The sequence below is a fragment of the Pseudomonas abyssi genome, assembly GCF_002307495.1.
In the GTDB taxonomy this organism is placed as follows: Bacteria; Pseudomonadota; Gammaproteobacteria; order Pseudomonadales; family Pseudomonadaceae; genus Halopseudomonas; species Halopseudomonas abyssi.
The window spans coordinates 1-54,454 of record NZ_NTMR01000029.1 but is presented as its reverse complement, the minus strand read 5'-3'; the positions used below and the strand labels follow the sequence as shown (position 1 = coordinate 54,454).

The following is a 54,454-nucleotide window of genomic DNA, read 5'->3' as shown; positions in this document are numbered from 1 at the left end:
CAGGCCAGCCTTCGCCGGGGGAACAGCGAATGAAAGCAGTTTGGCTGGTCGCGTTGCTGGCCGTGCCGCTCAGCCTGCAGGCGCAGCAGGCATTGCAGCAGGCGCAGCAGGAAAGTCGTGAACTGACCGCCGAGGCGGTTGCCACGCAGCAACGCATCGATAACCTTGATGACGCCGCCCGAGCCGCGTTGGAGGAGTACACCCAGGCTCAGGATCAGGCGCTGGCGCTGAACGAGTACAGCGAGCGCCTGCAGCTGATGGTGGAGGCGCAGGCGCAGGAGCTGACCAGTCTGCAGCAGCAGATCGACAGTCTGGCGGACACCCAGCGCGAGATGCTGCCGCTGATCCGCCGCATGATCGAGTCACTGCAGGCCTTTGTCGCGCTGGATATGCCGTTTCTGCTGGATGAGCGTGAGGGCCGCATTGCCCGCTTGCAGGACCTGCTGATCGACCCCGAAATCAGCGTGGCCGAGCTCTACCGGCGGGTGCTGGAGGCTTACCAGATTGAGAGCGACTATGGTCGCACTCTGGAGGCCTGGCGCGGCCAGTTGCCAGCCGGCGAACAGGCGCGAGTGGTCGAGTTCTTGCGCATTGGCCGGCTGATGTTCTTTTATCAAAGCCTTGATGGTCAGGAACAGGGTTACTGGGATACTGCCGCTGGCAGTTGGCAGGCGCTGCCGGCCAGCTATCGCCGCCCCCTGAGCGATGGCATTGCCATTGCCCGCAACGAGCAGTCGCCACAGCTGTTGCGCTTGCCCATGCCGCCAGTCAGCACGGAGGTAGCCCAATGAAAGCTCGCTTCTGGGTACTGATGCTCTGTTGCCTGGCGCCGCTGGCGCAGGCCCAGTCTTTCGACAAGCAGGCGCTGCTGGAGCAGATTCGCGAAACCCGCAGTACCGAACAGGCCGCCATGCGCGAGCGTGAGCAACGCTTCCTGCGTGAGCGCAATCAGCAGCAGGCGCGCCTCTCGCAGGCGCGGGCCGAGCTGACAAGCGCGCAGGCCCGCGCCGACGAGCTGGATGCGCTCTTCAAGGCGCAAAGCGAACAGCTGGCGCAACTGCGTCAGGAGCTGACCGAGCGCAGCGGCAATCTTGGAGAGCTGTTCGGCGTGGTGCGTCAGGGCGCTGGCGATACCCTCAGTCAATGGCAGGATTCCCTGCTCAACGCCCGTTACCCGGAACGCCAGCGCGAGCTGGAAGCCTTGTCGCAAAGCAGCCGCATCCCCAGTGTCGAGGTGCTGGAGCAATTCTGGTACCGGCTACAGCAGGACATGAACGCCAGCGGTGAAGTGGCGCGCTTTAGCGCACCGCTGATCGACCGTCAGGGTAACCAGCAGGCGCAGCCCGTTGTTGCGGTCGGGCCTTTTGTTGCGGTTGCCGGCGATGAATATCTGCTGTATCAGGCCGACAGCCAGGCGTTGCAGGTGGCAGCACGTCAACCCGATGGCGTGGGCCTGCTGGCAGACTTTCTCGCGCCCCGCGAGGCGGTGGCCGATATCGCCATCGATCCGGCGCGCGGTCAGGTCATTGAACAGCTGCAGCGTACCCCGGACCTGCTGACCCGTCTGTCCCAGGGCGGCATTGTCGGCTATGTCATCGTGGCTCTGGGGGCGTTGGGCATAGTGCTGGCGCTGGCGCGGCTGGCTTGGTTGCAGCTGGTGCAGCGCCGGGTTGATCGGCAGATTGCGGACCTCGACCAGTTGGCCGACAGCAACCCGCTGGGCCGTGTGTTGAGTGTGATTGGCAGCCGTCCGCGGCTGGAAGAACTGGATACCCTGGAACTCAAGCTGGACGAGGCCATCCTGCGCGAAACGCCTGCGCTGGAGCGCTGGCAGGGGCTGATCAAGCTGCTGGCCGCAGTGGCGCCACTGCTGGGGCTGCTGGGGACGGTGACGGGCATGATCGCCACCTTCCAGGCGATCACCCAATATGGCACCGGCGATCCGAAGATGATGGCCGATGGTATCTCGCAGGCGCTGGTCACCACGGTGCTCGGGTTGGTGGCGGCTATTCCGCTGCTGTTCCTGCACAGCCTGGTGGCGGCGCGCAGCAAGGCGTTGATCCAGTTGCTGGAACAGCAGAGCGCCGGGCTGATTGCCCTGCACCTTGGCGGGGAGCGGCGCAGTGACTGAGGTCCTGTGGCGGCTGCCGGACTTTCTCGACAGCGGTGGCTGGGTGCTGTGGACCATTCTAGGCGCCACCGTGCTGCTGTGGACGCTGATGCTGGAGCGGCTGTGGTATCTGTCACTGGTGTTTCCGCGCCGCGCCGAGGGCTATTGCGACGGCTGGCAGGCGCGCAGCGAACGGCGCAGCGCTGCCGCGCGACATATTCGCAGCGCATGGCTGGCGCAGGCGCAGGCGCAGCTCAACCGCTATCTGCCGATGGTGCGAGTGCTGATCGCGCTGTGCCCGCTGTTGGGGTTGCTGGGTACGGTCAGTGGCATGATTCAGGTATTCGATGTGATGGCTATCAGCGGCAACGGCAACCCGCGCGCAATGGCGGCAGGGGTGTCCCGTGCCACGGTGCCGACCATGGCCGGCATGGTGATTGCCATCAGTGGCCTGTTTTGTCTGGCGCGACTCGATCAGCAGTCGCGGCGAGCGCTGCAGCGGTTGTCCGACCGCCTGCAGCACGATTAGGAGAAATTGCGATGCGCATGCGCAGGCATCACGCCAACGCCGATGACGAGGCCGGCATCGACCTTACGCCGATGCTGGATATCGTCTTCATCATGCTGATCTTTTTTATTGTTACCAGCTCCTTCGTCAAGGAAACCGGCATCGACATCGAGCGGCCGTCGGCCGACAGTGCCGTCGACAAGCCCAAGGGCACCATTTTGATTGCGGTCAGTGCCGACGGGGAAATCTGGATGGACCACAAGCCGGTGGATATTCGCGCCGTGCGGGCGGCGGTCGAGCGCATGCGCGCTGACCAGCCGGACAGCACAGTGGTGGTGCAGGCCGATACCGACGCGCGTACCGGGTTGGTTATCCGGGTGATGGATCAGGCGCGGCTGGCCGGGGTCGAGGATGTTGCCCTGGCCGCCACGGCGGGGCCCTGATGCGGCTGCTGGGCAGTTTTGTCGGCGCGCTGCTGGTAGCGCTGCTGCTGTTTGGGTTGATGCTGGCGCTGATCATGCCGTCCAATGACCCGCCACCGCAGTCGTCGGAACTGTTGCGCGTGGGCGTCGCCCGCAGTGTGCAGGAGAGCCGCACTGAGCCGGCCGATCCGTTGCAGCCGCCGGAGCGCCCGACGCCGCCAGAGCAGCCGCCCGAGGTTGCGCCGCAGCCGCAGGTAACCCCGCAGGTTCCGGCGTTGGATCTCAATATCGATGTGCCGCAGCTCAATACCCGCATCGATATGGGCGCGGCGCCCGCGTTGCCGCCATTGCAGGCCGCTGCCCAGCCGGCGCCGGCACCCAGCTCGCCAGCGCCGGTCAGTGCGCCGCCGCCGGGCAGCGCCGAGGAAGTCACCCCGCTGGTGGACATTCCGCCGGAGTATCCGCGCCGGGCGCTGGCGGCCGGTATCGAGGGACAGGTGACCTTGCAGTTCACCGTCAACGCCGAAGGGCGGGTAGAGAACATTCGCATACTCAGCGCCGAGCCGCCCGGGGTGTTCGAGCGCGCAGCGCGCCGAGCGGTCAGTCGCTGGCGCTTCGCGCCGCGCCGGGAGAACGGCGTGGCGGTCTCACGCGAGGTGAGCAAGACCATGAACTTCCGTCTGGAGGGTCGCCGCTGATGCTGCGCTGGTTACTGCTGCTGTGCCTGTTGAGCGCCCCCGCGCTGGCCAAGGAAATTGACGCTGAGGTGTACGTTGCCATTCAAGCCGCCACCGATGCCGAGGCGGCGGGCGATCTGGGTAAGGCGCGCGAGGCGCTGGAGCAGGCGCTGCCACAGGCTGAAAGCGGGACTCTGGAGCGCGCGCTGGTCGCCCAGCGGCTGGCGTACCTAGCGATCGCTGCCCAACGCAACGCAGCGGCCATCGACTGGCTGCGCGAGGCGCTGGCTCAGCAGCAGCTGGACGAGGCGGCGGCGCTGCAGGACCGGCAGAATCTGGCTCGCCTGCTGATGCAGGCGCAGCGCTATCCCGAGGCGGTCACAGAGCTGGAAAGCCTGCCCCGCACTGACAGCAATCGCCAGCTGCTGGTGCAGGCCTATCGCCAGTTGGGGCAATTTCGCAAGGCCGTTCCGCTGGCCGAGCAGGTGGTGCGCGCGAACCCGCAGGCGGATGACATCTGGTACCGCCTGCTGGTGGGTATGAACTATGAGCTGGAGCGGTTTGATCAGGCGGTGCGCTGGCAGCAGGCGCTGTTGCAGCGTGCGCCCGAGAGTGTCGATAACTGGCGTCAGCTGGCGAGCATGCAGAGTCTGGCTGGCGAGCAGGTGGCGGCCGCTGCGACCCTGCGACTGGCGCGGGAGGCGGGGATTGCACTGGCTACCACCGATCTCGAGAATCTGGTCGCCCTGCATGCGCAGAGTGGCGCCCCCTGGCAGGCGGCGCGCCTGATGCAGGCGTTGCTGGATGAGGGCCTGCTGAGTAGCAGCGCGGATCGTCTGCGCCGTCTTGCCTATCTGTGGCAAACCGCGCGTGATCATGAGCGCGCCCTGGCCGCTTGGGAGCGGGTGGCACGTAGCGGCAACAGCGCTGACCGCTTGCAGCTGGCGTGGCTGCAATACCAGCAGCGTCAGTGGCAGGCCGCGCTGGCGACCTTGCAGGCGGTGCAGCCGGCTAACGCCAGTCAGCGACGCCAGTTGCAAAGTCTGAAGCAGGCCGCCGAGGCGAGGCTTGCCAGGCCCGAGTCCGGCTCAGACCCTAGTAGCTGAACACTTCGATTTCCAGCGCTTCCAGTCGATAGCCTGCGCTGGCCAGTTCGCTGCTGCTTTGTTCCACGTGCATGATGCCGCTGATCCAGTAGGGCACATAGGTCGTCTCCAGAGCGATGCCAATTTCACTCTGCACCAGCACGATCTGGTTGGATGGCGGCGGCGGTACGTGGATGCAGGCGCCGAAGTAGGGCACCAGCAGGAACTCGGTCACCCGCTGGTTGGGGTCTACGCTCAGCGGCACGATGTAGCCCGGAAGTTTGACCTCCTGGCCGTCCAGCGCGGCGACGGTGGGCGCGTTGGTCATGCTTTGCATCAGCGGATTGCTGGCCGCCTGGTCCTCTGAGGTCAGGCCGTCGTGTTGCGCCTGGGGCATGCCGTAAAGGTGCTCACTGCCTGCGGGCACCAGGTCGTCCCAGCTGAGTTCTCGGGCGGCCCAGGCCGGCAGGGTCAGCAGCAGACTCAGGCTCAGGGCAAACAGACGAATCAGATACATCGGTGGTCTCGGTGATTACAGGCGGATGGACAGGCCGTCCAAGAGCGCCTGGCGGTAGGCGCGCCACGCCGGGATGCAGCCCATCAGCAGGCTGGCGGCCAGGATGCCGGCCAACAACTGCAGTTCGCTGCGGGTCGGCCAAGCCAGCGGCAGAAACAGGCCATACTGCTGTTCCAGCCAGGGGCGGGCCACGGCCATGCCAGCATACAACAGTGCCAGACCCAGCGCGATGCCGGCCAGGGTCAGGCTGACCGCCTCCAGCACCAGCAGGCTGAAAATATGCAACGGCCGGGCGCCGACCGAACGCAGCACGGCCATTTCGCGCCGGCGTTCGTTAAGGCCGCTGAGAATGGCGGTCAGCATGCCGACCAAGCCCGTCAGAACGACAAACACCGAGACCAGCAGCAGCGCCTTCTCTGCCACGCTCAGCAAGCTCCACAGCTCTTGCAGGGCCACCCCGGGCAGGATGGCCAGCAGCGGCTCGCCGCTGAACTCATTGATCTGCCGCTGCAAGGCGAATGTGTCGATGCGCCGCTCCAGCCCCAGCATGAACGCGGTGATGGCAGCGGGAGTCAGATCGAGTTCGCGCGCCTGTTCGGCGCTGATCTTGCCCGCGCCCCGGGCTGGCATGCCCTGCTGCCAGTCGACATGCAGCGCTTCCATGCCTTCCAGGCTGATATGGATGGTGCGGTCTACCGGCGTGCCGGTCTTGGCCAGGATGCCAACCACCCGGAAGGGTTTGTCCGCGTGCTTGACGAAGCTCACCGCGCCGGCGCCGTGGGCCAGCACCAGCTCGGTGCCTAACTGGTAGCCCAGCTCGCGGGCAATATCGGCGCCGAGTACGGCATCGTAAAGGTCGCTGAAGCGCTTGCCCTGGCTCAGTGTCAGCGCCTGGTCACGGCCAAAGCGGTAGTGGTCGAAGTAGGCCTGATTGGTCCCCAGCACTCGAAAGCCGCGATGCGAATCGCCCAGCGACAGGGGGATTGCCCATTTGACCTGCGGTTGGTGGCTGATCTGCTCAAAGCTGTCCCAGCGGATATTGTTGGTGGCATTGCCGATGCGGAACACCGAGTACAGCAGCAACTGAACCGAGCCTGAGCGGGCGCCAACGATCAGGTCAGTGCCGCTGACCGTGCTGGCAAAGCTGGCGCGGGCTTCGGTGCGCACCCGCTCGACAGACAGCAGCAGGGTGACGCTCAGGGCAATGGCGATCACCGTCAGCAGGGCGGAAAAGCGGCGGTTGGCCAGGCTTTGCAAGGCGAGACGCATCAGGTACATCAGAGAATCTCCGGCTGGCTGGCGCGGTTGAGTTCGGCCAGCGACAGGGCACGGTCAAAGCGGGTTGCCAGGCTGGTGTCGTGGCTGACAAACAGCAGGCTGCTGCCCATCTGTGCGCACTCATCGAACAGTAGCTTGAGAAAAGCGTCGCGGCTGTCGGCATCCAGTGCCGAGGTGGGTTCGTCGGCAATCACCAGCTCGGGGCTGCCAATCAGCGCGCGGGCGGCGGCTACCCGCTGCTGCTGGCCGATGGACAGGGCACCGGCGCTGCGCTGATGCAGGGTGGCGTCGCTCAGGCCAAGCTCGCGCAGCAGGTGTTCGGCAGCCGTGTTCAGGTCCGGCTGCTGGCGCAGGGCTCGCTCGCGGCGCAGGCTGGAGAAGCGGCAGGGCAGGGTGACATTATCCAGCACCGAGAGGTACGGCAGCAGGTTGAACTGCTGGAACAGATAGCCGGTGTGATCGGCGCGAAAACGGTCTCTGCGCAAGGCGGAGAGTTGACGCAATGACTGGCCCAGCAGGGTAATGGCGCCTTGTTGTGGCTGATGTACACCGCCGAGCAGGCCGAGCAGGGTAGTCTTGCCGCTGCCCGATGGCCCCTTGAGAAAGAGTCGTTCGCCCGCTTGCAGGCTGAAGGCCGGGATATCCAGCAGCAGCGGCTGGCCCGGCCAGGCAAACTGCAGATCACTGACCTGCAGTAGTGGTGTACTCATCGGCTGATTCAGTCCAGTGACAAGGTGGGTTGCTCGGCGGTCAGTATCGCGCCGTGTTGGCCGCTGGCAGTGATCGCTTGTACCTGAATGCGTTGCATGGCGGGGTAGTCATTGAACAACGGGAGAGTCAGGGCTTCAAGTTGCTCGGGGGCATCGCAGACGTAGTCAAAACGACCTTCGATATCCGCGTGCTCACCGTGTTCATGGCTATGGTCGTGCGCGTGCTCATGGTCGTCATGGTGGTCATGCTCGTCGTGGTCCTGTGCGGCAAACAACGGACTGTCCAGGTCGACCTGTTGCAGCTGGCACCCGGCGGCCGGCGTGAAGCTAAACAAGCCGTCGGCTTGCTCCATCGCTGCCTTGACGCGGGCTACGGTGGCGCGGTCTTCGTCCGTGCTGGGCTGGTACTCAAAACCGACCAGGTTGGCGGCTGGGCTATCGAGCTCCAGGCTGGCCTGGTTGCCATCGACCACCAGATTGAGGCTGGCGACGCCGTGTTCGTGGGCACCCAGGCTGTCGTGTTCATGCTCGTGTTCGTGGGCGTGCAGGGCTTGGCTGCAGGGAAGAGCTAGGGCGAGGGCAAGCAGGGTGCGGCGCATGGCAAGACTCCAACTGGAATGGGGAAAACGTTATCTTATTTCATTTCCCTGTTGTTACAACCCCGGCATGCCTGCCTGCCCGGTTAGGGCGCGCCCAGGCTCAGTACAGCGCCTGATATAGCTTGCGGCGGTATTGCACGGTGAGCGGGTGCTCACCGCCCAGGGCGTCGAAGACCTGCAGCAGCGTCTTTTGCGCCGCACCGTCGCCCCAGCCGCGGTCGCGCTGCAGCAGTTCGAGCAGCGCGGCGAGGGCGGTATCACTGTTGCCAGCGGTCAGGTCCAGCAGGGCCAGTTGGTAGCGTGCTTCGCTGTCGCCGGCGTCGCTGCTCAGGCGTGTCTGCAGCGTGTCGCGTGGCGGTAAGTCAGTGGTCTGGCGGGCAAAGCTGAGTTGCGCCTTGAGTGCGCTCAGGGTTTGCTTGTGCTGATCTTTTTGTTGGATCGCTTGCAGCACCTTGTCGGCGTCATCCAGTTGGCCGTCAGCCAGCAGGGCGCGGGCCAGCAGCAGGAGCAGGCTGTCGTCGGTCTCATCCTGCAGCGCTGGCTGCAGCAGGGCAATCGCCTCCTGCGCCTGACCGGCGTCGATCAGCGCCTGGGCCTGGCTTGCCAGGTCGCCTTCTGGGGCGCTTTCTTCTTGGGCCTGCGGTTCGGCAACGTGCGGGGCCAGCAGTTCGCGGATGGCGCTCTCGGTCTGGATGCCGGCAAAGCCCTCGACGGGCTGGCCGTCCTTGAACAGCACCACGGTGGGCAGGCTGCGAATGCCAAAGCGCTCGGTCAAGCCGACCTCGACGTCGCAGTTGACCTTGGCCAGCAGCAGCTCGCCCTGATAGCTGTCGACAATCTTCTCCAGCACAGGAAACAGCGCCTTGCAGGGCGCGCACCAGTCGGCCCAGAAGTCGACCAGCACCGGCTTGTGGAAGGAGTTCTCCAGCACATAGCGGTCGAAGGTATCGGTGGTGGCGTCAAACAGGTAGGGCGAGGACATAAGGCGATTCCGCAGCGAGTGTGGGGGACTGTTTTATATGGGGGCGCTGGCGCCGGGGTCAAGCCTGTAGAGGCTGACGTCGCGAAACTCCAGCGGCTCGCCCAGATCAGGCCAGGTCTGGCCTGGCAGGATGGCGCTGCGCTGGTAGCGCGGGTGCACCAGGTCGCGCACCCGTGAATCGGCGATTAGCACCTGCCTGGCGCGACCGGCAAAGTGCTCCAGCAGTGGCCGGTTCTCGACGTCGTAGAGCACGTCGGCGGCGATCAGCAGGTCGATGTCGCCCGCCACGGCAAAGTAATCGTCGGACAAAGTCAGACGCAGGTCATTGAGGCGCGCATTCAACGCGCAGGCCAGCAACGCCGGCTCGTCGAGATCGCAGGCGATGACTTCACCGGCGCCCGCCAGGCGGCATGCCAGGGCGACCACGCCGGACCCCGAACCAAAATCCAGCACCCGCTTGCCGCGGACCTCGGCCGGGTTATCCAGCACCCAGCGCGCCAGCGCCAGCCCGCTACCCCAGCAGAAGCCCCAGTAGGGCGGGTGCTCCAGCAGGCGACGGGTTTCCTCGGCGGCAAAGGCGCGGTCCAGGTTGGCCGGGTCCAGCAGCCAGAGTTCCAGCTCGGGCAGGCCGGGCACTCGGGTCGGCGTCAGCTGGGCATCGGGCAATACCTGATGGAGGGCGTCGGTGAGTGTCTGCAGCGTCATGGCAAGGCTCCTGGTCAGGAGGGCATTGTAACGGCAAGCGGGTGCCTGGGTGTCAGCGGGATGTCGGCCAGACGGCTGCGCAGAAACTCGATCAGCGCGCGGGTCGCCAGCGTGGGGTAGAGGTTGGGCGCGGTGAGCAGGTACAGGTGATCGCCCCAGGCATCCACCCGGGCGCGATACTGCGGCAGGACGACCTGCAGCTGGCCGCTCTCCAGCTCATCGCGGACCGCATAGTACGGCAGTAGTGCGCAGCCCAGACCCTGCTGCGCGGCGCGGCGCAGAAACAGCATGTCTTCGGTCTGCAGGCGCGGACGCAGGGTCAGCACCTGGCGATGGCGACCGTCCGACAGCTCCAGCGGCAGACGCAGGTCGGCCACCTTGACGCTGACCATGGCGCAGCGCAGCAGATCTTCGGGTTGTTGCGGTGCGCCGACCCGGCTCAGGTAGGCCGGGCTGGCGCACAGCACCCAGTCGATGGGCCCCAGGTCGCGGGCAACCAGGGTATCGGGCGGGGTGTTGGTGACGCGGATCGCCAGGTCGATCTCTTCGGCGACCAGATCAAAGATGCGGTTGCTGAAAGTCAGCTGCAGGCTGACATCCGGGTAGGCCTCGGCAAACTCCAGCAGCAGCGGCCCAAGCACCTGTTGCCCGAGCGCTGAGGGCACGCTCAGGCGCAGATGGCCGCGCAGGTTGCGCCCAAGGTTGTCCACCGTCGACTGTAGTGCGCTCAACTCCTGGCTGATGCGCGCGGCATGCTCGTACATGGCCCAGCCGATCTGGGTCGGCTCGATACGCCGGGTGGTGCGGCGCAGCAGCTGCACTTCAAGGTCCTGCTCCAGCGCTTTCAGCCGTCGGCTGACGTGTGAGCGCGAGGTGCCGAGCCGGCGGGCGGCGCCGCTCATGCTGCCGGCCTCGACGATGGCGCTGAAGTACTGCAGGGTCTTGATGTCCATATTGTTGCCTATTGGTAAACAGTTTGGGCTTATGCGCGGACATTGTAGTGCAGGTGAGGGGCTTTTATAGTCCATGAACAATCACAACACACAGGAGCGCACGCATGAGTCTGCCCGCCGTTCTGCAAGGCAATCTGAGCCTGCCGGTCATCTGTTCCCCGCTGTTTATCATCTCCAACCCGGATCTGGTCATTGCGCAGTGCAAGGCCGGGGTTGTGGGTTCCTTCCCGGCGCTGAATGCGCGTCCTGCCGAGGTGCTGGACGAGTGGCTGCAGCGCATCACCAGCGAGCTGGCGGACTATCAGGCGGCCAACCCGGACGCGGTGGTGGCGCCCTTCGCGGTCAACCAGATCGTGCACGGCAGCAATGACCGTCTGCAGCATGACGTTGAGCTGTGCGTGAAATACAAGGTGCCGATCGTCATCACCAGCCTGCGCGCGCCCAACGAGGTCGTCGGGCCGATTCACAGCTACGGTGGTCTGGTGTTCCACGATGTGATCAACGTCAAACACGCCAAGAAGGCAATTGAGGCCGGTGTTGACGGCCTGATTCTGGTGTGTGCGGGCGCGGGCGGCCACGCCGGTCAGCTCAGCCCCTTTGCCCTGGTGTCTGAAATTCGCGCCTTCTACGACGGCCCGATCATCCTCTCCGGCTCTATCGCCAAGGGCGAGCAGATTCTCGCGGCCCAGGCCATGGGGGCCGACCTCGCGTACATGGGCACCCGCTTTATTGCCACGCACGAAGCCAACGCCGATCCGGCTTACAAGCAGATGCTGGTCGATACCAGCGCTGACGATATCGTTTACAGCAACCTGTTCACCGGCGTGCACGGCAACTACCTCAAGCCGAGCATCGTCAACGCCGGCATGGATCCGAACAACCTGCCCGAGGGTGACAAGAGCACCATGAAGTTCGGCTCCGGCGGCAGCAGCAAGAGCAAGGCCTGGCGCGACATTTGGGGCGCAGGGCAGGGCGTGGGCAGCATTGGCAAGGTGACCTCCGCTGCCGAGGCCGTGGCCCAGCTGGAGTGCGAGTATCACGAAGCGCAGGAGCGCATGGCGCGCATTACCCAGCCCTTTGGAGCACGCTGATGACTGCTGAGCTCATCTGTGGCGACCTGCGCCGCAGCGGTGATGAGGTGGCCGACCGCGCGCTGCGGCTGGCCGGTGGCTTGGCGCGTTTGGGCGTGGAAGACGGCGATGTACTTGCTGTGATGCTGCGCAACGGCCCGGCATTTATCGATGCCATTCAGAGCTGCCAGACCGCCGGCTGCTTTTACTGCCCGATCAACTGGCACTTCAAGGCCGATGAGGTGGCGTATCTGCTGAACGACTCGGCGGCCAAGGTGTTGATCGTCGAGGCGGACCTGCTAGCCACTCTGGGTGATGCGGTGCCGGCAGGGGTCGAGGTGCTGGTAGTCGATGCTAGCGCCGACGACGCCCGTGACTACGAACGCTGGCTGGCGCAGCAGGCGCCCTATGACGGGCCTGAGCGCACGCCGCGCGCCCACATGGCCTACACCTCCGGCACCACCGGGCGGCCCAAGGGCGTGGTGCGCCTAGCACCGCCGCCAGAGCTGCGCGCTCAGATGGCTGAAGGTATGCGCGAGCTGTGCCGCATCGCCTGGGGCATTACGCCCGGTGTCCGCGCCATGGTGACCGCGCCGCTGTATCACAGCGCCCCCACGTCCTTCACCCAGCAGGCCATTCAGCAGGCACAGGTGCTGGTGGTGATGCCGCGCTTCGACGCCGAGCAGACGTTGGCGCTGATCCAGCAGCACCGCATCGAGGTGGTGTATCTGGTGCCGATCATGTATGTGCGGCTGCTCCGTCTGCCCGAGGCCGTGCGCGCCAGATACGATCTGTCGTCGGTGCGCTTTGTCGCCTCCACCGGCGCCCCCTGCGCCCCGGAAGTGAAGCAGGCAATGCTCGATTGGTGGGGCGATGTCATCTTTGAAACCTACGCCTCCAGCGAGACCGGCATGGTGACCCTGCAGGACCCGCAATCCGCCCGTCGCAAGCCGGGGAGTGTGGGCCGGCCGATTGCGGACACGCGCATTCGTATCGTCAGCGAAGACGGCCGCGAGTGTGGTGTAGGCGAGCCGGGCGTGATCTACGTGCGCCAGCCCATGGTGCCGGACTTTACCTATCTGAATAACGAGGCCGCGCGCAGTAAGGCCGGGCTGGACGATCTGGCCACGGTGGGTGACATCGGCTATCTGGACGCCGAAGGCTATCTGTACGTCTGTGACCGGCAGTCGGACATGGTCATTTCCGGTGGCGTAAACATCTACCCGGCGGAGATCGAGCATGTGCTGATCACCCTGGAGGGGGTCACTGATTGCGCGGTGTTCGGTGTGCCGGATGCCGAGTACGGCGAGTCGTTGATGGCTGTGGTAGCCAGCCCCGGCGGGCAGGTCAGTGCCAGTCAGGTACAGGCGTTTATCCGTGAGCAGATGGCCGGCTACAAGGTGCCCAAGCGGGTTGAAGTGGTCGACAGCCTGCCGCGTGATGACAACGGCAAGGTGGCCAAGCGGCGGTTGCGTGACAGCTGGTTGCAGGCCTCGGCTTGACGTCGCCCATGCCGCGCCCCGACAGCGGCACGGGTAATAAACTGATACATTTTATCCCCGGCCTACAAAGGAGTACTATGTAGGCCGTTTTTTATCCGCTCGGGAAATCCTGCATGCATTGTCCGTTCTGTGGTGCCCATGACACCAAGGTGATCGACTCGCGCCTGGTAGCCGAAGGTGATCAGGTGCGTCGGCGCCGCGAATGCCTGGCCTGCCAGGAGCGCTTCACCACGTTCGAGACGGCAGAGCTGGTGCTGCCCCGGGTGATCAAGCAGGACGGTCGCAGACAGCCTTTCGACGAAGACAAGCTGCGCGCCGGTTTCCAGCGCGCGCTAGAAAAGCGCCCGGTCAGCGTCGAGCAGATCGAGGCCGCCATCGGCCATATCAAGCACCGGCTGCGTGCCACGGGCGAGCGTGAGGTCAAGGCCATGACCGTCGGCGAGATGGTGATGCGCGAGCTCAAGCAGCTCGATGAAGTCGCCTACATCCGCTTTGCCTCCGTGTATCGCCGCTTCCAGGATCTGAATCAGTTCCGTGAAGAAATCGAGCGCCTGTCGCGCCGCGAACAGGACGACAGCGATGCCTGAGTGGAGCGCTGCTGACCGCAGCTGGATGAGCCGCGCACTGATGCTGGCCGAACGCGGTCTCTATACCACCGAGCCCAACCCGCGCGTCGGCTGTGTGCTAGTGGTCGATGGCGAAGTGGTCGGCGAGGGCTGGCACGTGCGCGCGGGTGAAGGGCACGCAGAGGTCAACGCCCTGGCCCAGGCCGGCGAGCGCGCCCGTGGCGCCACCGCCTATGTCACCCTTGAGCCCTGCAGTCACTTTGGCAAGACCCCGCCCTGCGCCGATGCGCTGATCAAGGCCGGTGTGGCGCGCATGGTCGCGGCCATGCAGGACCCCAACCCCCAGGTGGCCGGCAACGGCCTGCAGCGGCTGCGTGAGGCGGGTATCGAGGTCGAGTGCGGGCTGCTGGAAGACCAGGCGCGGGCGCTCAACCCCGGTTTTATCAAGCGCATGCAGCAGGGCTTGCCCTGGGTACGCGTCAAGCTGGCGATGAGCCTGGACGGGCGCACCGCCATGGCCAGCGGCGAAAGCAAGTGGATTACCGGGCCGGCGGCCCGGGCCGACGTGCAGCGCCTGCGGGCGCGCAGCGGCGCGGTGGTCAGCGGTGCCGATAGCGTGCTGCTGGATGACTCGGCGCTGACCGTGCGCGCCAGTGAGCTGGGGCTGCCGCCAGACGAGGCGGCGGCCGCCGCCGAGCGACAACCCCTGCGCGTGCTGATCGACAGCTTGCGCCGGGTGCCGTTGGAACAACGTTTTTTCCGTGAGGCAGGCCCCACGCTGGTGATCAGCACCAGCGCCGAGCAGGCCGCCGATGATTATCTGGCCGTTGGCAGCGAGCTGCTGGCGGTCCCCGGTGCCGACGGCAAGGTCGATCTGCACGCCGTGTTGCGGACCCTCGCCGAGCGCGGCTGCAACGAGGTGCTGGTCGAGGCTGGCGCCGGGCTGTCGGGCGCCTTCTGGCGTGCCGGCCTGGTCGATGAACTGATTGTGTATATGGCGCCGCGCCTGCTGGGAAGCCAGGCGCGGCCCCTGATGCAGCTCCCCTTCGAGAGCATGAGCGAGGCGATGGACGTCGCCGTCACCGATATGCGAGCCATTGGCCAGGATTGGCGCATCACTGCACGCCCGATTTTCCCTTCCTGAGAGTGTTAGCACATGCAAAGCAGCGTACAGATACTGCTCCTGGCGATGGCAGTGATCGCCTTTTTGGGCGTGGTTCTTGAAGAAGTTATCCATGTAAACAAGGCCAAGGTGGTGCTGCTGTTCGGCGCGCTGTCCTGGCTGGTGCTGTTTATCGCTGCGCCCAGCGAGGCGGTGCGAGGGCAGGTCCATGAAGCGCTGAACGAGAACATCACCGATATCGCCAGTCTCTGGCTGTTCCTGCTGGCGACTATGACCTTCGTTGCCTACCTGAACAAGAAGGGGCTGATCGAGAACATCATCTACCGCATCCTTCCCGGGCGCATCACCGAACGCAAGCTGCTGTTTCTGACCGGTGGCTTCTGCTTTGTGTTCTCCTCGGTTGCCGACAACATCACCGCCACTCTGGTGTCGGTGGCGCTGGTGTTGAGCCTGAATCTGGAGCTGCGCAAAATGCTGCGCTTCGCCACGCTGGTGGTGTTTGCGGTCAACTCCGGTGGGGTGGCGATGATCACCGGTGATGTGACCACGTTGATGATCTTCATGGCCGACAAGGTCGAGATCACCAACCTGCTGCTGCTCAGTGCCCCGGCCCTGCTGGCCGTGCTGCTGCTGGCCGCGCTGCTGTCGATCGGCATGGGCGATGAGGTCATCATCGAACGCAATGAGCTGCACGAACTGCGCGGCGTTGATCAGGTGATTGGTGGTCTTTTTCTGTTCACCATCATTGCGACCATTCTGCTGAGTCTGTTCTTTGCCATTCCGCCGGTGCTGACCTTTCTGACCGGCCTGGCGCTGATGTTCCTGATCGCGCGTTTCTTCAACGAAGACATCGACAATGACCCGATTCTGGAATACATCCGAGTCATCGAGTTTGAGACTTTGCTGTTCTTCCTCGGCGTGCTGCTGCTGGTCGGTATGCTGCAGTACATCGGCACCCTGCAGAGTCTGACCTCGCTGTATGACCTCATGCCGCCGATGGCCGCCAACTTCCTGATGGGCATGCTCTCGGCGCTGATCGACAACGTGCCGCTGACCGCCGCCTTGCTCAAGGCCGATCTGCAGATGACCATCGCCGAGTGGATGGGCCTGACCTACGCTGTTGGTGTGGGGGGGTCCCTGCTTATAATTGGCTCCGCTGCCGGTATCGTTGCCATGAGCAAGATGCCCGGCCTGACATTCATGACCTACCTGCGCAGCTTTGGACTGTTGCTGATGGCCTTCGCCTTCGGCTTTGTCGCTGTTTACGGTCTGGGTCTGCTGGTCTCCTGACCGGCAAGGGCAAAAACGAGGCAATTCATGTTTACCGGTATTATCGAAGCGGTTGGCCAGATTCAGAGCATGCAGCCCCAGGGCGGTGACGTGCGGCTCTATGTGCGGACCGGCAAGCTGGATCTGGGCGACGTCAAGCTGGGCGACAGCATCGCGGTCAACGGCGTCTGCCTGACGGCCATTGAATTGCCCGGTGACGGTTTCTGGGCTGATGTCAGCCAGGAGACCATTCGCCGTACCGCCCTGGCGTCACTGAAGCCGGGCAGTCGAGTCAACCTGGAAAAGGCGCTGACACCGACCACCCGGATTGGGGGGCACCTGGTCAGCGGCCACGTCGACGGCGTCGGCAAGGTCCTATCGCTGCACCAGGACGCCCGCTCCTGGCACTTCCGCGTGGAAGCGCCGGCCGAACTGGCGAAGTACATCGCCGAAAAAGGCTCGATTACCGTAGACGGCACCAGTCTGACCGTCAACGCCGTGGAAGGCGCTGTCTTCCACCTGAATATTGTGCCGCACACCCTGCAGGAAACCGTCATGGGCGATTATCAGCCCGGTACCGCCGTCAATCTGGAAGTGGACCTGATTGCCCGTTATCTGGAGCGCCTGCTGCTCGGCGAGAAGGCCGCAGAGCCGACCGCTGGCGGCATCAGCATGGCCTTTCTGGCCGAGAACGGTTTCCTTAAATCCTGATTAACCTGCCCCCGGAGGGCCGGATGAAACTCAACAGCATCGAAGAACTGATCGAAGATATTCGCGCCGGCAAGATGGTCATCCTGATGGATGACGAAGACCGCGAGAACGAAGGCGATCTGATCATGGCCGCCGAGGCCTGTCAGGCTGAGCACATCAACTTCATGGCGCGCTACGGCCGTGGCCTGATCTGCATGCCGATGAGCCTGGAGCGCTGCGAGCGCCTAAAGCTGCCGCTGATGGTGCAGCGCAACGGCTCGGGTTTTGGTACCAAGTTCACCGTGTCCATCGAGGCGGCGGTTGGCGTCAGCACCGGCATTTCCGCCGCTGACCGCGCACGCACTGTGCAGGCTGCCGCGGCTGCCAATGCCGTGGCCGAGGACATCGTCAGCCCGGGCCACATTTTCCCGCTGATGGCCCAGCCCGGTGGCGTGCTGGCGCGTGCCGGCCACACCGAAGCCTCCTGTGACCTGGCCCGTATGGCCGGCTTTGGCGAGTCGGCGGTGATCTGCGAGATCATGAACGACGATGGCAGCATGTCCCGTCGCCCGGAGCTGGAAGAGTTCGCCAAGCAGCACAACATCAAGATCGGCACCATTGCCGACCTGATTCACTACCGCCTGCTCAACGAGCGCACGGTTGAGCGTGCCGAAGAAAAACTGCTGAGCAGCGAGCTGGGTCAGTTCAACCTGGTGGCCTACCGCGATCGCACCGATGATGTGGTACACATGGCGCTGACCCTGGGCGATATCCAGCCCGAGGAGCCGACGCTGGTGCGGGTACACAATGTCGACCCGCTGCGCGACCTGTTCCTGGTGCCCGAGCCGGGCCGCTGGAGCCTGCAGGAGGCCATGCGCCGGGTAGCTGCTGAGGGGAGTGGCGTGGTGTTGCTGCTGGGTAATCAGGTCAATGCCGAGGCGCTGCTGGATCATGTGGCCAACCTGGGCGAGGGCAAGCCGGTGGCTCGCCGTCCTTCGACCTACAATACGGTTGGGGCCGGTTCGCAGATTCTGCGTGATCTGGGCGTGCGCAAGATGCGCCTGCTGTCTGCGCCGATGAAGTTCAACGCCATATCCGGCTTTGACCTGGAAGTAGTAGAATACCTGCCCTGCGATTGACCAATTTTTTAGAAAACGTAGGCGAGGCAGCCAGCGCAAGGCAAAAACAGGCGAAGAAGTGATCGGAGTCGCGCTCGACTTTACGAGTTGTAAATGAGCATTCTGAGTCTGTTTTTAACGCAGCGATGGCAACGCAGCTAGTTTTCTTCACCCATTTGATTTACGGCAGCGCCTAGCGCCCTGCCGGTTCTTTACACAGAGAGAGTGCCCATGACTGCTATCCGTACCATCGAAGGCGATTTTGTAACTGGCCAAGGCCGCTATGCACTGGTTGTTGGCCGGTTCAACAGCTTTGTCGTCGAGAGCCTGGTCGAGGGCGCTGTAGACTCACTCAAGCGCCACGGCGTGAAAGAGTCCGACATCACCATCATCCGCGTGCCCGGCGCCTTTGAAATCCCGCTGATGGTCAAGAAAGTGGCCGACCTCAAGCAATACGATGCCATCGTGACCCTGGGCGCGGTTATCCGTGGCGGTACGCCGCATTTTGAATACGTTGCCGGTGAATGCGTGAAAGGCGTTGGCGCGGTATCGCTGGAATACGGTATCCCGGTTGCCTTTGGCGTACTGACGGTCGACAGCATCGAGCAGGCCATCGAGCGCTCCGGCACCAAGGCCGGCAACAAGGGCGCAGAAGCGGCCATGTCTGCCTTTGAGATGGTCAGCGTGATCAAGCAGCTGGAGGCCTGATGGACGGTCAGCAGAGTTCTGGCACCGCCGGTCGCCCCAAGGCATCGGCCCGTCGCAAGGCCCGCAGTCTGGCTCTGCAGGCGCTGTATGCCTGGCACATGGCCGATTTGCCGATCTCCGATATCGAGGCGCAGTTTCGCACCGATAACGACTTCAGCAAGGTGGACGGTGCTTACTTCCACGAGCTGCTGACCGGCGTGCCGCGCAACCTTGGCGACATTGATGGCGAGCTCGGCGTAGTGCTGGATCGTGACATCAAGGAGCTCGATCCGATCGAGCTGGCGGTCCTGCGTCTGGGCGTGTACGAACTGCTCAAGCGCATCGACGTGCCCTATCGCGTGGTGATCAACGAAGCCATCGAGCTGGCCAAGTCCTTTGGCGCTACCGACGGCCACAAGTACGTCAACGGCATCCTCGACAAGCTGGCGCCGCGTTTGCGCAAGGCCGAGGTCAGCGCCGCCCGCAAGGGACGCTGATCGCCCGGCCATGGCGCTGGACGAGTTTGACCTGATTGCCCGCTACTTTCGCACCGAGCGACTGCAGCGGGCCGCAGCCAGCGGGGCGGTCGCCCTGGGCATCGGCGACGATGCCGCGCTGCTGCAACCGGCTGCTGGTCAGCAGCTGGTCATTTCTACCGACACCCTGGTCGAGGGTGTTCACTTTCCTGTCAATTGCCCCCCCGCCGAACTGGGTTATCGCGCCCTTGCCGTGGCCGTCAGCGATCTTGCCGCCATGGCCGCCGAGCCGCTGGGCTTTACCCTGGCGCTGACCTTGCCGCAGGCCGAGGCGGGCTGGTTGCAGGCGTTCTCTGCCGGCCTGGGCGATGCGGCGCGCGATTGTCGTATCAACCTGATCGGTGGCGATACCACCCGTGGCCCCTTGAATATTGGCGTCACGGTCTTCGGCCAGGTGCCTGCCGCTCAGGCGCTGACCCGCAGTGGCGCGCGGCCCGGAGATCTGCTCTGCGTTGGCGGTTGTCTGGGTGACGGCGCCGCCGGCCTGGCTGTCGTGCTGGGGCAGGCTCTGCCAGCTGGGTTGCCCATGGCCGAGCAGAACTACCTGCACCAACGCTTCTGGCGCCCACTGCCGCAGTTGGCATTGGGCGCCTTGCTGCGCGGTCACGCCAGTGCCGGACTGGACGTCTCCGACGGGCTACTGGCCGATGCGGCGCATATCGCCAAGGCCAGCGGCGTGTGCCTGCAGATCAACGGCCCGCAACTACCCATGTCTGATGCGCTGCGCAGCTGGCCAGAACGTCAGCAACTGGACTGGATGTTGCGCGGCGGGGATGATTACGTACTGCTTTTCACCCTACCGCGCGCTGCGCGGGGGCAAATCCAGCGCTGGCGCCAGGCCGGTCAGCGGGTCAGCGTGATTGGTCAGGTGCAAGCCGGGCAGGGTGTGCAGCTGGACCTGGGGCTCGGTATGCGGCCAGTAGACGGCCCCGTTGGTTATCAACATTTCAGGAGTCAGGATGACTGACACGCACGAATCCACACCCGCCTCGGTGTGGCGCAACCCCATCCACTTTCTCGCCTTCGGTTTTGGCAGCGGCGCCATTCGGCCCGCGCCCGGCACCTGGGGCACGCTGGCGGCGCTGCCCTTTGTGCTGCTCTGGCAACAGCTGCCACTGGGCGGCTATGCACTGGTTATTCTGCTCTCCACGCTGCTGGGTATCTGGTTGTGTCACCGCACCGCAGCGGATCTGGGGGTGCACGATCACGGCGGCATTGTCTGGGACGAGTTTGTCGGCCTGTGGATTGCGCTCTGGCTGGCGCCAACCGGCTGGGCCTGGCTGCTCGCCGGCTTTGCGCTGTTCCGCCTGTTCGATATCTGGAAGCCCTGGCCGATTGGTTGGGTTGATCGCCGGGTTGGCGGTGGTCTGGGCATCATGCTCGATGATGTGATTGCCGGCGTGATGGCGCTGCTGGTGCTGTTGCTGGGCGAATGGCTATTGGCTATGGTGTAGCCCTTATCTGGCATTGCGGAAAGGACATCTCAATGGCTCAACCACGCAGAACTTCTCCTCTGGCAGCCCTGCTGGGCTGCTCTCTGCTGCTGGGCGCCAGTGCGCTGCAGGCGGCGTCCGATGTTCGGGTGGTGGGGCTGTTCCCCAATGCCGCGGTGGTCAATATCGACGGCGCGCGCCACATGCTGCGTGTCGGCAAGCCCGCCGTGCAGGGCGTCGAGCTGGTCGCCTCTGACAGTAACACCGCCACGCTGCGCATCGACGGCCAGACCCGCCAGTTCGGCCTGCAACGCGAGTACACCGAAGGCTTTGCCCAGACCGAACGGCAGCAGGTGAGCATCCCGCGTGGCGAGGGCGGCCACTTTCGGGTGACCGGTTCCATCAACGGCCACCACACCGTCTTCATGGTCGATACGGGCGCCACCAGCGTCGCCATGAACGCCAACCAGGCGCGGCGCATGGGTATTGATTACCAGCTAATCGGCACGCCGATTCGCGCCACCACCGCCAGCGGTGCCGTCGATGGCTATCGGGTCTCGCTGGCGCGGGTCAAAGTGGGCGAAATCGAGCTGACCAATGTGCAGGGCGTGGTGCTCGACGGTGCCTATCCACTGGACGTGCTGCTCGGCATGAGCTGGCTCAGCCGGGTGCGCATGGATGAGCGCGACAATCTGTTAATGCTTGAGCGCAAGTTCTGAGCGCAGAGCCGGCTCGGTTCAGCGCACTCTTGAGCATTCACCGCAACTATCCAGGCAACGCACAGATCGCCCACGCGGCCTTCTCCTGCTAATATGGCAGCCCTTTTTTTGCAAAGGCTGTACAGGAGACCGGTGTGACAGTCACCTTTGTTGCTTCATCTCAGCTGCCCACCCAGTGGGGAACATTTACCATGCACGGCTTCCTGGAAGAAGCGACCGGCAAGGAGCATGTGGTGCTGACGATGGGTAATGTGTCTGATGGCCAGCCGGTCCTCGGGCGCCTGCACTCCGAATGTCTGACCGGCGATGCGCTGTTCAGCCTGCGCTGTGACTGCGGCTTTCAGCTGGAAGCCGCGCTCAAGGCTATCGCCGACGAAGGTCGTGGCGCGCTGCTGTACCTGCGCCAGGAAGGCCGTGGCATCGGTCTGATGAACAAGATCCGCGCCTACCACCTGCAGGATGGCGGCGCCGATACCGTCGAAGCGAACGAACTGCTGGGCTTTGGCGCCGATCAACGCGACTACGGCATCTGCAAGCCGATGCTTGATCATCTGGGCATCACCAGCCTCAAGCTGCTTACCAACAACCCGCGCAAGGTCAAGGCGATTCAGGGCTTTGGCGTTGAGGTGGCCCAGCGTCTGCCGCTGCAGTTTGGCAAGAACCCGCACAACGCCAAGTACCTGGCCACCAAGGCCGGCAAGCTGGGCCACATGCTGGGCCAGTTGCACCAGGCTGAAGCCGAGCCCGGCGATGTTTGATCCCAAACCCCACTGGCGCACCCTGCGCAGCGTCTGGCGCATGCTCAGCGCAGCGGTGTTGCTGCTGCCGATTCTGCTGGTTCTGGTGCTGGGCGACTGGAACGGCCTGTTTGATGCCGCTGCCGTACCGCTGTTCGCCTTCGGCATGGCCACGCTGTTGCTGACGCTGTGGCGCTTCCGGCTGTACAAGCGCGCGCTGATTCGCGTCGATGCGCTGGGCACCAGCGATGAAGCCGCTGGCGCCTGGGCCAATCTGCATCGCCTGCAGAGCCTGGGCCTGAGCGCGGCGGCCTTGCCGGCACTGGTCGCGCTGGTGCACTACTTCTGTGTGGGCGAGATCATCCCGCTGGCGCTGCTGGTGATCGTCAGCCTCGGCGTCACGCTGCTGTACCGTCCGCCGGCCGCCTGGGTCGACTGAATGCGCCTGCTGGCCGGCCTTTGCCTACTGTGCTGGCTGGCTGCGCCGCTGGGCGCCGCCGAACGGGTGGTCAGCATTGCCCCCTTTCTGACCGACATGGTGTTGCAGCTCGATGCCCGCAGCCAGCTGGTGGGTGTGCTGGATGACGGTCAGTTGCACGGTGAACTCGACAACGTCGCACGCGTCGGCAGCTACGGCACACTGTCTGCCGAACGCATCGTAGCCACGCACCCTGATCTGGTGCTTGCCTGGACCAGCGGTAACCCTCCTGCATTACTTGAGCGGCTGCGCAGCTGGAATATCCCGGTTGCCGAGTTTGACCCCCAGCGGCTCGATGACATCGACGACATGACCCTGCAACTGGGCGAGCTGCTCGACCGTAAAGCGCAAGCCGCTGCCCTTGCCGGCAGCTTCAATAGCCAGCTTGATCAACTGCGCGCGCAGCAGGGCGCCAACCCGCCACGCGTGTTTCTGCAGCTTTGGGATAACCCGCTGTACACCGTTGCCGGCGACCAACTGCTGTCCGACGCCCTCATCCTCTGCGGCGCCGACAACGTCTTCGCCGATCTCACCGGCCTGGCCCCGCAGGTAGGCCGCGAAGGCGTGCTGGTCGCCAACCCCGACACCATCATCGCCCTGGCCGACGCCGGCATCACCGCCGAGCGCTGGCTCGACGAATGGCGCCGCTTCCCGCAACTGGCCGCCGTCGAACAGCAACGCCTGTACGTGCTGGACAGCGACCTGCTGGTTCGTCCGACGCCGGCGATTATTGAAGGGGTTGCGCAGCTCTGCGAGCTGGTAAGCCATTAATAGGCTTGTCGCCGTGCAGTCACCCCTGCCAAGATGGTGGCTGCAGACACAGGGGAGTGGAGTGATGGCAGCGCTGATGGAACCGACACGGTTGGCCGTGTTGATCGATGCCGACAATGCCAATCCGGCGATTGTTGAAGGGCTGCTGGCTGAGGTGGCCAAGTTGGGTGTGGCGAGCGTGAAGCGCATCTATGGCGACTGGACTACGCCGAGTCTGGGCAAGTGGAAGGCCTCGCTGCTGGAGCACTCTATTCAGCCGATTCAGCAGTTTGCCTACACCTCCGGCAAGAATGCGACCGACAGTGCGATGATTATCGATGCCATGGACTTGCTGTATTCGGCAGACCTTGGCGGCTTTTGTATTGTCTCCAGCGACAGTGATTTCACCCGTCTCGCCGCGCGCCTGCGTGAGTCGGGCAAGGTGGTGTATGGGTTTGGCGAGAAGAAAACGCCCAAGCCTTTTGTTGCCGCCTGCGACCGCTTTATCTACACCGAGATCTTTACCCAGCACCCCGAGAACGCGGAGACGGTTATTCAGCGTCGTTCGGCGCAGGAGCTGCGCCAGGACACCAAGCTGTGCAATCTGCTGCGCCAGGCTATTGAGGCGGCGTCTGACGACGAAGGCTGGGCCAACCTTGGCCCGGTGGGCAGTCAGCTGGCCAAGCAAATGCCCGAGTTTGACCCGCGCAACTACGGTTACAGCAAGTTCAGCGGCTTGGTAGAAGGGATCGGCCTGTTTACCCTGCGACGAGAAAACAACCTGCTGCTGGTCAAGGACCAGCGCCCGGGCAAGAAGGGCTGAGAACGCCTACCAGCTGCCAAACGGTATGCCGTGGGTGTCGATATAGTGTTGGGCGTTGGGACTGGGCGGGCGGTAGAACTCGCCGTTGGATTCACCGTTGTAGGGGCCGACGGGGTTGATTTCGCCTTGGACGTGAGCGATTTCGATTGGGTCAAGACATGGCCCTACCAGCCAAGCTTTTACTACCCCTCCGGGGGCAACGCCAATCGCGATAATGTTCAGGTAATGCGTGACGTGGGCGTCTCGCCACGCACAGTATGTGGGCCGTGGTTTAATCATTTCGGCTCTTGTTTCATCTGAAACATAGAAGCTGGCCCGGTATGCTTCTGGTTCCGCAAGCGACTGCCAGCGCACTGTGATTTTCTCTGGCAGATCAACGCCGGACATGGGGAAGCTCGACCCAGGGCCAGGACGCTCCGGCCAGCCGCGGGCGTCGCCCTGATTGTTGGGAGGCGTGCTCGTTGAGGCAATCCCCCCGAAAACACGCTCATACATCAGGTCGTTCACGTCTATCAAATCCACACCGTCGACCCACGCCTCCATATAGTCAGGGGCTCCGAGGCCGACGTACCAGGCGCGATAGGGCAGGTCCGGTTTGGGTGGGAAGGGTTCAACAGGTTTGCTGCTCTGGCAACCGCCAAGGATTAGTGCTGGGACCAGGATCAGTATGCGTGTGATCATGCGGGGTATCCGTTCTGTTGCTCATCTGGATAGACGGCGCGAATAAAGTCATGCCGCGGCTTGTTAGCCATAAAACCCTTCACTGGCACCCAGTTGGCCGAGCTGTGGATATAGCGGCTGTGCAGGAAGCGCTTTTCCTCAATGCTCAGGATCGGGCTATGTCCGGCCATACATGCAGAAAACACCTTGTCTGCGATGGGTTCAAGGTCGGACGGGACAGCAAAGCGCCTATCTGCTTCGTTTAATGCGCCAAACGGTACAGCCGCAATTGATGCTTTGGCGTGCATAACCTTAAGGGATACGCGGGATAGCTCACCTCGGACGCTGCGGATGATTGAAAGCGTCAGCAGTACGCGGGCGTTTGGGCTTTGTCCGACGACTTCTTCGTGCCGCTCAAAGCGGCCGTCGCCCGGTAGTCCGCGGGCCCGAAAGCGCTCTTCCTCTTGCTGCCTGACCCGCCAGGCACGTGAGCGGGTCAATTGCTGGCGTGCCGGGCCGTCCAGCGGGTAGTGGTTACTCAGAAAGAAGACTGGTCTGCCGATTACCAGCCGCTCATAGGATAGCGTTGGGTAGCCGCCGCCCAGGTTGGAGTGTACGCCGGGCAAAACCAGTTCTTCGTGTGGCGCACTTACCCGGTTCAAGCTGAAGTTATGCCGGTGCTCGTCCGCTGCAGTCAGGTGCACTACCTTGCGGGCGCAGCCGGGTGGCAGGTATAGATTGACGCCCGGGTTATAGTCGTCTCCGACGCTGAGATGCCCTTGCGCAGGGTCGCCGATCGCCGCTACGGTATCGAATAGGCCGATAAAGTTGGTGCTTATACTTCCGCTGATAGAGAAGTCAGGACCGAAGGCGAGGGGATGGGCATCTAGGTTTTTGGCGAGAATCCCGTTTTCGGCTTTCAGCACTTCGTTGGCGAAGTGGCGAGCTGCCGCCGCGCCGCGACTGAAGCCGAAAATGTCGAACTCGATATTCTCTATGCAGATAGAAGGGTTGTTGTCCATCAGGCTGTCAATCATCAGTAGCAACGTGGCAGGACTCTGCTCAACCCGCTCAACAACCCCTGTCTCGCCCTGCCCAAACGCCATACCCATAGTGGCGTCTTCCTCTCCGGCTTTACTGCCAGATCCTTCGATGTAGACCTTAACGCTTGCCTGGGTGGCTTCCGGCGGGAGTTTCTGGCGCGAGTCGTCCTGATAAAGCTCATACAACAACGCCACATTACTCAACTCATTCCCATAACTGTTATCCGGCCGTTGATCGAAGAACGCATCGCCGTTGCTGTCGTTATAGCCGTGGGATTGGCAGAAGCGGGTGACGGCTTCGAGGCCGTCGGGGCCGAGTTGGGCCAGGTCTTCGCGGCGGCATTGGGCGGTGAGTGAAGCATTGGGCAGGTTGTTGAGGGTGCCGTCGAAGAACATGCCGACGCGCAGGGTGATGCGCTGTTTTTGCGGCAGTTCGGTTTCTTCTTCCTCCTCTTCTTCCTCGCGCTCTAGCGGGGCTGCCTTGGCGATGCTGGCGCGGGTGGCCAGTGGCGCGCCGAACAGCGCTTGCAGGGTGCGCACCAAGGCGCCTACGGCCTGCGCTGCTGTGCTGGCGCTGCCGGTGGTGGTGCCGATGAAGATATTGCCGGAGCCGGCGATGACGGCGTCGCCGTGGCTGCCGGTGCTGCCGAGTACAGCGGCGGGGCGGCCGTTGATCAGCACATTGGGAATGACCTGGCCGGCCAGTGCGCTGCCGCAGGTGGTGCTGTCACCCAGGCGTGCGGCGGGTTTGCCATTGAACAGCACATTGGGGGCACCGCTGGCGATGGCGCGGGCGCCGTGGCCGGTCTGTGGGCATTGTGTGGGGTCGCCGAGTCGGGCGGCGGGTTTGCCGGACATGCCAATTCCCTCTGGCTGCAGGTGTTCTTGAGTTCATCCTGCGGGGCGACGGCGGGTCGGACAATCGACTATTGGGGTGAATGTGCGGTGTTTGGCATCTGCCGCTGCAATGCGTTGCCGGGGTGGCCGGCAACGCATGCACGGGTCAGATCACGTCTTCCATAAACTCCAGCGCACCCTGCTGACGAATCACCCGACGGTGCTGGGCCCACAGCTCGGCCACGCGCTCGCGGTTGAGCTGCTGACGGTCGAGCAGCACGCGGGTGTTCAGCTCGCCGACCGGCTGGCTGCTGGGCACCTTGCTGAACACGAACTGGTTGCTGACCAGTTCCAGGAAGGGGCCGGCCTTGCTGGTCGGCATGATGAAGATCAGCTGCAGGCCGAGGGTTTCGGTCAGGTAGGCGATGACTTCACGCGAACGGATCTCATCCATGTGCATGAAGGCTTCGTCGACGATCACCATGCGCAGGTGGCTGTCGCCCTCGTTGAAGCGGAAAGCGCTGGTCACGGCGGCGGCGCGGATGATATAGGCCGGGGTTTCCAGCTGGCCGCCGGAGCCGGTGCCGTATTCGCTCAGGCGGATCGGCGACTTGCCTTCCGGGTGCTTGAGGATGTCGTAGCGGCGGTAGCGACGGTAGTCGCTGATGCGCTCCAGTTCGCGCAGGGCCTGCTGTTCGTCGCCATCGAGCAACAATGCCAGCAGCTGATCGCGGACCGCGGCCGAACGCTCGGACAGGGTATCGTCGAACAGACTGGTGCCGTCGCCCAGGTTCGGCATCTGGATCAGCTCGCGGAAGAACTCCCAGTAGGCCTTGTACTCGGGCAGCCAGTCCCAGTCGAACTGGAAGCGCTCGCGGTCGGCACCGAAGCGGTGGTGCTCCAGCTCCTTGTTCAGTTGCTCGAGCGTGCGGCGGCCGTCGTTGATGGCCTGATGAATCTCGTGGCACAGGTCGCTGACGAAGGTCGTGTTGAAGCTGTCGCGCAGGCTCGCGAGCTGTTCCTGCTTGGCCAGCAACACGTTGTTGCGCAGGCGGTTGTGCAGGTTGTCGAGCTGTTGATGCAGCGCGCCGACATGGCGGAAGAAGGCCAGGCTGTGCAGTTCGGCCGGGGTGTCGGCGAGTACCTGATCGGCGGGCTGGGCCTGCTCGTTGTAATGCTCGATGGCGCGCTGCAGGTCGGCCACCTGACGGTGCAGGCTGCTGGTCAGCGCCTGGGCGTCGGCAATGAAGTCGAACTGGCCGCCACGCTGCTCGAGCATGGTGTCGAGCTGCTCCAGCCGCGCCTGCGGGTCGAGCCCCGGCACCTGAGCAGCCGCATCCAGCAGGTACTGCTCGGCCTTGTCGCGGGCGTCGAGCAGGGCATCGCTCTGGTCGGCGAAGTGGGTAATGCGCTGGCCGATGCTGACCTGCTTCTCCTGCAGACGGCCAAGTTGCACGTCCAGCTCCTTGCCGTGCAGTTCCAGCTCGCGGTGGCGCAGGGTCACGCGCTGCTGTTCCGCTTCCAGATCGTGGTGCGCGTCCAGATCAAGCGCTTCCAGTTGCTGCTCGACTTCGCGCAGCTGGCGCTGGCTGTCGAGCAGCTCGCTGGCGCGGGCGGCGTAGTCTAGCGGAGCAATCTGGCCAAGCTGACGGGCCAGCTCGCGCAGCCCCTCCAGTTCGCGGCGCAGTTGATGCTGCTGCAGATCCAGATCATGCAGCCGCTGTTCCTGCGCGCGCAGGTTGCGCTCGCGGGCTGCGGCACCAAATACCAGCTGACTGTCGTCGATATCGCAGCGGAACAGCGCGTAGTTGCCCGAGCCCATGCCGTCGCGGGTGATGCCGCGGCGGGTCTGACGCAGGGCGCCGGCGTCGGCAACCCGGGCGACCGTGGCGTAGGAGGCTTGCAGGTAGTACTCGGCAACGCGGTGGCTGAAGCGCATGACCTGCAGGATCGAATCGTTCGGCAGGCTGATGCGTTCGGCGTCCTGCTTGGCCTTGCTGCCCTGAATCACCCGCGCGCGGTTACGCTCGCGGCTGTTCATCTGGCGCACGATGCGGATGGCTTCAGCTTCGTATTCTGGCTCGACCAGAATGGCGTAGCGGCTGCCGCCGATATAACCCTCGATCGCCATCTGCCAATCCGGGTCGAGCACCTCGACGTGGTCGCAGAGTACGCGCGGGTCGGCCTGCGGGCATTGCTTGCGGATCGCCAGCAGCGCTTCCTCGACATACGCCGGATACGTCACGCGGCTGCTCTGCAGGGTGCTGATCTGGTGGCGAATCTGGCTGACCTGGCGATCAAAATTGTTCAGCGCGCTGTTGCGCTCCTGCACCAGCCGGTCGACGCGCTGCAGCAGGCTGGCGCCTTCGCTGTCCTGTTCGCGCAGGCGCTCGGCCAGCTGGTTGTGTGCACGCTGCTGGCTGCGAATGGCATCCAGGCCGGCGTCCAGCGGAGTCAGGTCGATCCAGTCGCGGGCCAGCAGTTGGTTTAGGTCGGCGACCGGTTCGCGCTCGGCGGCCAGCACTGCAGCGCTGGCGTCACGCCAGCCGCGGCTGGCGAGCTGCGGAAGCGCCTGACTCAGGCTGTGTTGTGACAGCAGGGCGCCGGCGGATTGCAGCGCAACCAGGTTGCGGTCGCGCTGATGGGCCTGGGTCAGCAGGCCGGGTACGGCGCTGCGCAGCTGCTCGCTCAGTTGGCGCTGGCGCTGCTCCAGTTGGTCCTTGTTCTGCAGCGCCGGAATGCCCTGACGGCGGGCTTCCAGTTGCACCAGTTCGTGGTGGGCCTGGCCGAGACGTTCGGTGGTCAGGCGCTGGTCTTCCTGCAGCGCTTCGAGCTGGCTGGCGAGCTGCTGCTGTTCCTGTTTGGCGGCCAGATAGCCCTGCTGGTTGTTCTGCCAGGCTTGCGCTGCGGCGGCGTACTCCAGCCCGGTGCGCTCCAGCCAGCTGTCCAGATATTGAGTGGTCTGGCTGGTGGTCAGCGACAGCAGTTCCACCGCCTGACGTACCCGCGCCGCTTCCTGCTCCATGCCATGCACGGTGCGCAGCAGCTCGCGGATGCGTTTGATGGTGTCGCCAAACTCGCGGGGCTCCAGCACTTCCTCGGCGACAAACTGGTCGATGGATTTGACCGGTTTGTAGGCCATGAAGTTGGCAAAGGTGCGTGCGGCGTTCTTGGCTTCGCGGGTCGAGAGCGCATCGCGGCGGCCGCGCAGGGCCGCGTACAGGCGGGCCAGGTAGGCGCTCTTGCGGTCGTAGACTTCGATCTGCTGGGCGCTGAACTGCTTGCGCAGCAGGCCTGGCAGTTCGGTCACGGCGATCACGTGGCGGCCGTCATCCTGCTCGCGCAGAAAGTGCGACTGCGACAGCATCTCGCCGGGGATGATCATCAGCAGCAGTTCGTCCTGCCGCGCCTGCCGGCTGCTGCCAGCGGCGTCCAGGTGGGCGCGCACGCCGATCACCGCGGTAAAGGGTTCGGCGGTCTCGCCACGGGTCGGGTGGAACACCCCGGCGATGTAGCCGTCGGTATCCCAGGGGCGGGCGTAGGCGCCGTCGTCACAGCCGAGCACGTAGGAGGCGAGAGTACGCACCTGCTTGCCGCCGCGGCCGCGCTGGGTGGTTTCGTCCTGCCCCGGGTTGTAGTTGAACAGGTTGTCGTGGGCGGCGGTCATCAGCGTCTGCAGGGCATCCGCTGCGGTGGTCTTGCCGGAGCCGTTGCCGCCGGAGAACAGGTTGACCGGGCCGTATTCCAGTTCTTCGACCGGCAGGTTGCCCCAGTTGACGGTAATCGAACGCTTCAGATACATCAGTTGCTCTCCTCGGCGGACGGCTGGTCTTCGCTGTTTTCAATCTCGGGGCTGGCGAGCTGGGCCAGCGCGCTGTCGGTCACCAGGCTGATGATGCCCGGGCGGATGGTCAGCCAGGCTTCGCCGCTGTCCAGTTCGGCATCGCTGGGGCTGCGGATCAGCCGCAGCTGGCGCAGGCGGCGCAGCAGGTTGCGGCGTTCGCTCTGCTGTTCCGGCAGTGAACGGCCGAGCAGGTTGCGACTGCTCAGGTTGAGCGCTTCGAGCGACAGCATGACCTGACCGAACTCGTCGACCTGACCTTCGCGCAGGGCCTTGTCGTACTCGGCGCGCAGCACCAGAATCAGCGCCACTTCCTGCTGGTTCAGGCGCTCGCGCAGGCCGCTGCCGAAGCTGTCGTCGGCGTCGACCAGACCGGGTACTTCCGCGCCCGGCGGGAATACGCGAACCAGATTGAAGCGCGGCTCGTGCAGTACGCGGATGCGCAGCACCGAGAGATAGTCTTCGACCAGCTCGGCGGCCTGCAGGTAGCGGTCGTAGAGCTCGGCCTCGCGGTTGCTTTCGTCGCGGCAGAGTACGCCGCGGTCGAGCAGGCGGATCATCAGCTCGGAAAAGTCCTCGGCACTCAGGCCGCGTTCGTTGAGGTGGTGGTCCAGCGCGTCACGCATGTTCGTCATGTTCCAGATCGATGATGAAGCCGTCACGGCGATCAAAATAGGTTTCGTTGCTGATGGTCTCGCCGCTGGGCTCGATGCGCACGCGCAGGCCGCTGGCGGCGTGTTCGGCGCTGGCCAGCGCGATCACATGGCTGAGTGCGAGCAGGTCGTTGGCGCTGTTGACCGGCAGGTCGCGGGTGTTGAGCTGGCTGCCGTTGCCGAGGGCGGCGCGCAGGTAGGTGCGCAGGCCACTGGCGTTGACGTTGAAGGCCTTGTCGAGCAACTGATTGACTGCCAGCGTGCGCAGGGTGTCGTCTTCCGGCGCGTCGAGGGTTTCCATCAGACTGTGCACCGGCGGGCGTTCGCGGCGTTCGCGCAGCTTCACCTGGCCGGGATCGACCAGCGCCAGATTGACCACCGCCATTTCCTCGCCCGCGGCGCTCAGACGTTTGGCCTGCTCTTCGGCGGGCAGGGCGGACAGCTCGCGGCACAGGCCAACGATGTCGCTGTGCTTCTGGCTGTGCAGGTAGCTGAGCTGACGGATGATGATATCGGCCCGTTGGGTGAAGCTCTGCAGGGTGCGGCGAAGGGCTGGCAGCATGATGTCGGCGGCGTTGCGCAGGCAGCCTTCGATGCCGTCCAGCAACTGCCAGAGAATCGAGCTGCGTTCGTCCACCAGCAAGTCCGGCGCCAGGCGGCGCAGCTCGCGCTCGGCCTCGGCTTTCCACTCGCGTGGCTTGCGGCGAATACGGGCGATCACATCCTGAATGCGCTCGCGGTGTTTTTCGACGCTGTCGGCCGACAGGCGCACCGCCAGATCGGGCTGGAAGCGCCGCTCCATAAAGTCGAAGAACTGATCGCTGGCCTGCTGGACCAGTTGCTGCGCCTCGACCTCGCGTACCAGCTGGCGCTTGCGCTCTTCCAGCTCGGCGATGATGTCGGTGAAGTCGGCAATGATCCGCTCGGCGTATTCGTGGGCATCGAGCAGGTCATACACCTCGCCGTGCTCGGCAAAGGCCGACAGCGCGTTCAGGGTGTTGCGGGTGTTGCGGTGGCGGGTACGGGTGTTGTGCCCGTGCGCCTCGGCCAGCGACTGGGCAAACAGCCGGCCCATGCGGCTGAACGGGTAGGTCGACTGGAAGGTGGCCTGATCCACCTGACGTTCCAGCCAGCCGTTTTCGATCAGGCTGGTGAGAATCCAGCTGGCCTGCTCGCGGTTGCTCTTGAAGCGGCTGGCGTCTTCGTCGTCGCTTTCCAGCAGTGGGGCGCGTTCCAGCGCTTCGCTGAAGATATCCAGCACCTGCTCGCGCTTGAGTGATTCGCCGTAATCGGCGCGGGCGCTGTACAGCCGCTCGTGCAGCAGGCGCAGGCACTCGACAATCTGTTCGCGGTATTTGCTGGTGAGCGGGCGGAAGAACTGCAGTCGCTCGTTGGTAAAAAACATAGGGCGTCGAATTCCGGTTCGGACAAGGACGCATTATGCCTGATCAGCGGGGCGGGGCGGCAAGTTGGGGCGACGGGCGCGGGATACGGCGCACGTTGTCGTCAAGCAGGGCGCCAAAAAACAAGCCCCGCTCGATGGCGGGGCTTGTTGGTGTTGCCTGGCTGGGCCTAGCTTAGAGTTGGGGTGTCCAGGTCAGCGATAGACGAGCATTCAGCTCCTCGTTCCGGTAGGGGTTGCCGGCAAAGTCGTTGGACAGCGCGTACTCTTTCTCCAGTACGTTGCTGACTGCCAGGTCCCAGCGCGTAGTGTCGCTCATTAGCCAGTTAGCGCGAGCCTCCAGGGTGCCGAAACCGGCCAGCTCCTGGGTGTTGGCCGCGTCGTTGTAGCGAGTGCTGTTGGCCACAACGCTGAAGCCGACGCCAAAGTCGCCGAACTGGCGATCAGTGTCGATGCTCAGCAGGCGCTTGGGGCGCCGCGGCAGCTGATTGCCGGTCGCGCGGTCACGCGGGTCGAGCCAGGTTGCAGAAGCTACGGTGTACCAGCCAAGAATGTCGCGTTCGGCAGTCAGCTCCAGACCGTTGATACGCACTTCGCTGATGTTCTGCGGAGTCCACGTGGCATCCAGGGTGATCAGGTCTTCGATGTCCATCCGGTAGGCAGAGGCTTCGAACACAGTCTCGGCAAAGCGTCCGCGCCACTGCAGCTCGTAGCTTTTCGACTGTTCAGGGCGCAGGTTTGGATTGGCTCCGAAGGCGTTATACAGGTCGTTGAAAGTCGGGGCGCGGAAGCCTTCGCTGTAGGAGGCGACCACTTGCTGGTTGTCGCTGAGGGCAAAAATCAGCGCACCGTTGAAGGTGTTCTCGCTGCCGAACTGTTCGTTGTCGTCATGGCGCATGCCCAGCTCTGCACTGATTTGCTCTCCGCTGAAGCGATACTGGGCAAAGGCAGCCTGGTTGTATCGCTCGTCGTTGTCGAAGCCCGCGGTGGAGCTCAGGCGGTCCTCGTACCAGTCCAGCCCCAGCTGCAGGTTGTGGGCGTCGCTGAAGCTCAGATTGTTCAGCCAGCTGGCGGAGTCGCGGTAGGTGTCGTAGGAGGACGGGAAGGTGCTGGACAGGGTGTCGCGGCGATCTTCTGAGTGGCCTACTTCCAGACGAGTGCGCCAGAGGTTGTTAACCTGCCATTGAAGGTGCGCGGCAGCAGTGCTGAGGCTGAAGTCGTCTTCCGGGTCGCCCATCAGGTCGTACTCGGTGTTACCAGTTTGCTCCAGCAGGCGCACGCCAGCTTCCAGGTCATCAGTAAAGTTGTGCGTCAGGCTCGCGTTGAAAGCCCGGTTGCGATAGCCGTCGTCGTCGCGATCACCGCCCACGCTGTTAGTGGTGCGGTTGATGCCGTCGGTTTCGTTCAGGCTGGCGCCCAGCGCAAAACGGGTCTGGCCGTTGCCGCCCGACAGGGCCAGGTCACGAGTGAAGGTCTGATTGCTGCCAACACCAAGTTTGACCCGCGCCTCCAGGCCCTGGCTGCCTTGGCGAGTGAAAATCTGAACCACGCCGCCAATGGCGTCGGAGCCGTAGATGGCGGAGCGCGGGCCGCGGATGACTTCAACACGCTCAATCTGGTCTACGTTGATGAACTCCAGGCTGGGCTGGCCGGCGCTGGCACTGGCGATACGTTGGCCGTCAACCAGTACCAGGGTCTGAGTGACGCTGGTGCCGCGCAGGGAAATGCCGGTCAAGCTACCGAGGCCGCCATTGGTGGTAATCGACAGGCCCGGAACACGGCGCAGAAGGTCGGCAACGCTGTAGGGCTGCAGGCGGTCGATATCATCCCGAGTAAAGACGGTGCTGGCGGCGCTGGAGGCGCTGCGCTCTTCAACCTGGCGTGAGGCGGTGATCAGGGTCTCAGGCAGATTCAGTGCATCGTTGGCCTGGGCAACGGCGCAGGCGAGCAGGCCGGGTAGCAGGAGCAGGGCGTTCTTCATGGTGTGTCCTCGGGGCTGGATCAGTCGGAGCCGAGGACAATAGCGGGCAGTGGTCGAGGCGTGACACCGGCGACCGTGCTGACCGGTGGCGCCCTCCGCGTCACGTTGGCAGATAGCATCTCTACGGGTGCTATCGGGCGGCAGGCCGGTCTCCGGACTTGAAGTCGGTCGCAATCGCCTTCCCGTGGAGACAGTGGCGTTTGATTGCGGCTGCAGGCTTGGCCTGCGACTTCTTACCGTTGCGGGGGCAGTGTCGGACTTGAACCGACTTCCCGTTTCACCCGCCCCATCACAGGGCAGGCACCTGACGCGTTGTAATCGGGGCGGACTCTAGGCCTTTCGCTGGCGGTGGTCAAGCCTCAGCCGAGGCGGCTGAGGCGGGCGCGGATGGCGTTTTCGATACCGGCGGCGTCCAGACCACACTCGGCGAGCATCTCGCTTGGTTTGGCGTGCTCGACATAGACGTCCGGCAGGCCGAGGTTGAGCACGGGCAGGCTGATGCCTTCGGCCAGCAACCATTCGTTGACGGCGCTGCCAGCGCCGCCCATCACGGCGTTTTCTTCCACCGTAACCAGCAGATCGTGGTTGGCGCCCAGTTCGGCGATCAGCGCATGATCCAGCGGTTTGACGAAGCGCATGTTGGCGACCGTCGCGTTGAGTGCTTCGGCGGCCTTGAGGGCGTGCTGGTGCAAAGTACCAAAGCAGAGAATCGCGACGTTTTCGCCCTGGCGGGTAACCAGGCCCTTGCCGATGGGCAGTGGCGCCAGCGCCGGGTCGATCGGCACGCCTGGGCCGGTGCCGCGCGGGTAGCGCACGGCTGCCGGGCCTTGATGCAGGTAGCCGGTGGTCAGCATCTGGCGGGTCTCGTTCTCGTCGGCCGGTGCCATGATCAGCATGTTCGGCAGGCAGCGCAGGTAGGTCAGGTCAAAACTGCCGGCGTGGGTCGGGCCGTCTTCGCCCACCAGTCCGGCGCGGTCGATGGCAAAGAGCACGTCCAGATTCTGCACATCGACGTCATGAATCAGCTGGTCGTAGCCGCGCTGCAGGAAAGTCGAGTAAATGGCTACCACGGGCTTGGCGCCTTCACAGGCCATGCCTGCCGCCAGGGTGACGGCGTGCTGCTCGGCGATGGCGACATCAAAGTAGCGCTCGGGAAAGCGCTCGGCGAAGGCGATCAGGTCGGAGCCTTCTTTCATGGCCGGGGTAATGCCGATCAGGCGCGTGTCCTGCTCGGCCATGTCGCACAGCCACTGGCCGAAGATATTGGAAAACTTGGGCTTGCTGGCGCCACTTGGGGCGGTCGGCTTGGGCTCGAGCTTGGTGATCGCGTGATAGCCAATGGGGTCGGCCTCGGCGGGCGAGAAACCGTGCCCCTTCTGGGTGACTACATGCAGAAACTGCGGGCCCTTCAGCTCGCGCATGTTGGCCAGCGTGCGCACCAGTGTCGGCAGGTCATGTCCGTCGATGGGGCCGATATAGTTCCAGCCGAGTTCTTCGAACAGGGTGCCGGGCACCAGCATGCCTTTGGCGTGTTCTTCGGTCTTGCGCGCCAGCTCCCAGGCCGGCGGGATCTTCGACAGCATCTTTTTGCTGCCTTCGCGCATGTGCGAGTAGGTGCGGCTGGAGAGGATCTTGGCCAGGTAGTTGGACAGCCCGCCGACGTTACGCGAGATCGACATGTCGTTGTCGTTCAGCACCACCAGCATGTTGGCTTCGACGTCGGACGCGTGATTCAGTGCCTCAAAGGCCATGCCGGCGGTGAGAGCGCCGTCGCCGATGACGGCTACGGTGCGGCGGTCCAGGCCCTGCAGCCCAGCGGCAATCGCCATGCCGAGACCGGCGCTGATCGACGTGCTGGAGTGACCAACGCCAAAGGTATCGTAGGGGCTTTCGCTGCGACGGGGAAAGGCCGCCAGGCCGCCTTTCTGACGCAGGCTGGCCATCTGCTCGCGGCGACCGGTAAGGATTTTGTGCGGGTAGGCCTGGTGGCCGACGTCCCACAGCAGGCGATCGTCCGGGGTGTTGTAGACGTAGTGCAGGGCAATGGTCAGCTCGATTACGCCCAGGCCGGCACCGAAGTGCCCGCCGGTCTGGCCCACGCTCCACAGCAGAAAGGCCCGCAGTTCGTTGGCCAGCTCGCCCAGCTGGCTCTCGTCCAGGGCGCGCAGCTGCGCGGTGTCCTCAAGACTGTCCAGCAGAGGCGTTGCGGGGCGTTGTGGCGGAATGTCGTGGAAAGTGGTGGGCATCAAACAAGGCTCTGATTGCCACCGCAGTGGCAGGAAAACAAGTGCGCAGTTTAACTGATGCCGTGCAATAGCCCAACTGCGCGTAGGGTTGTTTCAGAAGCGCCGCTGGACAATGTAGTCTGCCAGCTGGCGTAAGCGCTGGGCTGCAGGCCCGAAGCCGGTGAGCGCGCCGAGCGCCTGATCACGCAGTTGATCGGCCAGGCGATGCGCGCCATCCAATCCGAGCAGCGCCGGATAGGTGGGCTTGTCGCGCGCGACATCGGCGCCCTGCTGCTTGCCGAGGACGCTGGTGTCGCTTTCGATGTCGAGAATGTCGTCCTGCACCTGAAAAGCCAGGCCGATACTGTCGGCGTACTGCCCGAGAGCGGCCAGTTGCTCATCATCCACCTGTTCGCTGGCGAGGGCGCCGAGCTGCACGGCTGCCCGGATCAGTGCGCCGGTCTTGTGCCGGTGCATGGATTCCAGCGTTGCCAGATCCAGCTGTTCGCCCACCGCGCCCAGGTCGATGGCCTGGCCGCCGACCATGCCCTGTGGGCCGGCGGCGCGACCCAGTAGCTGCACCATCTGCAGGCGTGTGGCCGGTTGCCAGTCGCCCGCGCCGGCCAGCAGTTCGAAGGCCATCGCCTGCAGCGCGTCGCCGGCCAGAATCGCAGTGGCTTCGTCGAAGGCGCGGTGGCAGGTGGGCTGGCCACGGCGCAGGTCGTCGTCGTCCATCGCCGGCAGGTCGTCGTGAATCAGTGAGTAGGCGTGGATGAGTTCTACCGCAGCGGCTGCCGGGTCGGCTTGCTGCGGCTGCCCGCCAAGCGCCTCGCAGCTGGCGTAGGCCAGCAGGGGACGTACCCGCTTGCCGCCGTTCACCACGCTGTAGCGCATGGCGCTGTACAGGCGCTCAAGGCGGGGCTGCGGGGTGTTTAGCTGAGTGCCGAGGTAGGCGTTGATGCGCTGCTGGCAAAGGCTCAGGTAGTCGACAAACTCGCTCATTCGCTGGCGCCGTCGAACGGCTCGGTGCGCAGCTCACCGTTGCTTTCCATCAACTGCTGAACCTTCTGCTCGGCCTGGCTGAGCGCCTGTTGGCAGTCGCGGGTCAGGGCAACGCCCTGTTCGAAGGCGGTGAGCGATTCTTCCAGGCTGAGATCGCCGCTTTCGAGACGCTCCACCAGTGCCTGCAGCGAGCCAAGGGACTGCTCAAAGTCCACTGCGGTTTTCTTCCGGGCCATGGTTACCTCAGCTGGGGGTGAATTAAACGGCTGAACATTACCCAAGGGGCCGGGACGGGTCAATTGGCATGCGCGTGGCGCAGAGGCGGCGTGATCATTGATGCAGGTCAGTCAAAGCCGATATTGAGCTGCTCCGGGCTAGAGCTGCGGCCCCATGAGCGTAGAATGTGAGATCAAATTAACACTATTGGTGCGAGCCATGATTGACGCCCCCAAGGTTGTTATTGCCGGCGCGAGTGAGCGGTGCGCCGAGATCGATCAGGCGCTGGAGCAGACCGGGCTGGAGTATCAGCTGATCTGCGAGCCTGACGGTTGTCAGGAGGCGCCCTTGTGCCGCTGGCTCAAGCCCGAGCGCCTGAACCAGGCGTGGCGCGTGCGCGCCGAGCTGGAGGAGGCGATTGCTACGCTGGAGCGCACGCGGCATGCGTTTCGATCAAGGCAACTGGCGGACTTGCGCTACCGCCTGCAGGGCCTGCTGCGCAGCTTGTCAGAGTAGGGTATCGTTCAGGAAACAACAGCAACGGCTTTGCCGGTCAGGACGTATGGGCCTGAAAGACAAGGCGCCCCACCGCCCGAGTTCACGCACTCGGGCGGTGGGGCGCCTTTTTTGTTGCCAGAAAAATAATCATCAGGCATCGACTGCGGTTTGGCAGGCCGCATTTTGATCATCATGGATGTATGTACTGTGCTGAAACCCGTATTCGACAAGTTGGGGCTGGATGCAGAGGGATTGCGCCAGCGCCTTGAGTTTCTGGACTGGAGCGCCGCCGATGGCGAACGTCTGCGGCGGGTTCGTGCCTTTGGCGAGCGAACCAGCGACGACTTCGTCGACGCTCTGTACCTGCGTCTTGCGCAGTTCCCGGAGCCACGAGCAATTCTGCATGACGATGGCATGGTCGAACGCCTCAAGCGCAGCCAGCGCAGCTATTACCAGAAACTGTTTGATGGCGTGATTGACCATCGCTATCTGGAGGAGCGGGTGCGCATCGGCCATATCCACGAGCAGGTGGGTGTGGAGATGAAATGGTATCTGGGCGCCTATCGGCTGTATCTGAGTCAACTGCTGCAGGGCTGGTTTGACGGCCTGAGTGTCGAGCAGCAGTCACGCCTGGCTGATTTCGACAGTCTGCTGAAGATCGTGTTCTTTGATATGGGTCTGGCTGCCGATGCCTACATCGATGCCGAGCATCGCGCGCTGGAGGCCAGTGAAGCGCGCTACGCCCATGCCTTGCGTGGCGCCAACGATGGCATCTGGGATTGGGATGTGCAGCGGGATCAGCTCTATGTGTCCGCGCGCTGGGCCGCCATGCTGGGGCTGGCGCAGGACCAGGTTGGGCCGCGCTCGATGCACTGGTTTGAGCGCGTACACCCGGATGATCAGGCTGATCTGCAGGCCGCCATTGCGCAGCATCTGCAGGGCGGCTCACCCTGGATTCGTCACGAGTATCGCCTGCGCCGCAGCGATGGCAGCTATTTGTGGGTGCTGACGCGAGGCGTTGTTGAGGTAGACGCCCGAGGGCGCCGGCGGCTTGCCGGCTCGCAAACCGATATCAGCGAGCGGCGACGCTTTCAGCGGGATCTGGAGTTGGCGGCGCGGCACGATCCGCTGACCGGCCTGATCAATCGAAGCCAGTTGAATGTCGAGTTGCAGCGCACGGCAGTGCAGTTGAGCCGCCCCGGCGCACGCCATGCGGCGCTGCTGTTCATCGACCTGGATCGATTCAAATTGATCAACGACAGTCTCGGTCATGCTGCCGGTGACAGGGTGCTGCTGCATGTGGCGGATCGCCTGAGCAGCTGTCTGCGCCCTGGCGATCAACTGGCACGCTTTGGCGGCGACGAGTTTGTCATGCTGCTGGATGATCTGGCCTGCCCGCAGGACGCCGAGCAGGTCGCCACACGGGTGCTTGCAGCGCTGCGTGAGCCGTTGTGTTTCGGTGAGCGTTGTCTGGTGGTCAGCGCCAGTATCGGTGTGGCGCCGCTGCTGCCGGGTCAGGGCCTGGACGATGCGCTGCAGGCGGCGGATCTGGCGCTATACAGTGCCAAGGAATCGGGCAAGGCGCGGTTCGAGCGCTTTGACCAGTCGATGCAGGACCGTGTTCGCCAGCGGCTCAAGCTTGAAAGCAATGTACTGCAGGCGTTGCAGCGCGAGGCGTTCACGCTGAACTATCAGCCGATCTTCGACTTGCGCAAGCCAGACCAGCCGCCGGTGGCGGTCGAGGTCCTGTTGCGCTGGTCGCATGATGGCGAGCCGGTATCCCCTGAGGCGTTTATTCCGGTGCTAGAAGAGTCGGCAGAGATCGTTCCCGTCGGTTACTGGGTGCTGGAGCAGGCCTGCCGCCAGACCCGCACCTGGCAACAGGGCCCGGCGCCTGACCTGTACTGCTCGGTGAATCTGTCCGGGCGTCAGCTGCAGGAGGCCGATTTTGCCGCCCGGGTGCAGCAGATACTCTCGGCAACCGGGCTGAGCGCACGCAGTCTGGTACTGGAAATCACCGAGAGCCTGCTGATTGATCACGACCCGCACGTGCTGGCCAGTTTGCGTGAGCTGGCAAACATGGGGGTGCGTATTGCGCTGGATGACTTTGGTACCGGCTACTGCTCGCTTGGCTACCTCAATCGCTTCCCGCTGCACATTATCAAGCTGGATCGCAGCTTTCTGCATGAGGCGCACCAGGACAGTCGGCAGCTCACCATTTGCCGCGCGATCATTGCGCTGAGTCGAAGCCTCGGGCTGGCGGTGGTCGCTGAAGGCGTGGAGCACCCTGATCAGGTGGCGCTGTTGCTGGAGGAGCAGTGTCATCTGGGGCAGGGGTATCTGCTCGGCCGCCCGCAGCCGGTCGAGCAGCTGCGGTTCGACTGAGATCCTAGCGCAAGTCGCCCCACAGGTGCTGCAGCAGGGTTAGCGCCACAATCGGCGCCGTTTCCGTGCGCAGCACTCGCGGGCCGAAGCAGGCGGCATGAAAGCCGGCGCGTTCGGCCTGTTCGATTTCGCTGGCGCTGAGTCCGCCCTCCGGGCCGATCAGCAGCGCCGCCGATGCAGGCTGGCGGAGGCTGCCCAGATCCTGTTCGGTACGGTGATGCAGCACCAGCTTGACCTCGGCCTGCAGGTCGGTCATCCAGTCTTGCAGGGACGCCGGTGGATGAATCAGCGGCACCACGCTGCGGCCGCACTGTTCACAGGCGCTGATCGCGATCTGCTGCCAGTGGTTCTGGCGCTTGTCGGCGCGCTCGCCCTGCAGCTTGACTTCGCAGCGCTCGGTAAACAGCGGCGTGATTTCGCTGACGCCCAACTCGACCGCTTTCTGAATGGCCCAGTCCATGCGCTCACCGCGTGACAGCGCCTGGCCCAGATGGGTACGCAGGGGGGACTCGGGTGTGCCCTCGATAGGCGCCTGCAGGTGTACGCTGACCTCGCGTTTGCTGACCGCGCTGATCTCTCCGGGCCATTCCTGACCGCTGCCGTTGAATATCTGTACCGGCGCGCCCGGGGCCAGACGCAGCACCCGACCGATGTAGTGGGCGACATCGCCGTCCAGCACCACGGCACCTGCGCTGAGCGAGCGGTCCAGATAAAAGCGCGATACCCGCATGGCGTCAGTCCCGGGTGGCCAGCTGAATGCCTTCCCAAGCGACGCTGGCCAGATGGTCGATCTGCTCAGGCGTAATCACATAGGGCGGCATGAAGTACACCACGCTGCCGAGCGGGCGCAGCATGGCCTGATTCTTCAGTGCGTGCTGATAGACGCGGATGCCGCGCCGCTCCTGCCAGGGGTAGGCCTCTTTTGTCGCCTTGTCCTTGACCATCTCGATGGCCAGCACCATGCCGGTCTGGCGGACTTCGGCTACGTGCGGGTGGTCGACAAAATGCGCGGTGGCCTTGGCCATGTGCGCCGACAGCGCCTTGTTGGCCTCGATCACGTTGTCGCGCTCCAGCAGGTCCAGCGTTGCCAGCGCGGCAGCGCAGGCCAGCGGGTTGCCGGTGTAGCTGTGCGAGTGCAGGAAGGCGCGCATGCTCTCGTAATCGTCGTAGAAGGCCTGGTAAATGGTGTCGTTGGTCATGCACACCGCCATCGGCAGGTAGCCGGCGGTCAGCGCCTTGGACAGACAGAGAAAATCCGGCGCGATGTCGGCCTGCTCGCAGGCAAACAGACTGCCGGTGCGGCCGAAGCCGACGGCGATTTCATCGTGAATCAGGTGCACGCCGTAGCGGTCGCAGGCTTCGCGCAGCAGTTTCAGGTACACCGGGTGATACATGCGCATGCCGCCCGCGCACTGGATCAGCGGCTCAACGATGACCGCAGCCACTTCGTCGTGGTTGTCGGCCAGCGCCTGCTCCATGTGGGCGAACATCTGGCGGCTGTGCTCCTCCCAGCTGACGCCGTCCTCGCGGTTGTAGCAGTCGGGGGACGGGACGGTGATCACGTCCATCAGCAGCGGCTGATAGGTTTCCTTGTAGAGCGCGACATCGCCCACCGCCAGCGCGGCTAGGGTTTCACCGTGGTAGCTGTTGGACAGGGTGATAAAGCGCTTTTTCTGCGGCTTGCCGGTGTTGAGCCAGTAATGGAAGCTCATTTTCAGCGCCACTTCGATACAGGAGGAGCCGTTGTCGGCGTAGAAGCAGCGGGTCAGCGGTGCCGGCGTCATCTGCACCAGACGCTCGGACAGTTCGATCACCGGCGGGTGGCTGAAGCCCGCCAGGATCACGTGCTCCAGGGTGTCGAGCTGCTGCTTGATGCGGTCGTTGATATAGGGGTTGGCGTGGCCGAGGATGTTGACCCACCAGGAGCTGACCGCGTCCATGTAGCGGTTGCCCTCGAAGTCGTGCAGCCAGATGCCCTCACCGCGCTGGATCGGGATGACCGGCATGTGCTCGTGGTCTTTCATCTGGGTGCAGGGATGCCAGAGCACGGAGATGTCGCGCTGCATCCAATCGTTGTTCAAACCCATGTTTCAGCTCCTCCAGAAGTGGCCCGGTGAGCGATTGTACATGAGCGTCTGGCTGGCTGCAGAAACCTGCCAGCCTGCACAGCGCAGCAAGGGGGCGTGCGCTGTGCGTTCGAGCTTGGCTGGCGGGGCGAGCGGTCAGCGGGTGCCGTAGACCACCATGGTCTTGCCCTTGACCTCGATCAGGCCTTGCTCTTCCAGGCTCTTGAGTACGCGACCGACCATTTCCCGCGAGCAGCCCACGATACGACCGATCTCCTGACGGGTAATCTTGATCTGCATGCCGTCGGGGTGGGTCATGGCGTCGGGTTGCTTGCACAGTTCCAGCAGGGTGCCGGCCACGCGGCCAGTGACATCCAGAAACGCCAGATCACCCACCTTGCGGGTGGTCTTGCGCAGCCGCTCGGCCATTTGCCGGCCGACGGCGTAGAGCAGCTCGGGGTCGCGCTGGGTCAGTTCACGGAACTTGGCATAGCTGACTTCAGCGACTTCGCACTCGGTCTTGGCGCGCACCCAGGCGCTGCGGTCATGCTGGGCCGGTGTCAGGTCGAACAGACCCATTTCGCCGAAGAAGTCACCCTGATTGAGGTAGGCGATGATCATTTCGCGGCCCTGCTCGTCCTCGATCAGGATGGTGACCGAGCCCTTGACGATGTAGAACAGGCTGTCCGAGCTGTCGCCCGCGTGGATCAGCGTGCTGCGAGCTGCAAAACGGCGGCGATGACAGTGGGCGAGAAATGCATCGATGTTTTTTATTTTAGGAGTCAGGTTGATTGAAACCATTAAAAGCGTGTCCTGGCCGTCAGTGCGCCGGCGGGTAATGCGGCGCTTCCGTGTAAGCCTCAGCGTGAGACCAAACAGGATTATGTCCAGTTTTTGCCATCCTGACCAGTGTGGGTAACTGTCGCATGTGCCTGTGGTATTCTCCCGGCCTTCAAGCGATTTTGCGGCGGGAGCAATAAATGAAAGCAACGATCAAGTGGGTCGATGGGGTCATGTTTCTGGGTGAGTCCGGTAGCGGCCACACCGTTGTCATGGATGGCCCGCCGGAGGCTGGTGGTCGCAACATGGGCATCCGCCCGATGGAAACCGTGCTGGTTGGCCTGGGTGGCTGCGCCAGTTTTGATGTGGTCAGCATCCTGAAAAAGGCCCGTCAGGACATTCGCGACGTGCATACCGAGCTGGCTGCCGAGCGCGCGGATGTCGAGCCCAAGGTCTTTACCAAGATCCATCTGCACTTTGTCGTCACCGGCAAGAATCTGAAGGAAGCGCACGTCAAACGCGCGGTGGAGCTGTCGGCTGAAAAATACTGCTCGGCATCCATCCTCATGGGCCGCGCCGGCGTTGAAGTGACCCACGACTACGAGATCGTCGAAATCGATTGAGACGGCGCCGCTGGCGTCATTGGTCAGCCGTTTGGCTGGGCAGGCCCTTGGCAGTGAGCGGCTGGACGCTACTATCCAGACTCCGATAACACATACAGGGAGTTCTCATGCGCGCGTTCATGCTGCTGGCCAAGTTGATGATGCTGGCGTTCTGGTTGACGGTGGTGCTCAGCCTGCTCGGGTTGGTCGAGGTGCCCAATCCGCAGCGGCTGCATCTGATTGCACTGATCGTACTGGGCGTGCACGTGGTGGAGTGCCTGCTGATGTATCGCAAGCTGAAGAAGCTTGGCTCAACCGGCCTGCATTTGCTGCAGGTGATGGTGTTCGGGGTGTTGCATCTGCGCCACCCCGATACCGTGCGAGCTATCAATCAGGCCTTGTAGGTGGCCTTGGTCATCACCTTGGAGAGCAGCACCATGGCCTGCATGACCGGTGGCGGGAATACCGTTCCACCGGCCTCCAGCGCCGCGTGACCATGCTCAATCTCGTCTTCACGCATCTGCTCCAGAATCGCGCGTGACTTGATATCTTCCTCCGGCAGCTGGTTCAGGTGGTCATCCAGATGACGCTCGACCAACTGCTCGGTGGCGGCAACAAAGCCCAGGCTGATGCGGTCGCTGATCAGCCCTGCCGCCGCACCCATGCCAAAAGACATGCCGTAGAACAGCGGGTTGAAGACGCTGGTATGGCTGCCCAACTCTCCCAGCCGCTGCTCGCACCAGGCCAGATGGTCGATCTCTTCGGCTGCAGCGTGTTCCATCTTTTCGCGTACCTCCGGCAGCTTGGCGGTCAGCGCCTGGCCCTGATACAGCGCCTGGGCGCACACCTCGCCGGTGTGGTTGATGCGCATCAGGCCCGCGATATGACGGCGCTCCTCGGCATCCAGCGGCACATTGGCCAGATGCTGCGCCGGTGACGGACGCTGCGCCTGGGCGGCGCCGGGCACCAGAGTGCGCAGCGACTGATCAGCCTGATTCAGCAGGCGGTCGATAAAGCTGTAGTGGCGTGTGCTCATGTTTGCTCCGGCGTCAGAGTGGGGCGCTGCGTGGTCTTAGCCCGGCGGCCAGGTCAGCTGGCGTTGGCCGAGTACATGCAGGTGAATATGGTAGACCGTCTGGCCACCCATTTCGTTGCAGTTGAACACGGTGCGAAAGCCCGTTTCGCAGCCCAGTTCATTGGCCAGCTTCTGCGCGATGTAGACCATGTGGCCGACCACGGCGCGATCATCTTCGGTGACATCATTGAGTGTGGCGATGTGCTTTTTCGGGATCACCAGAAAGTGCACCGGCGCCTGTGGATTGATATCGTGAAAGGCGAATACCTGGTCATCTTCGTATATCTTCTTGGACGGAATCTTTCCGTCGATGATCTTGCAGAACAGACAATCCACGCTGCACTCCTTGTTTGGCTGGGGGCGCGGCTGGTCACCGCTGTGTTTGCCAGTGTACCGCAGGCGATCGGATTGGCACTATCGGGACGTGGCGCAGCAGGATGGTTGCGCGGTGAAGGAGGCGTGGGTTGAAAAACGATATTCATGATCTGGGGCTGGTGCTGGACTCGCGGGTGCGCTTGGTCATCATCGAGTCCTGGCAGGAGCCGCGAGTGCTGGAAACCATCGGCTCGCTGGCAGTGCAGCGGGCGCAGACCTGGTACACCTGGAATCATCTGGACGGACTCAGCCGGCTTGGCTTCGGCACCGACGTGGACGATGAGCAGGGCACCCGCGATCCGGAAGCCGCGCTGGAAACCGTGCGCCGCGCCAGGGAAGACGCGCTTTACGTCTTTTGTGATCTGCACCCTTTCCTCGACTCGCCGCGTATTGTCCGTCAGCTGAAAAGCCTGGCGATGAGCACCGAGGTCAGTGCGCCCACCGTGATTCTGGTCAGCCATGCAGTGACCTTGCCGCAGGAACTCACGCGGCTGTCGGCACGCCTGCAGCTGAATATGCCCAGTGATGAAGAGCTGGGGGCGATCGTGCGTGAAGAGGCGGTGCGCTGGAGTGCTGCCAACAAGGGCGAGCGGGTGCGTACGGACAACCGCACCCTGCAGCAGGTCGTACGCAACCTGCGCGGCACCACGCACGACGAAGCCCGCCGCCTGGCGCGCAACCTGATTATTGACGACGGCGCCATCGATCAGACCGATCTGCCGGCCTTGAACAAGGCCAAGTTCGAGCTGCTGGGGATGGACGGCGTGCTGCATTTTGAGCAGCAGACCGCGCGCTTTGGTGATGTTGGCGGGCTGCAGCGCCTGAAAGACTGGCTGGCAGAGCGCCAGAGCGCCTTCACCCAGGCCGACCTGGCTCAGGACCGCCCGCGCGGGGTGTTGCTGGTCGGGGTGCAGGGCGCCGGCAAGAGCCTGGCGGCCAAGGCGGTGGCCGGCTTGTGGGGGCTGCCCTTGCTGCGCCTGGATATGGCCGGGCTATACAACAAGTACATCGGCGAGACGGAAAAGAACCTGCGCGATGCGCTGCAAATGGCCGATGCGCTGGAGCCATGCGTGCTCTGGATTGATGAAATCGAAAAGGGCGTGGCGGCTGATCAGAGCGACAGCGGCGTGGCCCGGCGCATGCTCGGTACGCTGCTGACCTGGATGGCTGAGCGCCAGTCACGGGTGTTTCTGGTGGCCACCGCCAACGACGTCAGCCAACTGCCGCCGGAGCTGATTCGCAAAGGGCGTATCGACGAGCTGTTCTTTGTCGATCTGCCGGATGAGGCCGTTCGCGCGGATATCTTCGGTATCCACCTGGCCAAGCGCGGGCTCGACGCCAGTCAGTTTGATCTGCAACAGCTGGCGCAGGCCAGCGAGGGCTTTTCCGGGGCGGAAATCGAGCAGGCGGTGGTATCGGCCGTGTACGCCAACGCGGCCGGTGACGGCCGCCTCAGCAGCGTGCATATTCTCAATGCCATCAGCCGCACGGCGCCGCTGTCGGTGGTCATGGCTGAGAAGCTGCAGGCCCTGCGCCTGTGGGCGCAGGACCGGGCGGTGAGGGCGGACTAGAAGGGTTTGACCACAACCAGGATCACAATGCCGACCAGCGCGAGTACCGGTGCTTCGTTGAACCAGCGGTAGTAGACGTGGGAGCGAGTGTTGGCGTCGTCGGCAAAGCGTTTGCGAATGCGCCCGCACATGTGGTGGTACACCACCAGCAGGGCGACGAGGGTCAGCTTGGCGTGCATCCAGCCCTGGCTCAGCCAGGCCGGTGACAGGTAAAGCATCCAGCCGCCGAGCAGCAGGGTGACTACCATGGATGGATTCATGATGCCGCGCAGCAGCTTGCGTTCCATGATCTTGAAGCGCTCGCGGCTGACGTCGTCTTCGGCCTGGGCGTGATAGACGAACAGGCGGGGCAGATAGAACAGGCCGGCAAACCAGGTAATCACGGCCATGATGTGAAAGGCTTTTATCCAGAGGTACACACGAGTCTCCTGTTGGCGCGCTGGCGCCGGGCCAGTGCTGGTAATTTCTGTCAGCGCTTTTATCATAGGGGCTCTCGCGGCGTCAGCTACGCTGATGTCGCACCTATTGTACAAACAAGACACAGAGAATCAGGACGTAATGATGATCAAAGTAGGCATTGTAGGCGGAACCGGTTACACCGGTGTTGAGTTGCTGCGGCTGCTGGCCCAGCACCCCGAAGCGCATGTCGAGGTCATCACATCGCGATCCGAGGAAGGACTCTGTGTCGCCGACATGTACCCCAACCTGCGTGGTCACTACGACTACCTGCGCTTCAGCGTGCCGGATGTGGCTGCCCTGGGCGCCTGCGATGTGGTGTTCTTTGCCACCCCGCATGGCGTTGCCCACTCGCTGGCCGGTGAGCTGCTGGCCACCGGGGTGAAGATCATCGACCTGTCGGCGGACTTCCGGCTGCGTGACGCCGAGGAATGGAGTCGCTGGTATCACCAGCCGCACGGCGCGCCTGAGCTGCTTGGCGAGGCGGTCTACGGCCTGCCCGAAGTCAATCGTGAAGCCATCCGCGGCGCTCGCCTGATTGCCGTCCCCGGCTGCTACCCGACCGCCACCCAGCTCGGTTTTATTCCGCTGCTTGAGGCTGGCCTGGCTGATCCGGCGCGTCTGGTTGCCGACTGCAAGTCCGGTGTCAGCGGCGCCGGACGTGGTGCCAGCGTGTCTTCGCTGTTCTGTGAGGCGACCGAGAGCATGAAGGCCTACGGGGTGGCCGGTCACCGGCACCTGCCGGAAATTCGCCAGGGCTTGCAGCTCGCTGCGGGCCAGCCGGTCGGGCTGACCTTTGTGCCGCATCTGACGCCGATGATTCGTGGTATTCACGCCTCGCTCTACGCGACCGTGGCCGATACCAGCGTGGATCTGCAGGCGCTGTTCGAGCAGCGTTACGCCGATGAACCCTTTGTCGACGTAATGCCGGCCGGCAGTCATCCGGAAACCCGCAGCGTACGGGGCGCCAATGTCTGTCGTATCGCCGTGCATCGGCCACAGGGCGGTGATACCGTGGTGGTGTTGTCGGTGATCGACAATCTGACCAAGGGTGCGTCAGGGCAGGCGGTTCAGAATATGAACATTCTGTTTGGTATAGATGAACGCGCAGGTCTGGCGCAGCCGGCACTGATGCCCTGATGACCGAGTTGAAGCGGCCCCGACCCCAGTCGTATCGGGACCACCACGTCAGCATCACACCGCGTGAAAGCCGGGCGCGCCAGCGCTGGCGGCGGGCGGTGCTGATCATGTTGCTGACAGCCATCCCGGTCGGCGCCTGGCTGGGTCGGGAGTCGGCTCTGCGCAATCTGGCACCGCTTATTCAGGAGCGGGATCAGTTGGTTGATCAGCAGCAACAGTTGATGCGAGAGCTGGAGGAGCAGCGCCAGCGCTACCACCAGATGGAGGTCGACCTGCTGGTGGCGCGCGAATCGGTCACCGAAGGGCAGGAGGTCATCAGTGACCTGGAGGCGCAGCTGTTCCGCCAGCAGCAGAGTCTGGCGCAGTATCAGGGTGTGCTGGCGCCCAGCGCCATGACCCCTGGTTTGCGCGTGCAGGCATTTGAGTTACATGCGACTGACGACCCACAGGTGTTTGCCTACAAGGTCATGGTCAGCCGGGTCGGCGACGAAAGCGACATGCTGCAGGCCAGCCTTGATCTGGCCGTGAGCGGCGAACGCGATGGCAACGCTGAGACCCTGACGCTGGCCGAGCTGGCGCCCGAGGTGGAGGCGGATGCGCTGGCGCTGAACTTTCGCTATTTTCAGGTAGTGCCGGCGCGCAGCGAGCAGGCAAGGTTGAATTTGCCGGAAGGGTTCGCGCCGCAGCAGGTCACACTGACTGCCCGCCATGGGGGGGAGACCCTGGTTGAGCAGTCTTTTGAATGGACAGTCACAGGAGCAGCACCCTGATGTGGGGATCGGAAAAGCAGAAGAAGGCGGATATCGGGCGGTTTAGCGGTAAAACCACGATCATCGCCCAAGATGCCGAAGTCATCGGGGATTTGCGCTTTGTCGGCGCGGTGCAGGTCGATGGTCGCGTTGTTGGCAACATCGAGGCGCAGGACGGCCTGGTGCGTATCAGTGAGCACGGCTACGTCGAGGGCAGCATCAAGGCGCCGCACGTGGTGATCAATGGCCAGGTGTGCGGTGATGTGCAGGCGCTGGAGCACCTGGAGCTGGACGCCAAGGCGCGGATCAGCGGTGATCTGCACTACCGCTCCATGGAAATGGTCATGGGGGCGCAGATCAGTGGTCAGCTCAACTGCATGACTGAAAACGCGGCGCTGTTGACCTTCACTGACAGCCCGCAAGATAGCGCCGACAGTCATAATAGTTGACCAAAAAGCTCGGAGAAACGGATAATGGCCGCCCTGTTGTGCTGCGGCCCTGGCCGTCGGAGGTTGTATGTCGAGTCCTGAAGTCTATATTCCCACCCCGCTGATCTTCAGCGATAACGCTGTCAGCAAGGTGCGTTCGCTGATTGATGAAGAGGGTAATGACCAGTTGAGTCTGCGGGTGTTTGTCACCGGCGGCGGCTGTTCGGGCTTCCAGTATGGATTCACCTTCGATGACGAGCTGGCTGAAGATGATACCGTGGTCGAGCGCGACGGCGTGCGCCTGATCGTTGACCCGATGAGCTTTCAGTATCTGGCGGGCTCCGAGGTGGATTACCAGGAAGGCCTTGAGGGCTCGCGTTTCGTCATCAACAACCCCAACGCCAGCACAACCTGCGGTTGCGGTTCCTCCTTCTCGATCTGATCAGGCCGGGTAGAGCGCGCCCAGAATGCGCTCGCCTTGCGCGCCGGTGACGCTGGGCAGGTTGCCGGCCAGACGCTGTTCAAAACGCCACGCCAGCCAGGCGAAGGCCATTGCCTCCATCCAGTCCGGGTCTACCCCCAGTATCTGAGTCGAGGCGACCCGCTGGGCAGGTAACTGCTGCTGCATCAGCTCCATCAGGTGTGCGTTGCGCGCGCCTCCGCCACAGACATACAACTCACGTGTTTCCGCCGCAGCTTGCCGCAGGCCGTCTGCAATGGTGGTCGCCGTCAGCATGGCCAGCGTGGCCTGTACGTCGACTGCCGCCACGCCCGGTATATGCTGAAGATGCGCCGACAGCCAGGCTTCGTGAAAGTACTCTCGCCCTGTGCTCTTGGGGCCTTTACGAGCGAAGTAGGGGTCAGCCAGCATGCGCTGCAGCAAGGCGCGGTGCACCTGGCCCTGGCGTGCCCAGGTGCCGTTCTCATCGTAGGGGGTGCCGATATGGCGCTGCGCCCAGTTATCCATCAGTGCGTTACCCGGCCCGGAGTCGAACCCTGATGCGCTCTGGCCCGGTTTCAGCACCGTCAGGTTGGCAAAGCCACCGATGTTGACCAGGGTGCGGGTCTGCTCGTCACTGCTCAGTAGCCAGTGATGAAAGGCCGGCACCAGTGGCGCACCTTCTCCGCCTGCGGCCAGGTCGCGGCTGCGGAAGTCCGCTACCACGTTGATGCCGGTCAGCTCGGCGAGCAGCGACGGGTTGCCGATCTGCAGGCTGAAGCCTTGGTCCGGATGGTGGCGCACAGTCTGTCCATGGCTGCCGATGGCGCTTACCTGCTCGGGGCTGACATGCTGCTGCTGGAGTAGCTGCTTGACCCCGCTGGCGGCCAGTCGGGCCCAGGCATTGCCGGCGATGCCAGCCAGGTACAGCTCATCGCTGCCGGGGCTGCACAGATCCAGCAGTTGCTGGCGCAGGTCGTGGGGAAAGGGAATGCAGAGCGCGCCCAAGCAGTCAGCCTGGTGCGCGTCGGTAAAGCGGGAGAGGGCGATGTCGATACCATCCAGGCTGGTGCCTGACATGATACCGACATGCAGTTGCTGCATCAGGGTTCCAGCGCGGCGAGCTGGGTCGCGCGGTTCTGATCCATGGCCGCCATCAGTTTCTGGCTGCTGGCCAGGAAGGCCGTGCGTTCGCTTGCCGGAATCGGGTCGGATGCCGGCAGCTGGACGCTGAGCGGGTCAACATGGCGCCCGTCTACGCGGAACTCATAGTGCAGGTGTGGGCCGGTGGCTAGGCCGGTCATGCCCACATAGCCGATGATCTGGCCCTGGGTTACGTTGCTGCCAGCCCGAATACCATTGGCGAAGCGGCTCATGTGACCGTACAGAGTCTGGTACTTGCGACCGTGCTGAATGACCACGGCGTTGCCGTACCCACCCTTGCGACCGGCGGATACCACGCGACCATCACCGGTTGCCTTGATGGGTGTGCCGGTCGCCGCTGCGTAGTCGACACCCTTGTGGGCGCGAATGCGGTTGAGTACCGGATGCAGGCGACCGGGATTGAAGCGCGAGCTGATGCGGGCGAAGTCAACCGGCGTGCGGATGAAGGCCTTGCGCATGCTGGTGCCATCGGCGCGGTAGTAGCTGGCGTAGCCATTGCTGTCGGTGTAGCGCACCGCAGTAAACGTCTTGCCACGGTTGGTGAAGCGCGCCGCCAGAATGTTGTTGTTGCCAACACTCTTGTCGCCGACATGCAGCTCTTCGAACAGGACTTCGAAGCTGTCGCCCTGGCGGATGTCACGGGCAAAATCCACGTCGTAGCCAAAGATGTTGGCCATCTGCATGGTCAGGTTGTGATTGAGGCCGGCGTTTTGTGCAGCGAGGAACAGCGAGGAGTTGATGGTGCCATGGACGTAACGTTCGCGAACATCCGGTTCGATGACGTCTTTGTTAAAGACAAAGCCCTCTGCCGTTCGCTCGACACGGATGCTCTCCAGGTCGTTGAGCTTGGAGCGCATGGCCACCAGTTGGCCGTCGGCATCGGTCTGGTATTCCAATACCTGGCCGACGTTCAGCCGCGTAAAGCGGCGTGCCTGCTCGCTGCTGTTAAGGATCGCATGCAGCGTGCTGGCGCCCAGGTCGGCTCGATCGAACAGGGTAGAGAGCGTATCTCCGCTGGCCACGGTCAGTTGTTGCCATTGCGGCTCTGCCGGGGCTGCCGGCTCGACAGCAACCATCGGCTCGCCCTTCGCCGCGTTGGTTACCTGTCTGGCAATGTCCAGCGGCTTGGGCAGTGTGACGGCGTCGCTGACCAGCGCGTCTAGTTGTTCAGGCGATTGGGCCAGTGACGCATCGGCGTCAGTGGCATCAGATTCTGGGGTTTGAAGCTCAAGCTGAACGAAAGTCTTCTTGGCTTCTACATCGGTAGTGGGGACAACGAGCAGGATGATGCTCAGCGCTGCGGCGATTCCACTGGCGGCCACGAGGTGGCTTTTGGGGTATCGCGGTGACTTTTTATCTGGAGATCCCATAAGCGCTCTTGTGTAGACGTATTCTAGATAAAGTGGACTAACTTCCTAAATTATAATTGAAAAGCTCCCGTGGCAAGTTTTTGCTCGTCCCGTCTGTCAGATTTCCACCGTCAATTCTTGTTAGTTGCCAGCCGCCTGGCCTGGCTTGTAATTGATAGGCAATGTTGTATGGTTTGTTCCCCGGTTTACCCACCCACCTAAAATCTACAGGAATCCTGGACGTATGAAGTCGGTTGACGAGCAGTTGGCGCTGATCAAGCGCGGTGCGGATGAAATTCTGGTTGAGAGCGAATTGCGCGCCAAGCTCGAGCGCGGCACCCCGCTGCGTATCAAGGCCGGCTTCGATCCGACGGCGCCGGATCTGCACCTTGGGCATACGGTGTTGATCAACAAGTTGCGTCAGTTCCAGGATCTCGGTCACCAGGTACTGTTCCTTATAGGGGACTTCACCGGCATGATCGGAGACCCGTCCGGCAAGAACGTGACGCGCCAGCCCCTGACGCGCGAGCAGGTGCTGGTCAACGCCGAGACCTATAAAGAGCAGGTGTTCAAGATTCTTGATCCGACCAAAACCCAGGTGATGTTCAATTCCACCTGGATGGACAAGATGACCTCGGCCGACATGATCCAGCTGGCTGGTAAGTACACCGTGGCTCGCATGCTTGAGCGTGACGATTTCGACAAACGCTATAAAGGCGGGCAGTCGATTGCCGTTCATGAGTTTCTCTATCCCCTAGTTCAGGGGTATGACTCGGTCGCCATGCAGGCGGATGTTGAGCTGGGCGGCACCGATCAGAAGTTCAACCTGCTGATGGGGCGGGAGCTCCAGCGTCAGTACGGCCAGGAGCCGCAGGTCATTCTGACCATGCCGATCCTGGAAGGTCTGGATGGCATCAAGAAGATGTCTAAGTCGTTGAGCAACTATATAGGTATCAACGATGCGCCGGGCGAGATGTACAACAAGCTCGTGTCTATGCCCGATAGCCTGATGTGGCGTTACTTTGAATTGCTCAGCTTCCGCAGCATGGAAGAGATTGAGCAGTTCAAGCGCGATATCGAAAGCGGGGCCAATCCCCGTGATATCAAGATCAAGCTGGCCGAAGAGCTGGTAGCTCGCTTTCACGGCGAAGAAGCCGCTGCCAATGCGCACCGTTCTGCCGGGAACCGTCTGAAGGATGGTGAGCTGCCGGATGATCTGCCGGAAGTCGAGATTGAAGTCGACGGCGAGCTGCCAGTGTCCGCCGTACTGAATCGTGCCGGGATGACCAAGAACGCGGCTGCAGCCCGAGACCTGCTCAATGCCGGTTCGGTTAAGGTAGATGGCGTGGTTGTTGATCGTGAATTCGTGTTTCAGCCAGGTGTCTCCTACGTCTGCCAGGCGGGCAAAAAGAAATTTGCACGCATTGTGTTGAAAAAGGCTTGACGCGCCCGCTGAGGTCTCTATAATTC

At 63.4% G+C, this 54,454-nt stretch carries 56 protein-coding genes and 1 riboswitch; of the genes, 32 read left to right on the top strand and 24 right to left on the bottom strand.

Annotated elements, in window-relative coordinates; all coding sequences use genetic code 11:
* Positions 1 to 29 precede the first annotated feature (29 nt).
* The 6 genes from CNQ84_RS18210 to CNQ84_RS18185 are packed head-to-tail and all read left to right on the top strand — an operon-like array spanning position 30 to position 4,823.
* Positions 30 to 791 carry a DUF3450 domain-containing protein gene (locus tag CNQ84_RS18210; protein ID WP_096006245.1) on the top strand — a complete coding sequence of 254 codons (762 nt, stop codon included), beginning with the start codon at positions 30 to 32 and terminating at the stop codon, positions 789 to 791.
* Positions 788 to 2,131, top strand: a complete 1,344-nt coding sequence (locus CNQ84_RS18205) for a MotA/TolQ/ExbB proton channel family protein (RefSeq protein ID WP_096006244.1) — start codon at positions 788 to 790, stop codon at positions 2,129 to 2,131. Before CNQ84_RS18210 ends, CNQ84_RS18205 begins: the two co-directional genes overlap by 4 nt.
* Complete coding sequence (locus CNQ84_RS18200; RefSeq protein WP_245841506.1) at positions 2,124 to 2,639, top strand: MotA/TolQ/ExbB proton channel family protein; 516 nt, start codon at positions 2,124 to 2,126, stop codon at positions 2,637 to 2,639. Before CNQ84_RS18205 ends, CNQ84_RS18200 begins: the two co-directional genes overlap by 8 nt.
* An 11-nt stretch (positions 2,640 to 2,650) precedes the next feature.
* Positions 2,651 to 3,061: an ExbD/TolR family protein gene (locus CNQ84_RS18195; protein ID WP_096006243.1), complete on the top strand. Its 411-nt coding sequence runs from the start codon at positions 2,651 to 2,653 to the stop codon at positions 3,059 to 3,061.
* Positions 3,061 to 3,738 carry an energy transducer TonB gene (locus CNQ84_RS18190; protein ID WP_096006242.1) on the top strand — a complete coding sequence of 226 codons (678 nt, stop codon included), beginning with the start codon at positions 3,061 to 3,063 and terminating at the stop codon, positions 3,736 to 3,738. The genes CNQ84_RS18195 and CNQ84_RS18190 overlap by 1 nt, the downstream gene beginning before the upstream one ends.
* The gene (locus CNQ84_RS18185; protein ID WP_096006241.1) at positions 3,738 to 4,823 is read left to right on the top strand and encodes a tetratricopeptide repeat protein; all 1,086 of its coding nucleotides are present in this window, start codon (positions 3,738 to 3,740) and stop codon (positions 4,821 to 4,823) included. The genes CNQ84_RS18190 and CNQ84_RS18185 overlap by 1 nt, the downstream gene beginning before the upstream one ends.
* Here CNQ84_RS18185 and CNQ84_RS18180 read toward each other — a convergent pair.
* The 7 genes from CNQ84_RS18180 to CNQ84_RS18150 form a co-directional block, all read right to left on the bottom strand.
* Positions 4,813 to 5,319, bottom strand: coding sequence for a DUF3299 domain-containing protein (locus CNQ84_RS18180; protein WP_096006240.1), 507 nt, complete (start codon positions 5,317 to 5,319; stop codon positions 4,813 to 4,815). The genes CNQ84_RS18185 and CNQ84_RS18180 overlap by 11 nt on opposite strands.
* 15 nt (positions 5,320 to 5,334) lie before the next feature.
* The gene (locus tag CNQ84_RS18175; protein ID WP_096006239.1) at positions 5,335 to 6,597 is read right to left on the bottom strand and encodes an ABC transporter permease; all 1,263 of its coding nucleotides are present in this window, start codon (positions 6,595 to 6,597) and stop codon (positions 5,335 to 5,337) included.
* Positions 6,597 to 7,307: an ABC transporter ATP-binding protein gene (locus CNQ84_RS18170; RefSeq protein WP_096006238.1), complete on the bottom strand. Its 711-nt coding sequence runs from the start codon at positions 7,305 to 7,307 to the stop codon at positions 6,597 to 6,599. The genes CNQ84_RS18175 and CNQ84_RS18170 overlap by 1 nt, the downstream gene beginning before the upstream one ends.
* Before the next feature lie 8 nt (positions 7,308 to 7,315).
* Entirely contained in the window at positions 7,316 to 7,906 is a 591-nt protein-coding gene (locus CNQ84_RS18165; RefSeq protein ID WP_096006237.1) for a DUF2796 domain-containing protein, read from the bottom strand.
* Between the two features lie 100 nt (positions 7,907 to 8,006).
* A complete protein-coding gene (locus CNQ84_RS18160; protein WP_096006236.1) occupies positions 8,007 to 8,888 on the bottom strand; it encodes a tetratricopeptide repeat protein in 882 nt (293 codons plus the stop codon).
* A gap of 33 nt (positions 8,889 to 8,921) precedes the next feature.
* Positions 8,922 to 9,593 (bottom strand): class I SAM-dependent methyltransferase, encoded by a 672-nt coding sequence (locus tag CNQ84_RS18155; protein ID WP_096006235.1) that lies wholly within the window; start codon positions 9,591 to 9,593, stop codon positions 8,922 to 8,924.
* Between the two features lie 14 nt (positions 9,594 to 9,607).
* Positions 9,608 to 10,546 (bottom strand): LysR family transcriptional regulator, encoded by a 939-nt coding sequence (locus CNQ84_RS18150; protein ID WP_165771325.1) that lies wholly within the window; start codon positions 10,544 to 10,546, stop codon positions 9,608 to 9,610.
* Between the two features lie 104 nt (positions 10,547 to 10,650).
* On the opposite strand from CNQ84_RS18150, the gene CNQ84_RS18145 reads away from it, so the two are divergent.
* From CNQ84_RS18145 to CNQ84_RS18070, 16 genes are all read left to right on the top strand, one after another.
* Entirely contained in the window at positions 10,651 to 11,637 is a 987-nt protein-coding gene (locus tag CNQ84_RS18145) for an NAD(P)H-dependent flavin oxidoreductase (RefSeq protein ID WP_096006233.1), read from the top strand.
* A complete protein-coding gene (locus CNQ84_RS18140) occupies positions 11,637 to 13,118 on the top strand; it encodes an AMP-binding protein (RefSeq protein ID WP_096006232.1) in 1,482 nt (493 codons plus the stop codon). Before CNQ84_RS18145 ends, CNQ84_RS18140 begins: the two co-directional genes overlap by 1 nt.
* A gap of 113 nt (positions 13,119 to 13,231) precedes the next feature.
* A complete protein-coding gene (nrdR, locus tag CNQ84_RS18135) occupies positions 13,232 to 13,705 on the top strand; it encodes a transcriptional regulator NrdR (RefSeq protein WP_083728108.1) in 474 nt (157 codons plus the stop codon).
* Positions 13,698 to 14,828: a bifunctional diaminohydroxyphosphoribosylaminopyrimidine deaminase/5-amino-6-(5-phosphoribosylamino)uracil reductase RibD gene (gene ribD / locus CNQ84_RS18130; protein ID WP_245841480.1), complete on the top strand. Its 1,131-nt coding sequence runs from the start codon at positions 13,698 to 13,700 to the stop codon at positions 14,826 to 14,828. The genes nrdR and ribD overlap by 8 nt, the downstream gene beginning before the upstream one ends.
* A 12-nt stretch (positions 14,829 to 14,840) precedes the next feature.
* Positions 14,841 to 16,097 carry a sodium:proton antiporter NhaD gene (nhaD, locus tag CNQ84_RS18125; RefSeq protein WP_096006231.1) on the top strand — a complete coding sequence of 419 codons (1,257 nt, stop codon included), beginning with the start codon at positions 14,841 to 14,843 and terminating at the stop codon, positions 16,095 to 16,097.
* 27 nt (positions 16,098 to 16,124) lie between these two features.
* Complete coding sequence (locus CNQ84_RS18120) at positions 16,125 to 16,787, top strand: riboflavin synthase (protein ID WP_096006230.1); 663 nt, start codon at positions 16,125 to 16,127, stop codon at positions 16,785 to 16,787.
* Between the two features lie 23 nt (positions 16,788 to 16,810).
* Positions 16,811 to 17,905, top strand: a complete 1,095-nt coding sequence (gene ribBA, locus CNQ84_RS18115) for a bifunctional 3,4-dihydroxy-2-butanone-4-phosphate synthase/GTP cyclohydrolase II (protein WP_096006229.1) — start codon at positions 16,811 to 16,813, stop codon at positions 17,903 to 17,905.
* Positions 17,906 to 18,115: 210 nt separating this feature from the next.
* Positions 18,116 to 18,592, top strand: a complete 477-nt coding sequence (gene ribH, locus CNQ84_RS18110) for a 6,7-dimethyl-8-ribityllumazine synthase (protein ID WP_096006228.1) — start codon at positions 18,116 to 18,118, stop codon at positions 18,590 to 18,592.
* Positions 18,592 to 19,068 (top strand): transcription antitermination factor NusB, encoded by a 477-nt coding sequence (gene nusB / locus CNQ84_RS18105; RefSeq protein ID WP_096006227.1) that lies wholly within the window; start codon positions 18,592 to 18,594, stop codon positions 19,066 to 19,068. The genes ribH and nusB overlap by 1 nt, the downstream gene beginning before the upstream one ends.
* 16 nt (positions 19,069 to 19,084) lie before the next feature.
* Entirely contained in the window at positions 19,085 to 20,074 is a 990-nt protein-coding gene (thiL, locus tag CNQ84_RS18100) for a thiamine-phosphate kinase (RefSeq protein ID WP_245841511.1), read from the top strand.
* Positions 20,067 to 20,561: a phosphatidylglycerophosphatase A family protein gene (locus CNQ84_RS18095; RefSeq protein WP_096006225.1), complete on the top strand. Its 495-nt coding sequence runs from the start codon at positions 20,067 to 20,069 to the stop codon at positions 20,559 to 20,561. The genes thiL and CNQ84_RS18095 overlap by 8 nt, the downstream gene beginning before the upstream one ends.
* Positions 20,562 to 20,593: 32 nt before the next feature.
* On the top strand, positions 20,594 to 21,259 hold the full coding sequence (locus tag CNQ84_RS18090) for a retropepsin-like aspartic protease family protein (protein ID WP_096006224.1): 666 nt from the start codon (positions 20,594 to 20,596) through the stop codon (positions 21,257 to 21,259).
* A gap of 134 nt (positions 21,260 to 21,393) precedes the next feature.
* Positions 21,394 to 22,017 (top strand): GTP cyclohydrolase II, encoded by a 624-nt coding sequence (ribA, locus tag CNQ84_RS18085; protein ID WP_096006223.1) that lies wholly within the window; start codon positions 21,394 to 21,396, stop codon positions 22,015 to 22,017.
* Positions 22,010 to 22,435 carry a hypothetical protein gene (locus CNQ84_RS18080; RefSeq protein ID WP_096006222.1) on the top strand — a complete coding sequence of 142 codons (426 nt, stop codon included), beginning with the start codon at positions 22,010 to 22,012 and terminating at the stop codon, positions 22,433 to 22,435. The genes ribA and CNQ84_RS18080 overlap by 8 nt, the downstream gene beginning before the upstream one ends.
* The gene (locus tag CNQ84_RS18075) at positions 22,436 to 23,245 is read left to right on the top strand and encodes a cobalamin-binding protein (protein ID WP_096006221.1); all 810 of its coding nucleotides are present in this window, start codon (positions 22,436 to 22,438) and stop codon (positions 23,243 to 23,245) included.
* 64 nt (positions 23,246 to 23,309) lie between these two features.
* Positions 23,310 to 24,047 carry an NYN domain-containing protein gene (locus tag CNQ84_RS18070; protein ID WP_245841477.1) on the top strand — a complete coding sequence of 246 codons (738 nt, stop codon included), beginning with the start codon at positions 23,310 to 23,312 and terminating at the stop codon, positions 24,045 to 24,047.
* A gap of 6 nt (positions 24,048 to 24,053) precedes the next feature.
* Here CNQ84_RS18070 and CNQ84_RS18065 read toward each other — a convergent pair whose 3' ends face one another.
* From CNQ84_RS18065 to CNQ84_RS18025, 9 genes are all read right to left on the bottom strand, one after another.
* Entirely contained in the window at positions 24,054 to 24,728 is a 675-nt protein-coding gene (locus CNQ84_RS18065; RefSeq protein ID WP_096006220.1) for a DUF2931 family protein, read from the bottom strand.
* Positions 24,725 to 26,608: a PAAR domain-containing protein gene (locus tag CNQ84_RS18060; RefSeq protein WP_096006219.1), complete on the bottom strand. Its 1,884-nt coding sequence runs from the start codon at positions 26,606 to 26,608 to the stop codon at positions 24,725 to 24,727. The genes CNQ84_RS18065 and CNQ84_RS18060 overlap by 4 nt, the downstream gene beginning before the upstream one ends.
* 145 nt (positions 26,609 to 26,753) lie before the next feature.
* Complete coding sequence (locus CNQ84_RS18055; RefSeq protein ID WP_096006218.1) at positions 26,754 to 30,389, bottom strand: ATP-binding protein; 3,636 nt, start codon at positions 30,387 to 30,389, stop codon at positions 26,754 to 26,756.
* Positions 30,389 to 31,063 (bottom strand): DUF4194 domain-containing protein, encoded by a 675-nt coding sequence (locus CNQ84_RS18050; RefSeq protein ID WP_217350125.1) that lies wholly within the window; start codon positions 31,061 to 31,063, stop codon positions 30,389 to 30,391. Before CNQ84_RS18050 ends, CNQ84_RS18055 begins: the two co-directional genes overlap by 1 nt.
* The gene (locus CNQ84_RS18045) at positions 31,047 to 32,486 is read right to left on the bottom strand and encodes a Wadjet anti-phage system protein JetA family protein (RefSeq protein WP_096006216.1); all 1,440 of its coding nucleotides are present in this window, start codon (positions 32,484 to 32,486) and stop codon (positions 31,047 to 31,049) included. Before CNQ84_RS18045 ends, CNQ84_RS18050 begins: the two co-directional genes overlap by 17 nt.
* Positions 32,487 to 32,658: 172 nt before the next feature.
* Complete coding sequence (locus CNQ84_RS18040; protein WP_096006215.1) at positions 32,659 to 34,464, bottom strand: TonB-dependent receptor domain-containing protein; 1,806 nt, start codon at positions 34,462 to 34,464, stop codon at positions 32,659 to 32,661.
* 126 nt (positions 34,465 to 34,590) lie between these two features.
* Positions 34,591 to 34,787: riboswitch (cobalamin riboswitch) on the bottom strand.
* Positions 34,788 to 34,823: 36 nt separating this feature from the next.
* A complete protein-coding gene (dxs, locus tag CNQ84_RS18035; protein WP_096006214.1) occupies positions 34,824 to 36,710 on the bottom strand; it encodes a 1-deoxy-D-xylulose-5-phosphate synthase in 1,887 nt (628 codons plus the stop codon).
* 93 nt (positions 36,711 to 36,803) lie between these two features.
* Positions 36,804 to 37,691 carry a polyprenyl synthetase family protein gene (locus CNQ84_RS18030; RefSeq protein WP_096006213.1) on the bottom strand — a complete coding sequence of 296 codons (888 nt, stop codon included), beginning with the start codon at positions 37,689 to 37,691 and terminating at the stop codon, positions 36,804 to 36,806.
* On the bottom strand, positions 37,688 to 37,927 hold the full coding sequence (locus tag CNQ84_RS18025; RefSeq protein ID WP_096006212.1) for an exodeoxyribonuclease VII small subunit: 240 nt from the start codon (positions 37,925 to 37,927) through the stop codon (positions 37,688 to 37,690). The genes CNQ84_RS18030 and CNQ84_RS18025 overlap by 4 nt, the downstream gene beginning before the upstream one ends.
* A gap of 199 nt (positions 37,928 to 38,126) precedes the next feature.
* Here CNQ84_RS18025 and CNQ84_RS18020 point away from each other — a divergent pair, with 199 nt between their 5' ends.
* Both CNQ84_RS18020 and CNQ84_RS18015 read left to right on the top strand, forming a co-directional pair.
* Positions 38,127 to 38,423 (top strand): hypothetical protein, encoded by a 297-nt coding sequence (locus CNQ84_RS18020; protein ID WP_096006211.1) that lies wholly within the window; start codon positions 38,127 to 38,129, stop codon positions 38,421 to 38,423.
* A 189-nt stretch (positions 38,424 to 38,612) separates the two neighbouring features.
* The gene (locus tag CNQ84_RS18015; RefSeq protein ID WP_245841475.1) at positions 38,613 to 40,790 is read left to right on the top strand and encodes a putative bifunctional diguanylate cyclase/phosphodiesterase; all 2,178 of its coding nucleotides are present in this window, start codon (positions 38,613 to 38,615) and stop codon (positions 40,788 to 40,790) included.
* Between the two features lie 4 nt (positions 40,791 to 40,794).
* Here the strand turns inward: CNQ84_RS18015 and CNQ84_RS18010 are convergent, their stop codons facing one another.
* The 3 genes from CNQ84_RS18010 to crp all read right to left on the bottom strand — a co-directional run bounded on the left by CNQ84_RS18010 (position 40,795) and on the right by crp (position 43,657).
* Positions 40,795 to 41,520, bottom strand: coding sequence for a 16S rRNA (uracil(1498)-N(3))-methyltransferase (locus CNQ84_RS18010; RefSeq protein ID WP_096006210.1), 726 nt, complete (start codon positions 41,518 to 41,520; stop codon positions 40,795 to 40,797).
* Positions 41,521 to 41,524: 4 nt separating this feature from the next.
* Positions 41,525 to 42,877, bottom strand: coding sequence for an adenosylmethionine--8-amino-7-oxononanoate transaminase (locus CNQ84_RS18005; protein ID WP_096006209.1), 1,353 nt, complete (start codon positions 42,875 to 42,877; stop codon positions 41,525 to 41,527).
* A gap of 135 nt (positions 42,878 to 43,012) precedes the next feature.
* A complete protein-coding gene (gene crp, locus CNQ84_RS18000) occupies positions 43,013 to 43,657 on the bottom strand; it encodes a cAMP-activated global transcriptional regulator CRP (protein WP_083728082.1) in 645 nt (214 codons plus the stop codon).
* A 179-nt stretch (positions 43,658 to 43,836) separates the two neighbouring features.
* Between crp and CNQ84_RS17995 the strand changes: the two genes are divergently transcribed.
* Complete coding sequence (locus tag CNQ84_RS17995) at positions 43,837 to 44,259, top strand: OsmC family protein (protein WP_083728081.1); 423 nt, start codon at positions 43,837 to 43,839, stop codon at positions 44,257 to 44,259.
* A 107-nt stretch (positions 44,260 to 44,366) separates the two neighbouring features.
* Complete coding sequence (locus CNQ84_RS17990) at positions 44,367 to 44,642, top strand: DUF1145 domain-containing protein (protein ID WP_096006208.1); 276 nt, start codon at positions 44,367 to 44,369, stop codon at positions 44,640 to 44,642.
* Here CNQ84_RS17990 and coq7 read toward each other — a convergent pair.
* A complete protein-coding gene (gene coq7, locus CNQ84_RS17985; RefSeq protein ID WP_096006207.1) occupies positions 44,630 to 45,274 on the bottom strand; it encodes a 2-polyprenyl-3-methyl-6-methoxy-1,4-benzoquinone monooxygenase in 645 nt (214 codons plus the stop codon). The genes CNQ84_RS17990 and coq7 overlap by 13 nt on opposite strands.
* Positions 45,275 to 45,310: 36 nt before the next feature.
* A complete protein-coding gene (locus tag CNQ84_RS17980) occupies positions 45,311 to 45,649 on the bottom strand; it encodes a histidine triad nucleotide-binding protein (RefSeq protein WP_096006206.1) in 339 nt (112 codons plus the stop codon).
* A gap of 128 nt (positions 45,650 to 45,777) precedes the next feature.
* On the opposite strand from CNQ84_RS17980, the gene CNQ84_RS17975 reads away from it, so the two are divergent.
* On the top strand, positions 45,778 to 47,259 hold the full coding sequence (locus CNQ84_RS17975; protein WP_096006205.1) for an AAA family ATPase: 1,482 nt from the start codon (positions 45,778 to 45,780) through the stop codon (positions 47,257 to 47,259).
* Here CNQ84_RS17975 and hemJ read toward each other — a convergent pair.
* Positions 47,256 to 47,678: a protoporphyrinogen oxidase HemJ gene (gene hemJ / locus CNQ84_RS17970; RefSeq protein WP_281254839.1), complete on the bottom strand. Its 423-nt coding sequence runs from the start codon at positions 47,676 to 47,678 to the stop codon at positions 47,256 to 47,258. The two genes, CNQ84_RS17975 and hemJ, sit on opposite strands and share 4 nt — an antisense overlap.
* Before the next feature lie 142 nt (positions 47,679 to 47,820).
* Between hemJ and argC the strand changes: the two genes are divergently transcribed.
* The 4 genes from argC (at position 47,821) to erpA (ending at position 50,474) form a co-directional block, all read left to right on the top strand.
* On the top strand, positions 47,821 to 48,855 hold the full coding sequence (argC, locus tag CNQ84_RS17965) for an N-acetyl-gamma-glutamyl-phosphate reductase (protein WP_096006203.1): 1,035 nt from the start codon (positions 47,821 to 47,823) through the stop codon (positions 48,853 to 48,855).
* Positions 48,855 to 49,625 (top strand): DUF6776 family protein, encoded by a 771-nt coding sequence (locus CNQ84_RS17960; RefSeq protein WP_096006202.1) that lies wholly within the window; start codon positions 48,855 to 48,857, stop codon positions 49,623 to 49,625. The genes argC and CNQ84_RS17960 overlap by 1 nt, the downstream gene beginning before the upstream one ends.
* Positions 49,625 to 50,053 carry a bactofilin family protein gene (locus tag CNQ84_RS17955; protein WP_096006201.1) on the top strand — a complete coding sequence of 143 codons (429 nt, stop codon included), beginning with the start codon at positions 49,625 to 49,627 and terminating at the stop codon, positions 50,051 to 50,053. Before CNQ84_RS17960 ends, CNQ84_RS17955 begins: the two co-directional genes overlap by 1 nt.
* A gap of 67 nt (positions 50,054 to 50,120) precedes the next feature.
* On the top strand, positions 50,121 to 50,474 hold the full coding sequence (erpA, locus tag CNQ84_RS17950; RefSeq protein WP_083728072.1) for an iron-sulfur cluster insertion protein ErpA: 354 nt from the start codon (positions 50,121 to 50,123) through the stop codon (positions 50,472 to 50,474).
* Here erpA and CNQ84_RS17945 read toward each other — a convergent pair whose 3' ends face one another.
* Together CNQ84_RS17945 and CNQ84_RS17940 are read right to left on the bottom strand one after the other, a co-directional pair.
* The gene (locus CNQ84_RS17945) at positions 50,475 to 51,575 is read right to left on the bottom strand and encodes an anhydro-N-acetylmuramic acid kinase (RefSeq protein ID WP_096006200.1); all 1,101 of its coding nucleotides are present in this window, start codon (positions 51,573 to 51,575) and stop codon (positions 50,475 to 50,477) included.
* Positions 51,575 to 53,005 carry a peptidoglycan DD-metalloendopeptidase family protein gene (locus CNQ84_RS17940; RefSeq protein ID WP_096006199.1) on the bottom strand — a complete coding sequence of 477 codons (1,431 nt, stop codon included), beginning with the start codon at positions 53,003 to 53,005 and terminating at the stop codon, positions 51,575 to 51,577. Before CNQ84_RS17940 ends, CNQ84_RS17945 begins: the two co-directional genes overlap by 1 nt.
* Before the next feature lie 223 nt (positions 53,006 to 53,228).
* Between CNQ84_RS17940 and tyrS the strand changes: the two genes are divergently transcribed.
* Positions 53,229 to 54,428 carry a tyrosine--tRNA ligase gene (gene tyrS / locus CNQ84_RS17935; RefSeq protein WP_096006198.1) on the top strand — a complete coding sequence of 400 codons (1,200 nt, stop codon included), beginning with the start codon at positions 53,229 to 53,231 and terminating at the stop codon, positions 54,426 to 54,428.
* The last annotated feature ends 26 nt before the right edge of the window (positions 54,429 to 54,454 follow it).

Excerpts from the sequence above, each read along its gene's own strand:
- CNQ84_RS18210 (WP_096006245.1), top strand. The coding sequence starts at position 30 with ATGAAAGCAGTTTGGCTGGTCGCGTTGCTGGCCGTGCCGCTCAGCCTG.
- CNQ84_RS18205 (WP_096006244.1), top strand. The coding sequence starts at position 788 with ATGAAAGCTCGCTTCTGGGTACTGATGCTCTGTTGCCTGGCGCCGCTG.
- CNQ84_RS18195 (WP_096006243.1), top strand. The coding sequence starts at position 2,651 with ATGCGCATGCGCAGGCATCACGCCAACGCCGATGACGAGGCCGGCATC.
- CNQ84_RS18190 (WP_096006242.1), top strand. The coding sequence starts at position 3,061 with ATGCGGCTGCTGGGCAGTTTTGTCGGCGCGCTGCTGGTAGCGCTGCTG.
- CNQ84_RS18185 (WP_096006241.1), top strand. The coding sequence starts at position 3,738 with ATGCTGCGCTGGTTACTGCTGCTGTGCCTGTTGAGCGCCCCCGCGCTG.
- CNQ84_RS18180 (WP_096006240.1), bottom strand. The coding sequence starts at position 5,319 with ATGTATCTGATTCGTCTGTTTGCCCTGAGCCTGAGTCTGCTGCTGACC.
- CNQ84_RS18175 (WP_096006239.1), bottom strand. The coding sequence starts at position 6,597 with ATGTACCTGATGCGTCTCGCCTTGCAAAGCCTGGCCAACCGCCGCTTT.
- CNQ84_RS18170 (WP_096006238.1), bottom strand. The coding sequence starts at position 7,307 with ATGAGTACACCACTACTGCAGGTCAGTGATCTGCAGTTTGCCTGGCCG.
- CNQ84_RS18165 (WP_096006237.1), bottom strand. The coding sequence starts at position 7,906 with ATGCGCCGCACCCTGCTTGCCCTCGCCCTAGCTCTTCCCTGCAGCCAA.
- CNQ84_RS18160 (WP_096006236.1), bottom strand. The coding sequence starts at position 8,888 with ATGTCCTCGCCCTACCTGTTTGACGCCACCACCGATACCTTCGACCGC.
- CNQ84_RS18155 (WP_096006235.1), bottom strand. The coding sequence starts at position 9,593 with ATGACGCTGCAGACACTCACCGACGCCCTCCATCAGGTATTGCCCGAT.
- CNQ84_RS18150 (WP_165771325.1), bottom strand. The coding sequence starts at position 10,546 with ATGGACATCAAGACCCTGCAGTACTTCAGCGCCATCGTCGAGGCCGGC.
- CNQ84_RS18145 (WP_096006233.1), top strand. The coding sequence starts at position 10,651 with ATGAGTCTGCCCGCCGTTCTGCAAGGCAATCTGAGCCTGCCGGTCATC.
- CNQ84_RS18140 (WP_096006232.1), top strand. The coding sequence starts at position 11,637 with ATGACTGCTGAGCTCATCTGTGGCGACCTGCGCCGCAGCGGTGATGAG.
- nrdR (WP_083728108.1), top strand. The coding sequence starts at position 13,232 with ATGCATTGTCCGTTCTGTGGTGCCCATGACACCAAGGTGATCGACTCG.
- ribD (WP_245841480.1), top strand. The coding sequence starts at position 13,698 with ATGCCTGAGTGGAGCGCTGCTGACCGCAGCTGGATGAGCCGCGCACTG.
- nhaD (WP_096006231.1), top strand. The coding sequence starts at position 14,841 with ATGCAAAGCAGCGTACAGATACTGCTCCTGGCGATGGCAGTGATCGCC.
- CNQ84_RS18120 (WP_096006230.1), top strand. The coding sequence starts at position 16,125 with ATGTTTACCGGTATTATCGAAGCGGTTGGCCAGATTCAGAGCATGCAG.
- ribBA (WP_096006229.1), top strand. The coding sequence starts at position 16,811 with ATGAAACTCAACAGCATCGAAGAACTGATCGAAGATATTCGCGCCGGC.
- ribH (WP_096006228.1), top strand. The coding sequence starts at position 18,116 with ATGACTGCTATCCGTACCATCGAAGGCGATTTTGTAACTGGCCAAGGC.
- nusB (WP_096006227.1), top strand. The coding sequence starts at position 18,592 with ATGGACGGTCAGCAGAGTTCTGGCACCGCCGGTCGCCCCAAGGCATCG.
- CNQ84_RS18095 (WP_096006225.1), top strand. The coding sequence starts at position 20,067 with ATGACTGACACGCACGAATCCACACCCGCCTCGGTGTGGCGCAACCCC.
- CNQ84_RS18090 (WP_096006224.1), top strand. The coding sequence starts at position 20,594 with ATGGCTCAACCACGCAGAACTTCTCCTCTGGCAGCCCTGCTGGGCTGC.
- CNQ84_RS18080 (WP_096006222.1), top strand. The coding sequence starts at position 22,010 with ATGTTTGATCCCAAACCCCACTGGCGCACCCTGCGCAGCGTCTGGCGC.
- CNQ84_RS18075 (WP_096006221.1), top strand. The coding sequence starts at position 22,436 with ATGCGCCTGCTGGCCGGCCTTTGCCTACTGTGCTGGCTGGCTGCGCCG.
- CNQ84_RS18070 (WP_245841477.1), top strand. The coding sequence starts at position 23,310 with ATGGCAGCGCTGATGGAACCGACACGGTTGGCCGTGTTGATCGATGCC.
- CNQ84_RS18065 (WP_096006220.1), bottom strand. The coding sequence starts at position 24,728 with ATGATCACACGCATACTGATCCTGGTCCCAGCACTAATCCTTGGCGGT.
- CNQ84_RS18060 (WP_096006219.1), bottom strand. The coding sequence starts at position 26,608 with ATGTCCGGCAAACCCGCCGCCCGACTCGGCGACCCCACACAATGCCCA.
- CNQ84_RS18055 (WP_096006218.1), bottom strand. The coding sequence starts at position 30,389 with ATGTATCTGAAGCGTTCGATTACCGTCAACTGGGGCAACCTGCCGGTC.
- CNQ84_RS18050 (WP_217350125.1), bottom strand. The coding sequence starts at position 31,063 with ATGACGAACATGCGTGACGCGCTGGACCACCACCTCAACGAACGCGGC.
- CNQ84_RS18045 (WP_096006216.1), bottom strand. The coding sequence starts at position 32,486 with ATGTTTTTTACCAACGAGCGACTGCAGTTCTTCCGCCCGCTCACCAGC.
- CNQ84_RS18040 (WP_096006215.1), bottom strand. The coding sequence starts at position 34,464 with ATGAAGAACGCCCTGCTCCTGCTACCCGGCCTGCTCGCCTGCGCCGTT.
- dxs (WP_096006214.1), bottom strand. The coding sequence starts at position 36,710 with ATGCCCACCACTTTCCACGACATTCCGCCACAACGCCCCGCAACGCCT.
- CNQ84_RS18030 (WP_096006213.1), bottom strand. The coding sequence starts at position 37,691 with ATGAGCGAGTTTGTCGACTACCTGAGCCTTTGCCAGCAGCGCATCAAC.
- CNQ84_RS18025 (WP_096006212.1), bottom strand. The coding sequence starts at position 37,927 with ATGGCCCGGAAGAAAACCGCAGTGGACTTTGAGCAGTCCCTTGGCTCG.
- CNQ84_RS18020 (WP_096006211.1), top strand. The coding sequence starts at position 38,127 with ATGATTGACGCCCCCAAGGTTGTTATTGCCGGCGCGAGTGAGCGGTGC.
- CNQ84_RS18010 (WP_096006210.1), bottom strand. The coding sequence starts at position 41,520 with ATGCGGGTATCGCGCTTTTATCTGGACCGCTCGCTCAGCGCAGGTGCC.
- CNQ84_RS18005 (WP_096006209.1), bottom strand. The coding sequence starts at position 42,877 with ATGGGTTTGAACAACGATTGGATGCAGCGCGACATCTCCGTGCTCTGG.
- crp (WP_083728082.1), bottom strand. The coding sequence starts at position 43,657 with ATGGTTTCAATCAACCTGACTCCTAAAATAAAAAACATCGATGCATTT.
- CNQ84_RS17995 (WP_083728081.1), top strand. The coding sequence starts at position 43,837 with ATGAAAGCAACGATCAAGTGGGTCGATGGGGTCATGTTTCTGGGTGAG.
- CNQ84_RS17990 (WP_096006208.1), top strand. The coding sequence starts at position 44,367 with ATGCGCGCGTTCATGCTGCTGGCCAAGTTGATGATGCTGGCGTTCTGG.
- coq7 (WP_096006207.1), bottom strand. The coding sequence starts at position 45,274 with ATGAGCACACGCCACTACAGCTTTATCGACCGCCTGCTGAATCAGGCT.
- argC (WP_096006203.1), top strand. The coding sequence starts at position 47,821 with ATGATCAAAGTAGGCATTGTAGGCGGAACCGGTTACACCGGTGTTGAG.
- CNQ84_RS17960 (WP_096006202.1), top strand. The coding sequence starts at position 48,855 with ATGACCGAGTTGAAGCGGCCCCGACCCCAGTCGTATCGGGACCACCAC.
- CNQ84_RS17955 (WP_096006201.1), top strand. The coding sequence starts at position 49,625 with ATGTGGGGATCGGAAAAGCAGAAGAAGGCGGATATCGGGCGGTTTAGC.
- erpA (WP_083728072.1), top strand. The coding sequence starts at position 50,121 with ATGTCGAGTCCTGAAGTCTATATTCCCACCCCGCTGATCTTCAGCGAT.
- CNQ84_RS17945 (WP_096006200.1), bottom strand. The coding sequence starts at position 51,575 with ATGCAGCAACTGCATGTCGGTATCATGTCAGGCACCAGCCTGGATGGT.
- CNQ84_RS17940 (WP_096006199.1), bottom strand. The coding sequence starts at position 53,005 with ATGGGATCTCCAGATAAAAAGTCACCGCGATACCCCAAAAGCCACCTC.
- tyrS (WP_096006198.1), top strand. The coding sequence starts at position 53,229 with ATGAAGTCGGTTGACGAGCAGTTGGCGCTGATCAAGCGCGGTGCGGAT.